Origin of the sequence: Labilibacter marinus, assembly GCF_001659685.2 — a bacterium.
In the GTDB taxonomy this organism is placed as follows: domain Bacteria; phylum Bacteroidota; class Bacteroidia; order Bacteroidales; family Marinilabiliaceae; genus Saccharicrinis; species Saccharicrinis marinus.
Genome location: NZ_LXYE02000045.1, coordinates 1 through 57,671 on the forward strand (window position 1 = coordinate 1; position 57,671 = coordinate 57,671).

The window sequence follows — 57,671 nt, forward strand, 5'->3', positions numbered from 1 at the left end:
AATTAATTACCTAGGGCGGCACTACGTTTACCCTAGGCTGATATCTTTAGCACCGTTGGCGCTTATTTACATCTCCAACCTTTTCCATCATCTATATTTCTAACACGCCCATTGGCTCTCCTCATTACCAAGGAGGAGTACGACGAGGAACGAGTCGGGAGGTGGTTTTAAACTACTGCTTATTCCGACGCAAATGAATTTGGCATAGATTAATGAATACGTGATGCGTCGGGTTGAGGATTCATTAAATACCTAGGGTGGCACTACGTTTACCCTAGGCTAATACCTTTAGCTCCGTTGGCGCTTTATCCACATCCTGCCCATCAAGCCCCGAAGTGGGCGATACATATTAGCCCGGGGCAAGTGAAACGGTGCCCTGGGAATACAAGCAAAATAAACCCGACGCACCACACGTCATATTTAATATACCAATTGTATTTGCGTCGGAAATTATACATCCAAAATCTTCTATAAATACAAAGGCTTTAGCACCATTGGCACTTTATTTATATTCTCTAAAATCATAAAAACAAGATAAATGATGATTGTACATGGTGGATTATTAACTATGGGTATAGCAAAAATCAAAAAAGATGCATTACTTTTGATAAGTACAATATAGCCAGATTAACTATGCGTAAACCAATTACTCCCCCAGTCTACTTACTCATAATCTTTTTATATACAACAATCACCATTTCTGCACAAAAAACCCATAAAAAGGTTCAGGATGACTTACTCAATATTGAAGAAAAACTATACTTCTACCCCGCTCAGGGCGAAGATTTACTGGTTGGTTTAAAATACCGATTCAACAAAAAGGAATTGGCTAATTACCAGGAGAGCATTCACTTTTTACATGGCTTGTTGGCGTATAAAAAAGCGCAACCCGACAGTGCCATTCATCATCTGGAGAAAGCACTCATTGCTTCCACCAAAAAGAAGAACAAGCTCTATCAGGCCAAATCGCAATTAATTATAGGCTGGTTATCGGAACGAACGGGTTATTGGGAGCAAGCCAAGCTAAATTATTTAAAGGTTATTCAGGTAGCCCAGCAAAAACACACTTACGAGCGAGGCATGGCTTATCTTGGCATAGCCAGATGTAAAATGTTCTTAAGGGAGAGTCCCGATGATGAGCTAGAAAAAGGACGAGCTTTAATTAAATCGTTAAACTCCCTCCAAAATAATTTATACGCCGATTACTTGGCGTGCAACATCAATCATTCAAACCCAGATAAACTAAAGCAACTACAGCACATTGCCAATAGCTATATGGATTTGGGCTTAAATAAAAAAGCAGCAGGTGTATACAAAAGCATAAGTTCCTATTATCGCCAAAAACGGGTTTTAGATTCGGCCTTATATTATCTGGACAAAGCCATTCCTTTAAGTATTTCTGATTACCCCGAAACCTCTATGACGCCCTCCTTACATCAGCATAAGGGCTATGTGTTGCTATTAAAAAAGGAATATAAAAAGGCTCGGTTCCACTTCAATAAATCGATAGAATTATGCGATAAGTACAAACAACAAACCACCAAGCAGTATGCCTACGATTGCCTTTACCGACTAGATACTATTCAGGGCGATTTTAAACAGGCATTTTATCATCTTTCGGAAGCACGCAAAAACGAAAAGATACTTTTAAACCGCACCAAACGACAGCTCTCAAAAATAATGGAGGTTTCGGCTAATGTAAAAGTGCTAAAAGAAGAAGCCGCACTCCTAAAGAACCAGGAAAAAAATACCATCCTTATTTCCATCATCATCATACTAACTTTACTGGTTGTTTGGATTACGAGTATGAACCGAAATAAACAGAAAATACTGCGCGAGAAAGAAGCCCGATTGGAGCTACAGAAACTTATTTCGGGGCTTGGCGAAGTGAAACTACTACAGAAAAACTACACCCTTTCTGATCAAGAAAAACGAGAAACCCATTTATTACCCGATCAATTTGAAGCCAGCTATGCCGAGCATATTAAACGCATTAGGCATCAATTTAAAACTTTAACGGATGACGATGTAAGATATGTGGTAATGTTTGCCGCCGATATTTCGGATGATGTTATTGCTCAAATTAGAAACATTAACAGACCGAGTATTCTGAAAACTAAACGTCGAATTAGAACTAAACTTGGGCTAAAAAAAGGACATGATTTAAAAGCTTACTTCTTGCCGTATTTAAACAATAATAGCACAAAAAAATAAGGCTTACTTGCCAGTATTTCAGTTTCACACCTACTATATACTATTCTATCAGGCTATTTAACCGTTAAACTTCCTTCTTTTAGTAAAACAGCTATTTTATCCTATAAGCCTATATACTACAATAATAGGCAAATATAGCTCGCTGTCCCCTCTTTGTCTTTTTAAGGTTTATTAGCCTGCTTTACTGCACCTTACAATTTCCCCCTGAATGTCTTCATTACATTTTTCTTTGGGGCTTCTGACGTGTTTATCATTAAGCCAAACAATTTAAACACGCATTAAAAATGAAGAAAAGAAAGTTTATTTGGGGCTTATTACTACTACTGGCCATTGGCGTAAACACATCAGCATTAGCTAACAAACAATCGGAAAACGATAAGGTTGAAACCCGCACCAACACATCGGAGGGCGACGAAGAAGATCCGGTTGACCCTTCTATGGAATTAAACAGTGCCGTTTCGTGGTTGATGACATTAATCGGATTTTAATACTTCATGAAAAATAACCTACACATAGAATTTATGCATTGAATAATAAACTGATATATTTTTTTAACCCTTAAAACTGAACAGTTATGCCGCAAGAAAACGATTTAAACCTGCTAACAGAAGAAATTGAAGCCATTAAAAAAGAAGAAACACTAGAGCCTTACATTCCCGTAGATACTTATATTCAGGAAGCTAAAGACCTTAATTACTGGGTAACAAAAGACATGGATGCCTTTAAAAACATAGGTTTTAACATGCAATACATGGATACTTTAGCTACCAGAGCAGGCGCTTTAAGCGAAGCGCAAAGCCGTTGGACAGGCGAAAAGAAAAGTGTGGCAGATGCACAGACTGCCTGGAAACTGGAAAGTCCTGCCGCTTTTCAACTTCAAAACAAATTAATTAGTGCTTTTAATTATGCTTTCAGAAAAGATAAGGAGGCCAAAAGCACAGTAGACCTGATTGCTGAAGGCACAGGTAATGCAGATATGATACAAGACCTAAACGATTTGGCGGTAGTAGGCAAAGGTAAACCTGAACTATTGGCAGCCATTAAATTTGACATGACCTTATTGGATACTGCAGCACAATTGAGTGATAGAATGGGTGAGATAAGAGCTGCGGCCAATGGCGAAAGCAAAGAGTTTAAAGAAGAAAAGTTATTACGCGATAAGGCCTATACCTATTTAAAAGAGGCGGTAGATGAAATTCGTGATTGCGGTAAATACCTGTTTGCTGATAATAAAGACAGACTAAAAGGTTACCGAAGCGAATTTATACGCAGAAAGAACAACACTAAAAATAACCAGGAAGACACGGAATAGTACCTATAGAAATTCTTGATACGATGCCCTGCAATGCCAACAAAAGGCAGCAGGGCTAATTCGTGAAGCCCCCAATAGCGATTCGGCTTTATAAAAAACTGATTCGTACGAGCAAATACCTGATTTGTGGGCATAAAATAATGATCTGGATACCCTAATACTATGATTCGTGTACCCCAAAAGATGATTCGAAGGGGGCATAGGGCGATTTGGCTGGGGTAAAAACTAGATTCGCCAAGCTTATTTACTGATTTGGCTGGCTAAAATAATGATTCGTACTACTCAAAAAAGTATTAGCCCCAGGTTTTATAACACGAGTGGCGTTGGAAAACAGTTGAATAATTGATGGAGAATATAATGAGATGTACTAACACCAAAGGTTTAGAGGTGCACCACAAACGCAGAGATGGTGGTATAGACTTAAGCAATGCAGAGGTTTTATGCCACCATTGCCATGTTAATACCTCAAGCTACGGAACGCCTGGCAAATCGCCTCATCCGTTTCCTGTGTTGGTAAAAGCAAATGCATTAAAAAGAGCAGGCAACAGATGCGAGTGTACCAGAGCTGCTTGCGGAACGCATTAATACCCACTAAAACAATAAGCCATGGGAGAAATAATAGGACAAGTAGTGGCTAAAAAATCGCATAAAACCTATGCTGTAAAGTACGAAGCCCAAGATGGCACCGTATGGATAAGCGAAGATAAAATAACGTGGACTTTTGTTTGCGAAAATATTACAAACAAAGAAGATGCCCTTACATGCGCACAAGGACATATCGACTTTCAGGATAAGTTGATTTAGGAGGGGGGGGGGTGATACTCTCAATCACAGTTATGGAAAAGCATTTCTTAATTAGAAAAGAGAGAACCTTGTTATTGTCAAAAGAGACCAATTCAAATTAAAATACTTAAAGAAGCATCTAAAACTAGACATATATGGTAAATTGGCTATACCGCATATTACTTACATTTAACTCAACATCATTATTGCTAGTCGTCTTTTGGATTAAAGATGAGTATATCATTTCTTGGGAGAAGCTATTCCCTAACCATGATGTCAGTATAATTCCAGATTGGATTTCCTACATTTTATATTTTCTTCTACCTATAGCTACAACCCTTATAAGCTTAGGACTCGCTCGTTTTTTAGACAATGATAGCGTTAACAATATTGAAGAAGTTGAACAGGCAAATAATGCATTTCTACCAAGTTATTTAGGATACTTTTTTGTGGCGCTTGGTGTTGGTAATTGCAATACTTTATGGTATATATTTTCGATACTTTTTGTCTTTACTTATTTTTCCCAAACACTCTATTTCAATCCATTATTTCTACTGTATAAATACCATTTCTATTACTTAACTACATCCAATCGAGTAAAAATATTTGTGATTACAAAGAAGACTCTAAAAAGTCCATCTTCAATAAAACTAGAGCAACTTAAAAGAATAAACAATTTTACCTTCATTGATAAAGAAAAATGACTATGAACTACCTATTAGCTGAAATAAAACAAAGAGGCAAATCTGATAAAACCTTGAAAGTATTCTCTGAAGCAGACGAGATTTATCCATTCCCTAATGACCTAGATAATCCTAAAGAATATGACAGCGATTATAAACTAGAAGATGATGAATGGTTTCATATCCCCAACTTTAAGACAACTGATTATTCAATTGATATATTAAATAAAGATTTTAGCTCAACAGAGTACAATAACATATCCAAGCTACAACAAGATAAAATCAAATACTTGATGGCTTTTCAAAAACATGACAACAATACCTCATACTTTTTTTTCCAAAAGGTAAATTCGTCGCAAGTTCTTCATAAAAGTTGGTTTAAAATTTCTGATACACCTACACTTGAAAAGGATTCTCCAATCATTATTGTAAACAACTATGCAGATGCCATTTATGACATTAACAATGACATACTTTATTTCAAAAAGCTAACTTCTATAACTACAATATTTCAAGGTATATCTGAACTATATAAAGAAGCTACTCAAGAGGAAACTGAAAAATTCTTGGATGAAAAATTTATTAATTTAGAGGATAACTTTCAAGCAAATAACGTTGGCACTGCAAATAGAAAAAGAATTGCAATGGCTGTAGAAACTTTAAATTCATTTTCGCCAACTGAAAAAACGACCATCTTTGATTATATAAAAGGTTATTGTGCCAACATACCTTTCGATGAAACAGCCAAGACATTTACCGTTTCAGATGAAGAAAAATTAAAGCACCTGCTTTGGGGTATAGAACAACGTTACTATACAACTAAAGTCGGAGATGAAAAGCGAGTAGCAAACTCTGTTTCTACTTTATAAGTGACTTATCGGCATCCACTTCATCGCAAAAAACACCATCCATAACCTGAATGAATACTCTCATGCAGCTCTTTGCGATCAATATAGCTAATCATTAAATCTATCCAGCGAAAGATCGGCCGTAAAAATTAATCTTAGAAAATCATCTTAAAAACCTATACTAATATTAATACTTGATATTCTGGCCTCTAAAAACAAATAATATACGTAAATAACTATTCATTCTAATAATTTCAAATAACCAATGAAGTTTAACATACATCCAAAAATTGATTCTGAATCTATTTTATTTTTTGATATGGACGGCACTTTGATTGATACCGACTATGCAAATTTTTTATCTTACAAGAATTCTATACAAACTGCAATTTCTATTGACAAGAAAATTGAATATAACTCCAAAGTTAGATTCAATCGGACTTCTTTAAAAACTGTTTTTCCAGATCTTACAACAAACGAATATGAAAAAATAATACAAGATAAAGAGAAAAATTTCTCGAAGCACCTATCACACACTACCTTGAAAAGTGCGGCTGTTGATATTTTAAATCAATATTCAATAACGAATAAAACTGTTTTAGTTACGAATTGTCGTGAAGATAGAGCATTACTGACTTTAGATTTCCATAATCTTACTAATAAATTTAACAATCTATTTTTCAGACAATCCATAAAAAATGGAAATCACATTAACAAATACCAACATGCTATCACAACATTAAATGTATCGGTTAATAAGATTATAGTTTTTGAAAATGAAATCCGAGAAATAGACGATGCTTTAAAAACTGGCATTCCAATTAAAAACATAATTAAATTCTAATGTTATCACAATGAACAGGTTTACAATTAAATCAAATAGATATTTAAATCAGGATATTCGGTCTTTTTATCATACAGATTTTGGAGGTTATCAACTTCCAAACAATCCAAATTACTTATATAAATTCAAGAATGACCCGCACCATAATTGGTCAAACTTCCATATCAAGCAGGCAAAGGAGGAATTACTACAGGTGCTAATCAATGATTTACCAACAATTAAAACTGAAATAAATATTAATCCCTTAACAGTCTGCGTTATCCCAAGAGCAAAGGCAGATAACACATATCGACCAGATCAATTACTTTTTAAAGCTACAGTAAGACAAGCGACACTTCAATTAGTCAACAATGGTTTTATTGACGGAACAAACTATATTACTCGACATACAAATACAAAGACTACTCATCTTAGGAAACCTATTTCTGGCTATAAAAATGATGGTCCAGAGCCATATGTCGGTATTAGTTCTGCTACTTGTAATATTTCTAATAATATCATAGGGAGAAATATTCTATTAATTGATGATATTTATACTAAAACAGTAAATATTGATGAAGATATGATACAAACGCTTATTGATTATGGTGCTAATTCAATTATTTTCTATGCAATTGGAAAAACTATCTTTGAAAAGGAAAATGTTTAGAAATGAAATATACAGATAACGCATTGAATATTATCACAACAAAATCATACAAAGGAATCGGTAGAGCTTGGATTGTAAAGAATTTAATTGGCAATGAGAGTGTAAATGAAATCATTACTCTTTTAAACAACAAGTCCAAACAAGTCGAGACTGTAACTGTTGAAGATTTTGAATACAAAAAAAAACATACAATTAATCAAATTAATAACCTTAAAGAAAGTTGTGATGGCATAATTGCGATTGGTGATAATAACTTTCCTAAACATAGAGGAAATGTAAAGGACAGTGAACGTCCTATATTCCTTTTTTACAAAGGCGATATAAATCTTTTAAGTATCAATAATAATAATATAGCAGTGATTGGCCTTCTTAATCCAGACGAATCAATTGAGTACAGAGAACAAAAGATTGTTAATGAAATTATAAAACAAGGTGTTACTATTGTTAGTGGATTAGCTTTAGGATGTGATAGCATCGCACATAAGCAAGCTCTTACAAGCGGCTTAACCGTAGCTATCTTACCTAGCCCATTAAACAACATTATGCCAGCTAAGAATAAAGGTCTAGCATTAGAAATCATTAAAAAAGGTGGACTTTTAATTACAGAATACTCTGACAAACATAAATCCGCAATGGAGTTAAGTAGCCGCTACAAAGAAAGAGATAGATTACAAGCTTTATTTTGCGATGCAATAATATTAGTAGCAAGCTACGCACAAGACTCGGCTAAACGATGGAATATCTTTAACGAAAAATTGGATAGTGGAGCAAGATTAGCAATGAGATTTGCAAAAGATTATAGCATTTCGCAAGCTGTAATGTATGATGAGAAAGCGGACTTAAATAATCCAATGTTTGACCTGAATCGACAGTTAATTGATGAACATAAAAGCATTACCATCCTAACTCCAAAACACCTTGAAAATTTAATTAATATGGTAAAAAATCAATCAACAACATTTCAGTCTAACCTGTTTGATAAATAAATAGTACTTGTCCTATCCGCTCTTGCACACAACCCCTTCCCCTATCTAAAAGTAAACAACAAAGCTCTCTTCAGTTAAAAAGAGAGCTTTGTTGTTTATATGCTTTGGATTATAGCCCAATGCATTAATAATAGGGAATTAAACTAATTAATCATCACTTTTTGGGTAGCATATTTATTGGCTGCGGTAAGTTTTACAAAATACATTCCTTTAGTCAGGTGGCTTACGTCAATGGCCTTTTCTGTACTTTCTTTTTCTACCGACTTTACTAATACACCCACGTGGTTATACACCTGCACCACGCCATTTTCGTCAGAACTTACATGCACCATCCCCTCTGCAGGATTGGGATAAATGCGCATGTCTTTAATTAAGTTAGCTTCAACCTTTGAGGGAATTTCCTCGCTACACTCGGGGCAAGCGGGGCATTCTGTACCATCCGAGTCATCGTTAAAACGAATATCATCAATATAAAATAAAGCTTCGGCGCTATTTACATCGGCACCACGCAAAGTTATTTGTATTCTATCGCCATTGCTTAAACTTGGGTTAGAGGCTGCATTTCGGCTAAAAGTTTGGCTTACTTCCACCCACTCGCCTTTGCTTACCCCTGTTAAATCAAAGGATAAGGTCTTCCATGGATTGGCCAACATCATATCTAACTTATTGATATCGGTACTTGGATCAATCCAAATTTTAAACTCCACTTCGTTTTCGCCGCTTGGTAAATCCAACGATCCGTACGGAGAAAAGGTAGAGTAATTACCCGAAAATGGGCCTTCGTGCTGATATCTTAAACTAAACTCGCCACACGATGCTTTTTCGTCTTTCATTCTCCATTTGGCATTGGGCGCATTCCACCATCCAATGCTTCTTCCCTGAAAATAAAAGGGACCTTCAAAGCCCAATGCATTAAAGCTAGGACCATTCACCTTACGTTGCCACACCCTCACATAATCAATCTGATATTCGGCAGGCGTAGCCAGGTCAGCCTCCGACGGCAGCCCATACCACGAAAACACCTCTGAGTTCAACCAAATTTCGTGTGGATACTGATATTTCCATTGGTCATTGGCCTCTAACTCTTGTCTGCTAACATACCTAACCAACTCACCATTAAAATAGGTTTTCATATAATTTTTGTCCCACTCAAAGCCAAACACATAAAAATCGGAAGCCATACGCACATCCATCACGTCCTCCACTTTCCATTCTTCATGATCTGGCGCTTTATCCGGATCCCAACTAATTAGGTTTGTACGGTATTTACGTTCCAGCTCTTCTGGTCTGTTTTCAGGATTACCTATGGGTCTTTTTCCGTAGTTCTCCGTCATATCAATTTCGCCATGGTAGCCTGTTGTCCAAAAAGAAGAAGTAACTGGTGCATCCGCCGCTTTACAACGAATTTCCATGTATCCATACTTAATAAACGTTTCGCTCATTACACAGGCCTGCGTTATGGGTTTACTTTTATCCGGAGCACTTGAAGTACCACCGTAATAACAGCCGTTATTGGTTTCGTTGGCAAAATTAAAATCAGGATCCCAACGACTCATCAACACTAAATTACCATTTTCTACCTTAACATTATGCGCGGCAAACTGCCCCGGCGCGCGACCTTTCCATTTGCTTCTGTAATCGTTGTTTTCGCCTAAAATCCACCATTTGCTTTTATCCAACTCCGTTCCGTTAAACTCGTCACTTATATTTTCATTTAAAATCCAGTTTCCACTATTTCGTGGATCCGACATCGGATAATTTTGCCCGTTTGCCATATGCATAGCAAACAACAACACGACTATAACAAAAGCCTTTTGTTGTATTCCTGTAAACTTTTTCATGCGTTATCTTTTTATTTATTCACTACTATCCATTACTTCCAAAAGCAGACAACTATGCCCTGCATAATTATTATACCTAAACAAAGTGCTTTTATCAGTAAGCCGTGTCCTAGTTTGTAAAAAGCTTGTCCAACTGCTAAAAACGCGTATCAAATCCTCTCTAACATTCACTTACAAAGCTTTAGTTAACACCCAACACAAAGTCTTCAACAGTTGTGTGCTTTGGCAATAAAGCGGAATATAACATGCTATAGTAAACTTGGTTTTTTATATAATTTTAACTATCTATGAAGACGATTTTCTGAAAGGAAGTGGAGAGAAACACCAGAAACTGGTTATAGTTGAAACAGTTGTTATTTGAAGAGTACTTATGGGTCGCATATTCTTAATTTTCATCCTTTGTTGTTTTGCTTATGCAGATATATATGCACAGGATCTTAGGTTTACTCCACTTACCTCCGACGATGGCCTACCGCATAATTTAGTTTTTGGTATTAATCAGGATACAGACGGTTTTATTTGGATAGCCACCAACAATGGCTTAAGCCGATTTGATGGTTACTCTTTTAAAAACTTTCAACCCTCTTCGTCTAAAAAAAATTCTATTAGCGATAAGTCGGTTAGCGGAATACATGCCGATTCAAAAGGTAATCTATGGGTTATTATTCAGGAAAAAGGCCTCAATAAGATGAATCTTTCCACCGAGGAATTCTCTTATTTTTTACCTAACGCAGATACCACATGCTCGCTTAAAGCCAATATACCCTATCATTTTACCGAAGATAGCAAGGGTACTTTATGGATTGCCACAAACGCAGGCATCTATTATTATCTGGATGCCGAAGATAAATTCATTAACGTACTCCCCGACTCCATTACCCAACACAGCTACCCCAACAATAAGGTATTTAGCATGTGTTTTGACGATAAAAATGGGCTTTGGTTTGCCTCCGCAAGAGGAGTTGCAAGATTAGATACTACCTCAAAGCAAATTAAAACACTAGCCCAACTCACGCAACAACCAGCCTTCAACACCCTTTTTAGGCAAAGAAATTTATATATTGACCCAACTACCAACAACCTTTATTTTTCTATCGCTGGTAAAGGTTTATACTGCTATAATATACAACAGCAAAAACTCCTGTACCATCTTAACAGAAAGAGTTACATCAGTAATTTTAAACGTCGGAAAAACGGATTGTTTTATTGCTATATAGATAGTACCCAAAGTGGCTTGCTCGAAATAGATGACTCAACCGGATCGCCCACAGTACAGAAGTTATACCCAATATTTAAGGATCCGAATAAATTTGGTCCTATAGCCTTTAGCGAAGACAAACAAAATAACCTTTGGGTGAGCAGCTCGCAAGGGATTAGACGAATTGACAGCATAGGTAATTTGTATAACTACAACATTGATCAAAGCATACCCAATAGCCTGAGAGACGAAAATGTTATTATGACCTTTGTGGATAAAACAGATAACCTTTGGGTTGCTGTAAACAGAAAAGGCATTGACATTGCGGACGTAATGCAAAACAAGTTTAAAAACTTCTACCCTTTATCTAACAAACCAAATCAATCTATCTGTGGAGAAAATATTACCCTGGTATTTGAAGATTCAAATAAAAGAATTTGGATAGGTTGCTTTGGCAAGGGGATTACATGCTACAACCCTAAAGACAATTCGTATAAAACGATCCCATTTAACTCTCATGATAAAACCAAACTAATATTCAAAGCTCCTTCGGCTATGGCTGAAGATTTAGACGGAAACCTTTGGCTTGGGTTTTATGATGGGCAGATGGTTAAAATAAACCCAGACAGTTTTGAGCTCGAATACCATTCGTCCATGCCCCATTTATCGGGCAACAACAACTATTTTAACGGATGGGGTATTCGAAAAATACTTTGCGATACCAATGGTAACTTATGGATTGCCAGTACTTCGTTTGGCTTGGTAGAGAAAAACATAAAAACAGGAAAGCTGACCAACCACTCTACCCTATACGAAAAGGACTTTAGCCAGAATAGTTACTATAGATATCTATGCATGACTAAGGATCAAGATGTTTGGACAGGAACGCAAAACGGTGGACTGGGGCACTACGCCGTAAAAACTAATACATTTAAGCACTTTCATCACAGTAGGCACGATACCAATTCTATATCGAGCAATACGGTTTATGCTATCTATGAGGAATCTGACGAAATATTATGGGTAGGAACATCTGAAGGTCTGGATCAATTTAACCGCATCACAAAGCAGTTTACTCGATTTAAAATAGAGCGCAATGAAACGGCATGCGCCGTGTATAGCATTACACCCGACAAGAAGGGTAACTTTTGGCTATCGGGAGATGGTGGTCTGGTAGAGTTTAACCCTAATACTCAAAAAACTTCTTTTTTTACGCAGGAAGATGGCATTGCTTTTAATCAATTTAACACAACCGCATCCTGCAAAACCACCGATGGTAAAATATACCTGGGTACATCCAAGGGGCTTACCTCGTTCTACCCAGAGGATATTCAGGATATGGCCTTTAAATCGAAACCTATTGTTACAAACCTAAAAGTATTTAACAGAGAAGTATCTCCAGGCGACGAAATAGAAGGCATCTCACTTATCCAAAAGCAAATATGGGAAGTAGACAAACTAGAAATTCCGCATAGCATCAACGATTTCACCCTGGAGTTTTCTGCTCTTAATTATTCATCTCCTAAAAAGGTAATATACGAGTACAAACTAGAAGGCTTTAACAAGGAATGGGTAAAAACCAATTCGGACAGAAGGTGGGCCAACTACACTGGATTAGCACCAGGTGATTACACCTTTAGATTACGAGCTGGGAATAAATCGGGCTTAAACTTTAATGCAGATGATGAATTTACCTTACCTATATCTATAAAACCACCTTTTTATCTAACCTTATGGTTTGTACTGGCGTGCGTTATTACATTAATAGCCCTAATTCTATACATTATATGGTTAAGAACAGAGCGATTAAAAAGACAGAAAAAAGAACTCAAAGAGAAAGTGAATGAGAGAACTGCTGCCTTAGGAAAAGCCAACTCTCTGTTGCAAGAAAAACAAGAGGAGATTATATCGCAGAATGAAGAATTGCACGAGCACAGAAATAACCTGGAGATTATTGTTGATAAAAGGACTATAGAGCTAAAGCAGGCTAAAGAAAAGGCGGAAGAATCTAATAATTTAAAAACTGCTTTCTTAGCCAACCTAAGCCATGAAATACGAACTCCAATGAACTCCATTATTGGATTTTCATCTTTACTAGAGGCCTCTGGTTCGGAAGAAGACCGCAGCTATTTTATTCAAATCATCAATCAAAACTGTGAATCGTTACTGGTACTGATTAGCGACATTATGGATATTTCATTAATTCAGGCCAATCAGGTAAAAATCAACAAACAAATATTTAACGTCGATTCCGTGATTAGTGAATTAAAAATTCATTTTTCTAAACTCACCAAAGAGTGCGTCAGTTTTAATTACCACGAAAAAGATATTCAACTTGAACTATGTAATGATGCCATTAGGTTTAAGCAAGTATTAAACAACCTGATTAGTAATGCCATTAAGTTTACTTCAGAAGGTAAAGTTGAAGTGGGCTTTAATAGTACTACATCAGAGGTAACATTTTATGTAAGCGATACCGGTATTGGTATCCAAAAGGAAAACATAGAAAAAATATTCGACCCATTTATGAAAATAGAATATCAATCAGAGGTGTTATACGGAGGTACTGGTATTGGCTTATCCATCTGCCAAAGATTGATTGAGCTAATGGGTGGTAAACTTTGGGTAGAATCTGAAGTAAATAAAGGCTCAACTTTTTATTTTACACTACCTCTTTCCTAAAAAATAAAAACCATATATTATATATTAATCATTTAGAAATGAAGAAAAATATTTTCACCTATTTATTCATATGCGTGTACTTGTTGTCTAGCGCATGCATCCAAGCAACTAACATTAAAGGAACAGTAAAGCATGCTGAAACCATGAATCCTGTGCCTAATGTACTCATCACAGATGTGCATAAAACAATATCTACCAGAACGGATATAAACGGGAATTTTAACCTCGATATTTCTGCTGACAATACCTTTAGCTTAGTATTCGACAACTCTCTTTTTATCGTTCAAGAAAAAACGTTTTCGCTTACTGACAATAGCATCGAAGTTCTATTGATTCCTCGAAAAACAAGTGCAGCTACAGCCAGATGGCGCGATTATATTGAAACACCTAAGGCTTATAACCAAACGCGCTTTGTTAAAAACGAAGGCTGGGGTCTGCAATTTGAGCAAGCAAAACTTAAAGGCGACTTTGCTGTAGATACCACTATGATACGTCGAGATCCGAGTGCTGTGATAAAAGTGGGCAAAACCTATTACACCTATTATACCAGAGGTACTCGCTACAGGCCAGGTGGCGAAGAAAAATTCTTTCCTTGGGATGAATGTGATGTGTGGTATGCAACATCCAAAGATGGTTGGAAATGGAAAGAACATGGACCCGCTGTAGAAAGAGGAGTAAAAGGCGCATTCGACGATGCTTCGGTTTTTACACCAGAAATATTAGCACACAACGGTATGTATTACTTGGTATACCAATGCGTAAAGAACCCCTATATTCACCGAGTAAAAAACACCGTAGGCATGGCTGTAGCCAGCTCTCCTGATGGCCCATTTAAAAAATTAGCTCAGCCTATTTTGGTACCAACCAACAACGGCCAGTGGGACAAAGGAGATCATGATGAAGTATTAAAAAAAGGTGATTTTGATAGCCATAAAGTTCATGATCCTTGTTTAATGTTTTATAATAATAAGTTTTACCTGTACTATAAAGGAGAACGAATGGGCGAAGAGAAGATGCATGGACAACGTGAAATTAAATGGGGAGTAGCTATCTCCGAAAGCCCTACAGGACCGTACATCAAATCGCCTTGCAACCCAATTACTAACAGTGGACATGAAGTTTGTGTTTGGCCATACAAAGGCGGCATTGCCCTTATCCATACTGATGATGGTCCCGAACGACATACTATTCAGTGGTCACCTGATGGCATTAATTTTGAAATAATGGGCAAAATCAATCCACATACACCTAAGGCTTTCGGTATTTTCCGCACAGATAACCATGATGAAAGTCCAACTGAGGGAATTCGTTGGGGACTATGCCATAAATACGGTGGAGATCATTGGAGAACTGGATATAATTATATTCAAAGGTTCGATACAAAAGAAAAAGAGTAATTCTTCTAAAAAACAGAAAGCTAATGTATTTCAACACGAAGTACTTTAGCTTTTTTTGTTAGATACAACTTCCGAAAGTGATCCCGTATTAGGATAGAGAGGAGAATAGCATATAACAAAAAAGGTCTACAGAAAATCTGTAGACCTTTAGTGGGCGATGAGGGAGTCGAACCCCCGACCCCTTGGGTGTAAACCAAGTGCTCTGAACCAACTGAGCTAATCGCCCGAAATGCTTTCGAACTTTTCAATAAAGTGAGTGGGCGATGAGGGAGTCGAACCCCCGACCCCTTGGGTGTAAACCAAGTGCTCTGAACCAACTGAGCTAATCGCCCTTTTTAAAACATTGACCAAATTACCTTTGTAATCCGTTGCCCCTGTTTTCAAAAGCGATGCAAATATAGGAGTCTTTTTTATATCTGCAAAACTTTTTATTAAAATCACACTACCTCAGCTACCACAAAAGTACTTCCTCCAATGAATATCAAATCATTAGACGCTGCATTTTTTTTTGCTTTTTTTACGGCATCATTAACCGAAGTACAAACCAGCGCCTGCAAACCTACTTTTTGGGCCTCCCTATTTAGTTCCTCTGCATCTAATCCTCGCGGAATATTAGGTTTTGCAAAATAATAATTGGCATTAGCCGGTAATAATTGCAACACTTTTGTAATATCCTTATCATTCACCATTCCCCAAACAATATGCAAGTTTTTATGCGCTGTTTGTTTTATTTGCTCTACCAACTGCGAAACGCCTTCAACATTATGGCCTGTATCGCAAATTATTGCAGGATTAGCCCCCAACACTTGCCATCTTCCCATTAACCCAGTATTTCTAATCACATTTTTAAGTCCTGCATAAATATGATTCTCCCCTATTAAGAATCCTTTAGAACCAATAACATCAATAGTTTGCAATACGGTTTTTATATTTTTTTGTTGATACACACCTAGTAAGTCTAACTTTAAATCGGCGTATATCAATTTATCTTTTTTATAAACTTGTAAAACCTGAGTAGCATCTACACCATTCATGGCCACAGGAATATCCCATTCTTGGTCAGTATAATAAATTGGAGCAGAATTACGAGAAGCTACCTCGTTAAAAATAGGTTTCGTTATTTCATTCGACTCCCCAATAACAACAGGTGTATCAGGTTTAATTACACCAGCCTTTTCTATTGCTATTAACTCTAAAGTATCACCCAATAAAGCAGTATGATCCAGGCCTATATTTGTAATTACCGAAACTTCAGGTCTTATAACATTTGTAGAATCCAGACGTCCGCCTAAGCCCACTTCAATAACAGCAACATCAACTTCTTGCTTGGCAAAATACTGAAAAGCCATGGCTACAGTCATCTCAAAAAAGCTAGGTTGTACTTCCTTTATGATGCCTTGATGCTCATTCACAAAATCAACTACCTCATCCTCCGAAATACAATCTCCATTTATTTTAATTCGCTCTCTAAAATCTTTTAAATGAGGAGAAGTATATAAACCTACTTTATACCCCGCCTCCATTAAAACCGAAGTTAAGCAATGCGAAACCGACCCTTTACCGTTAGTTCCTGCTACATGTATCGTCTTAAATTTTTTATGTGGATTATTAAAATAATCATCTAACCGATGGGTGTTATCCAGATTTGCTTTATATGCCACTTTGCCCGCACGCTGGTACATTGGCAATTGCGAAAACAGAAAATCTAAAACTTCACTATACTGCATTATTTTTTGTTTTTATTCATAATATTTAACTCCTCAACACCGTATTTTCCACGAAATTTTAAATATATTTAGAATATGTTCAACCACTAAAAACCTCTGCATATGGCTAAGAAGAAAAAAGTATTTATCCTAGATACAAATGTGGTGTTACACGATCACAAATGTATATACAACTTCGAAAATAACGACGTTATACTACCTATTGTTGTTCTTGAAGAACTCGACAAATTTAAGAAAGGTAATGATCAGATTCACTATCAGGCTAGAGAATTCGTTCGCGATTTAAATAAAATTTCTGGCGAAAAGCTATTCAATGAAGGTGTTCCTCTTGGTCCTAAACAGGGAAAACTGTTTGTGGCAACAGGTAAGCCTTTTACAAAGGAGATGCAAGACTCCTTCTTTGAAAAATCTGCAGATCATCGAATTCTAGCGATTGCACTCTACGTGAAAGAAGAGTTCAATACTAGAGTTGTTACACTCATTACCAAGGACATTAACCTTCGAATGAAAGCCAAATCGCTTGGTTTAAACAGCGAAGATTATACTACCGACAAGGTAAAAGATATCGATGTATTAGATAAAGGTGTTCAAATTCATGAAGACTTTGATCCAAAAGCTATTGAAGAATTATACCAATCGGATGGTATTCCTGAGGAAGAATTTCCAATTCAGGATTTACCTGCCAACCAGTATTTTGTTTTAAGGAATACCAACAAAAGTGTACTGGCCTATTTTGACCCTTTCAACAAACTTATAAAAAGGGTAGAAAAATCAGGTTCTTTTGGCATTGAGCCAAGAAATGCAGAGCAGACATTTTCGTTAAATGCATTAATGAACCAGAATATAAAACTTGTTTCACTTACAGGAAAAGCTGGTACTGGAAAAACATTATTAGCATTAGCCGCGGCGCTACAGCAAAATAAAAGCTTTAAGCAGATTCTGTTGGCTCGTCCTATTGTGCCTTTGGCTAATCGTGATTTAGGTTTTCTACCGGGCGATGTAAACGATAAGATTGGCCCATACATGCAACCACTCTTTGACAACTTGAGTGTAATAAAGCACAGTCATGGAAATAAAAGTCGAGAAAATATCATCATTGAAGAAATGCAACGAGATGAACAACTCGTCATTACTCCTTTAGCGTATATTAGAGGACGAAGCTTATCCGATGTATACTTCATTGTAGATGAGGCTCAAAACCTAACCCCACACGAAGTTAAAACAATTATCACCAGAGCTGGTGCTGGAACAAAAATCATCTTCACTGGTGATATCGAGCAAATTGATTCTCCGTACTTGGATAAAACATCCAATGGCTTAGCATACTTAACGGAGAAAATGAAAGGGCAAGATATCTTTGCACATGTTAACCTAATTAAAGGAGAACGCAGTTATCTAGCCGAATTAGCCAGCGATTTATTATAATAACATTCACTTTAAATATCCTAAGAGTCAGAATTATTTTCTGGCTCTTTTTTATACCCCCATTTCCTTCTTCATAATTTGTTACTTTTCATTATCTTTGTGCGCTTTTTCTGATTCAAAATCAGAAACATGATTACCCAGATGTGTTTTTATAAAAAGGAGAAAGAATTAAAATGATTGATAAGTCGTTATTTTTAGAGAAGAAGGTTGCGTTTCACACTTTGGGGTGTAAGTTAAATTTTAGCGAAACCTCAACAATAGCCAGAGCGCTAACTGAAGAAGGTTTTATTAAAGTAAAATACGATGAATTTGCCGATGTATATCTTATTAACACGTGTTCGGTAACTGAAATTGCAGATAAAAAGTGTCGTCAGGCAATAAAAAAGGCCATCAGACAAAACCCCAATGCTTTTGTTGTGGTAACCGGATGCTTTGCTCAGCTAAAACCCTTAACCATTGCAGAAATGGAAGGTGTTGACCTTGTATTGGGTTCCAACGAAAAGTTTAAGATGGCAGATTACCTGGGCGATTTACAGAAAAAAGCATCAGGAGAGGTACATGCAGGCAAAATCATGACCAATAAAGAGTTCTTTCCGTCATACTCTATGGGCGACAGAACGCGTACTTTTTTAAAAGTACAAGATGGCTGTGACTATTTCTGTTCGTATTGTACTATACCGTTGGCCAGAGGTAAAAGCAGAAATGCAGATATTAAAACAACCATAGAGCTGGCTAAAAAAGCTGCCTCAGAAGGTGCTCAAGAAATTATCTTAACAGGTGTAAATATTGGCGACTTTGGGAAAAGCACCAATGAAACTTTTTTTCAATTAGTTCAGGAATTAGATAAAGTTGAGGAGATAAAACGATTTAGAATTTCGAGTATAGAGCCTAACCTTCTTTCGGATGAAATTATAGAATACGTAGCACGTTCTAGCAAATTTATGCCACATTTTCATATTCCTTTGCAATCCGGTTCAAACAAGGTTTTGGCATTAATGAAACGTAAGTACAATCGCGAATTGTTTGCTCATCGAGTTGATAAAATTAAATCATTGATTCCTCATGCATTTATTGGAGTGGATGTAATAGTTGGTGTAAGAGGTGAAACAAGCGCTCATTTTAATGAAGCACTAGAGTTTATTCACGGATTAGATATCTCTCAACTACATGTATTTACTTATTCAGAAAGGCCAAATACTAAAGCGTTGACTATAGAACATGTTGTTCCTATCCCCGAAAGGAAACTTAGAAGCCAAATTCTCCATCAAGTTTCAGATAAAAAGACACGCCATTTTTACAATCAGTTTGTTGGACAAACAGCTAGTGTACTATTAGAAGGAAGTGAGAACGAAGGAATGATGAATGGTTTTTCAGAAAACTACCTAAAAGTGAAGGTTCCATTTGATGCTTCATTAAAAAATACGATACAAAAGGTTAAACTAAAATCCTTTATTTCTGATGAGATGGTATTTGATGTGGAATTAATGGATTGATTTCTTAGATTTGCGTGTAAATAAACTAGCCATGGATTTAGCCACTTTATGCCATTCTGTAACAGAATTGGCAAAGAAAACAGGACAATACATCAGAGAAGAAGCAGCCAAAGCCAAACGCATTGAAGTGAAAGGCAAAAATGACTTTGTAACTCATATCGACAAAGGATCTGAAGAACGAATTGTGGCTAAACTATCTGAATTACTGCCAGAAGCAGGCTTTATTGCTGAAGAAGGGACTTCTGATAAAGTTGGAGAACGTTACAACTGGATTATAGATCCCATTGACGGCACAACCAATTTTATTCACGGTCTAGCTCCACATGCCATTAGCATTGCTTTGGAAGATAAAAATGAAATTGTTTTAGGCGTAGTTTTCGAACTTGGGTTGGATGAATGCTTCTACTCTTGGAAGGGAGCTGATGCCTTCTTAAATGGAAATAAAATTGAGGTTTCTAAAGCTCCATCAGTAGCTGATAGTTTATTAGCTACAGGATTTCCATATTCCGATTACAGTAAGATGAGTGGCTTTATGAAGTCTCTGGATTACTTTATGAAGAATTCTCACGGACTAAGAAGACTTGGTTCTGCTGCTACAGACTTGGCATACGTGGCTTGTGGTAGGTTTGAAGGTTTTTACGAGTATGGCTTAAAACCTTATGACGTTGCTGCCGGCGCTTTTTTGGTAAAACAAGCTGGCGGCGATAACTGCGATTTTAAAGGAGGGGATGATTTTATTTATGGCGAAGAAATTATTTCAAGCAACGCATTTATTCACCAAGAATTAAAAGGAATCATCAAACAAATAATGACAGAGGAGTAATATAAATGGGCGTAAAAATTGGCATCTTTTTTATTAAACTAATTGGGTATTTACCATTCTGGTTTCTATTCATTCTATCTGATGGTTTTTACTATTTAATAAAGCTTTCTGGCTACCGTAAAAAGGTAGTTCTGGAAAACCTGAGGAATTCTTTTCCAGAAAAATCAGAACAGGAATTAAAACAAATTTCTAACAAGTTTTTCAGACACTTGGCCGATATGTTTTTCGAGACATTTAAAATATATAGAATGTCAGAAGAGGAGCTCCACAAAAGAATACGATTTAAAAACACTGAACTAATAGACAGATATTACAACGAAGGTAAAGATGTAATTGCCATGTTAGGTCATTATGGCAACTGGGAATGGATGCCCTCAATGAATCTATCTATTAAATCACAAGGATGTCAAGTTTATCAACCCCTTAGAAGTAAGGAGTACGATAAGTACATGTTAGAAATAAGGTCTAAATGGGGTACACTTAATTTTACCATGAAAGCTTCATATAGATCAATGCATAAATTGAGGATGGAAAACAAACGCTTCCTAATTGGTATGATATCGGATCAATCACCTCGAAAAAACAAAATACAGCACTATGTTAATTTTCTAAATCAAGACACCCCAGTGCATACTGGTGCAGAAAAAATGGCAGTAAAAACCAATAGCCCCGTTGTATTTTTCAGATTAGAAAAAGTTAAGCGCGGATATTACGACATCACAATTGAATCTCTTTTTGAAAATCCTACCGAAACTAAAGATTTTGAAATTACTAACACTTTCAATAGACACCTCGAAGATTTAATCAAAGAAAGACCTGAATTATGGCTTTGGTCGCACAAAAGATGGAAGCATAAACGAAACGAAGCACCTAAACAAGCATGACCAAAGTAGCTGTAGTAATATTAAACTGGAACGGAGAAAAACTTATTAAAGAATTTCTTCCAGAAGTTATCAAATATTCAAATGTCGACGGAGTTGAAATAATAGTTGCTGATAATGCATCTACGGATTCATCGATTGATATTTTAAACAATGAATACCCTGAAATAAAAATTATTTCACTGGACAAAAACTATGGCTTTACAGGTGGATATAATCGAGCCCTAAATCAAGTAAAGGCAGAATACTTTATTCTACTCAATTCAGACATAGCGCCTGCAAAAGACTGGTTACCTCCATTAATTAAAGAAATGGATGAGAATACCCAAACGGGCATTTGTGTTCCTAAAATAAAAAGCTACCGACAACCAACAGAGTTTGAATATGCAGGGGCCGCGGGTGGCTATATTGACAAATATGGATTCCCTTTTTGCAAGGGCCGCATCTTTAATCAAATAGAGGAAGATAAAGGACAATACAACGAGTCCTCTTCTATATTTTGGGCTAGTGGAGCAGCTCTAATGATACGTAGTAAACTTTATTTTGAAACAGGAGGACTGGATGAGGATTTCTTTGCTCACATGGAAGAAATTGATTTGTGCTGGCGTCTAAAAAATAGAGGTTGGGATATCAAATATATACCCAATAGCGAAGTATACCATTTAGGAGGAGCTACACTTGATTATGCAAACCCTAAAAAAGTGTATCTAAATTTTCGCAATAACTTGTTTCTATTGACTAAAAATATAGCTAAAAACAAACTATTTATTAAGCTTATCCAACGGATGCTTCTAGATGGGATTGCGGCAATAAAGTTCTTAGCTTCAAACGAAATTAACAACTTCCTATCTGTATTAAAAGCGCATTTTAGCTTCTATTCTTTGTTTAGAACAATGTATAAGAAGCGATTACTAAACCTCAAATACACAAAAATTAATAAACACCCCGAAATATACTCCCGCTCAATAGTTGTACAATTTTTCATTAAAAAAAGAAGACAGTATAGTCAACTAGAAGATATCTTTTAAAGCACTTCTTTTAGACCTTCAAGCTTATTACTTCTTGACCCCTTCACAAGGATAAACGAATCAAGCAAAGCATTATCCTGTAAGTATGCTTTTAGTAAATCTACAGAATTAAACCACTTAAAATTATCGTCTGCTCGTATAATAGTCGTGTATTGATCACCTACCAGAAATACTTTAGCTTCACCATTCTTCCTAACACTATCTAATAGTATTGAGTGCTCCTTTTCACTATCATCTCCCAGCTCTTTCATTTCACCAAGTATCATCACTTTATTATCTTCTTCTAGCGAAAGAAAATTCCCTACCGCTAAACCCATACTAGTAGGATTAGCATTATATGCATCAAACAACACCTTATTATGCTCTGTAGTGATTAATTGAGATCTGTTATTATTGGGTACATACTCTTCAATTGCTTTAACAATTTCATCTACTCTAACACCCAGATACTTTCCAATAGATATTGCCGCCAGGGCATTTTCTAAGTTATAGCCTCCTATTAAATGCGATTTAACATGAACCGTTTTTCCATCAACAAAACAATTAAAAGCCAAATTAGGGCTTGATTCAACAGAAACAAAACGCACTTCACAAGTATCATCCGCACCATAATAGAATAAATCCGCACCCTCTCCTAACATTCCTTGTAAATGATTATTCTCCTTATTAACAAATAAAAGGCCAGCTTTAGATTCAATGAATTTATATAGCTCACTTTTCGTCTTCTTAACTCCTTCAAAAGAACCAAACCCTTCTAAATGCGCCTTACCAACATTCGTAATTAATCCCATTGTAGGCTCAGCTATTTCGCACAAAAAAGCAATCTCTCCTTGGTGATTTGCCCCCATTTCTATGACAGCAACTTCGCAACTATCCTTAATGGAAAGCAAAGTCAATGGAACACCTATATGGTTATTAAAATTACCCTCAGTAGCCAATACCTCAAACTTCCGATCCAGAACTGATTTGATCAATTCTTTAGTTGTTGTCTTACCATTAGTTCCTGTTACTCCAATAACAGGGATATCCAAGGTATTCCTATGGTAATTAGCTAAGTCTTGTAAAGTCCTTAGCACATCACTCACAAAAAAATATTGCTCTCCATCCACTACAGACACATCATCCACAACTACAGCTAGAGCTCCTGCCTCAATGGCCTTTGTCGCAAATAAATTACCATTAAAACTTGCCCCTTTTAATGCAAAAAACAAACATCCTTTAGTAATAGAACGGGTATCAGTACAAACACCTGTGGAGTTTTTATAAACCTTATATAATTCTTGAATTGAAGTCATAGTACAAAAATAAAAAAAGGCTAGTTTTTACAAACTAGCCTTTACATATAATAAGATAAATATTTCTATTTTTTCTTTCCTGCTGCAACTGGACTTCCTACTCGAGTCATAGCACATCTAAATCCAAGATCATCACGAGCCTCACGTTCATCAAGATATCTTCTACTACCTGGGCTTAACCAATATGCTCTATCTCTCCAAGAACCACCTTTATAAACTCTGGTTCTATCAGAAACTAAAGACCCCATTTTACCAGTGTGAGCACCATACATATCCGTAGTCTCTTGCTCATTATCGTGCCACTGATCACCAACTGTAATGTTTGACTGAGCATCACCATCTTGGAAGTTTCTATTATCAGCTGTGCGATAATTCTTTCTATCCATGATATCTTTATCAGTTTCTAAACGATATCGAATACGACCTAAACTATCTTTCTCAACAAGATAACCTTCTTCGTCCAACACTTTAGTTTTAAACTCATTTCCTCTAAAAGGACTAAACTCATCAACTTCATCAAACGAAAGAGGACGGTAAACATCAGCTACCCACTCATTAACATTACCTGCCATACAATATAATCCATAATCATTTGGATAATACGAATGAACATCAACAGTAATATCTCCACCATCGTTTAAGTTTCCGGCCATACCCATATAATCACCTCGGCTTCTAACAAAGTTAGCCATCATTTTTCCACGCTCTGTTTTATCAGCATTTCTTGTAATATGACCATCCCAAGGGTAAATACGTCTATTTGTCATTCTCTCTTCCTGAGAATTTCCAATTAATCCTAATGCCGCATATTCCCATTCCGCTTCAGTTGGCAGGCGGTATCTAGGTAGCAGGTATCCATCTTCCCAACGAACACGTCTACTATCCTTATTCGGATCTAAGTCTTCAATAGGTTTTTTTCCTGCAATACCATCATACTGACCATATAAATATGATTCCGTATTAAAGTTATTTTCACCTTGTTGATTTACATCCATTTCAAGGACACCCATATCAACAAGAATTTTCTCATTTACTCTATCCGTTCTCCACTTACAAAAATCATTTGCTTGTAACCAATTAACTCCAACTACAGGATATTTACTATAAGCTGTATGACGAAAATAATTTTTGGTCATTGGTTCATTATAAGCTAAAGCTCTACGCCAAACTAAAGTATCAGGCAAAGCTTTTCTATAAACTTCTGGATATTCTACAAAAACGCGATTGATCCAATATAAGTACTCACGGTAGTCAACATTTTTAACTTCTGTTTCATCCATATAAAATGAAGGAACAGTTACTCTTCTTGGCACATTATTCCAATCGTAAAGTACATCTTGCTCAACCCTACCCATAATAAAAGTACCACCTTCTACAAATCTAAGGCCTGGACCAAGTTCTTGTTCATAACCATCGTAATATTCAAAACCTCCATTCTCAGGAGCATTGTACTCCCAACCTGTAGAAGAGGAAACATTACCGGAACTTCCTTTACTACATGAAGTCATTGCTAAAACCCCTAGCGCTAGCACAATGTGGAAAAGTCTAAATTTAAGCCTCATAGCGAAATATAATCTTTAAGTTATTCTTTATCTTTAATTTAAGTTTAATGTCTGTAAAAACATCTGTAGCCTTATACTGCAAAAATAGAAAAAGGTTATAATCTTGAAATTATTCTTCCTCTTTTTTTACTTCCTAATTAAATACAGCGTATAAAAATAGGAATAATTTAATACACTTTCATCCTTTTTAAGAAACATATCCTTAATAAAATACGTTATTTCTTTAACTAACAAGTGTAATAATTCAAAGTTACAAACGTTATATCAATTGAAATCTTGTGTAAATAAGCTCTTTTTTGTTTTTTATTTACATTTGTGGCGTAAAATTTGAACTATATAGGAGTTATAACTATACGGCTAACCGTATCAGCAGTAAAGAAATATTGAATTATATGTGTATAAAAAAGATTGGTTTGTGGGGATTCTTTTGTATTATTAGTATAACTATTCATGGTCAAGTAAATACTAGCTATACTAAGAAAGTTAAATGGGAAGAAGCTATTTCTTTACAGGATGGAGACAGGGACGTAACTCTGTTACAATTCTCTAATATGGGAGATTTAAATTCTGAAACCAACATCCCTTATATTTCAGAGTCCATTCCTATTTTAACTGAAAATCCCCAAAGTGTCCATATTTCTATTTCTGACGAAAAATATATCTGGCCTACTCCTCTTGAGCATACAAGCTTTGCCTCGCAGATTAACAATAAAGAATTAAAATATACATATTCCATTTCACAAAGTGGACAGCAATATTATTTAGATATTGATATATACCCTGTAATAAAACCAGAAAGTGCACAAAGCTTTCAAAAACTTTCTTCCTACACCATCAACCTTTCCTACCAAGAAAATAAAGCCCCCTCATTAAAAAGTTATAGTGCAAACAGCAACTATACCAATAAGTCAGTATTAAGTGAAGGCTCTTGGGTAAAAGTAAGCGTGCAAAAATCAGGCATTCATAAAATTAGCTATTCTACCCTTAAAGAGTGGGGAATTTCAAACCCTCAGAATGTGGGTATTTATGGAAATGGTGGAAAAATGCTACCTGCATTAAACAGCGACTTTAGACATGATGATTTAGTTGAAAATTCGGTTTGGCATAACAATAATACTATTTTCTTTTATGCAGAAGGCCCGGTAACCTGGACTTATAACGAAGAATCAGAGATGTTTATTCACGAAAAGAACAACTTTAGCAATTACTCCTATTATTTTATTACTCAAAAAGAAGATAACTCAAAAGATATACTAAGTAGTACTTTACAAACGGACTTATACGAAGAGGAAATTGACTACTTTACAGACTTTGCGTACTACGAAGAAGACAACTTCAATATAATAAAATCAGGTAATGTATGGTTTGGAGAAAAGTTTGACTACTATACCAATACCAGTTCTAGCTATAACTATAAATTCCCGAATACTGTTTTTGGATCAAAGTCTAAAGTATATGCTAAAGTTGCTGCAAGATCAAATACAACCACTGAATTTGAGATCTATGCAAATGAGATGTCTGTTGATAAAACAGATGTTTATAATATTAATACATCTAGCCACACTAGCTATTTTGCTAGAGAAGCTAACCTGGGAGGTTCGTTTGACAATATTACTGATGATATTTCATTGAGATTGGATTTCAATCTTAAAAACTCTCAATCTTCATCCATTGGTTATTTGGATTACATCTGCTTAAATGTGGACAGAGAATTAACTTTTGTAAAAAATGAACTTGTTTTTAGAAACCATAACTTTGTAAAAAGTAATAACACTGTTAAATATAAAGTTAAAGGTGCTGATAATTTAATAATTTGGGACGTTACTAACTCTTTAAGCCCTCTTAATCTTGATGTTGAAAACGAAGCTGGTGTAGTTTTCTTTAATTACAAAGCGGATGAACTGAAGGAATTTGTTGCGTTCGACCCCAATGCTTCTTTTGCGTCTCCTGAGTTTGTTAAAAATCTTGAGAATCAGAATTTGCATGGTTCAGATTTTGCCAACTACATCATTGTTACTCATCCTGAGTTTAAAGGTGAAGCAGAAAGGTTAGGTACTATTCATCAGGGCTATAATGGAATGTCCTATAAAGTAGTTACAACAGAACAAATATATAACGAGTTTTCATCGGGTAAACCAGATGTTACTGCCATCCGTGATTTTGTTAGAATGCTGTACAAAAAAGCAGAAGGTATCGATAGCAAGAAACCACATAACTTATTGCTGTTTGGAGATGGTTCTTATGATAATCGTCAAGGCATTGCCGAAAACACCAATAAAGTCCTAACCTATCAATCAGATAACTCTATACACCAAACTAATTCATTTGTTTCCGATGACTATTTTGGACTATTAGATGATACTGAAGGAGCCAATATAAAATCTGAAAAAGTAGATATTGGAATCGGAAGATTTCCCGTAAACACGTTGGAAGAAGCCAAAAATGCGGTGGACAGAACTTACAACTACTATTATAATCAATCTGATGATAGTTGGAAAAGCGAATTGACTTTTATTGGCGATGATGGCGATAATAATATTCATATGAATGATGCCAACAGCTTAACGTTAAAGTTGGAATCAACCCATCCTGAATACAATATATCAAAAGTATATTTCGATGCTTTTGAAAAAGTAACCACCACATCGGGGCATATAATACCAGGTGTAGAAGATGAAATTGATAAAGCTATTAGTAATGGTACTTTAGTATTTAACTATACAGGACATGGCGGGCCATCTGTTTTAGCACACGAAAAAGTGATTACTATCCCTAAAATTCAAGGTTGGAATAATTTTGACAAACTGCCCTTGTTTGTTACAGCTACTTGTGAGTTTAGTCGCTTTGACGACAAAGGGCATACCTCCGCTGGAGAATTGACTTTCCTTAACCCTTTGGGTGGAGCGATTGCTCTTTTTACAACTACGCGCATTGTATATTCAAGTTTAAATAAATCTTTAAATCATAGCTTTTACAATTTTGCCTTCGAACGGGATGAACAGGGTGAACCTTATACCTTAGGGCAAATTATGAGACATACAAAAAATGGACTTTCAGCTAGTGTAAATAAATTAAACTTTACGTTACTTGGAGATCCTGCCATACGATTAATTTATCCTAAATCGAAAATAGGCACATCCAAAATTAATGATGAAAATGTATATATTACTATTGATGATGCAATTGTAACAGCTCCAATAGATAGTTTAAAAGCCTTAAGTAAAATTAAAGTTTCAGGTGTTGTAACCAATGGAGTTAATGAATCCATAAATGACTTTAATGGTGAGATTTTTATTTCTGTATTCGATAAACAAAGTCAAATAACAACCCGAGGCAATGGGGGTGCAAGTCCTTACTCATTTGAAACCTTTGACAAGGTAATCTTTAGAGGTTCCGCCGACGTATCTAATGGTGAATTTGATTCTGAGTTTGTCATACCTAAGGACATCCGTTATAATTACGATAAAGGAAAAGTAAGTTACTATGCATATTCCAACAATAATAAAGGGGAAGCTTTTGGTGCTTTTTCTGATGTAGTAATTGGAGGTATTGATGAAAATGCTAAAAACGACGAAATTGGACCCAATATCTTACTTTGGCTAAACAACCAATCTTTTAAAAGTGGTGCCAAAGTAGGTTCTCGACCTGTTTTATTATCCGAAATATCAGACGAATCAGGAATTAACACAACAGGTAATGGAATAGGGCACGATATAACATGCATTATTGATGAACAAAGTGCTTCTCCTATAATCCTGAATGATGCTTTTAAGTCTTCGATGAATGATTATACAACAGGAACTATTCAATACCAGCTAACCGACCTAGAAGAAGGAAATCACACATTAACACTTAAAGCTTGGGATGCATATAATAACTCCTCCAGCAGCACAATTAATTTTACGGTAACTAAAGAGGGAAATATTACAACATCAAATACGTCGGTATATCCTAATCCAGTAGTTCAAAATCAAAGTTCATTTGTATCGTTTGAACACGATGAGCCCAATGTGAGGTTAGATATACAATTATTGATATTTAATATGTCCGGTCAACTGTTATCTACCACCAATACGTCGGTAATATCATTAAACAATACAATACCTCCTATTGAGTTCATGACTGAAACAGATAATGGAACACCACTTACGCCTGGAACATATATTTATAAAGCTGTTATTAATTCTCAAACCGGAAGAAAAGGTGCTGTTTCTGGAAAAATTTTAGTTACGCTATAATAAATTTAAATAATTTGAGTTTACATTTGTAGTCTTATTAAAATAATGAATATTTCTTATGCGAAACTTTTTTTTTAGAACCTTAGTAATCCTATCCTTCCTAATTATTACAACGGTTAATATAAGTGCACAAATTGATAAGGATGAAGTTGTACCAACAGCTGCTCCTTTTTTAACTATCTCGCCAGAATCAAGAGGTAGTGCTATGGGTGACGCTGGTGTAGCCACTGCTCCAGATATTAATTCTCAGCATTGGAACTCTTCTAAATATGCTTTCCTTGACCAAGACATGGGCGTATCTTTATCTTACACACCTTGGTTAAGAGATTTAGTGGATGATATTAACTTGTACTACCTTACTTTTTTCAAGCGTATTGATAAACGTCAAACATTTAGTGCTTCACTTAGGTACTTTTCTTTAGGTACAATTTATTTTCAAGAAAGTGAAGGAGCTGTTGCTTATACAGGAAAACCTAACGAATTTGCCCTTGACGCAGCGTATTCTCTTAAATTATCCGATGTAATTTCGGGTTCGGTTGCCCTTAGATATATTCGTTCAGATATTAATAATGGTAGTGGTACAGATGCGGTACCAGGAAATGCTTATGCTGCCGATATCAATTTCTTTTACATGGAAAACGTAAAATGGGGAGGACGCAAAGGTGATGTTTCTGCTGGATTAAATATTTCTAATCTTGGATCTAAGATATCTTATGACGGAGGCTCTTCTCAGGAGTTTTTACCTGCTAACTTAAGGTTAGGAGGTGCATACTCAACGGCTATTGATAGATACAATAAAGTAGGTTTTACCTTAGATATTAATCGCCCAATGGTAGCTAAAAATGCAGATGGTGAAGACAATAGTGATTTATCTTCAATCTCTTCTTTCTTTAGTTCTTTTGGAGATTTTAAATTTACCGATTTAAGATTTTCTGTGGGTGGTGAATACTGGTATAACGAGCAGTTTGCAGTTAGAGCAGGTTATTATCACGAAGATGAGATTGTAGGAAATAGAAAGTTTGCTACCGCTGGTGCAGGACTTAAATTTAACATGTTTACCATTGATGCTTCTTACTTAATTTCTGTAGCTCAAAATAACCCATTGGCAAATACCATTAGATTCACACTTGGATTTGATTTAGATCAGGTAGGTCGTTAAAAAAACAAAAGAGATTTATATTATACGATCCCGAATGAAAATTCGGGATTTTTTTGTTTTACATTTGTTCTATAAAGAAATATAAGATGAAAATAAGGGTTGGTTTTGGTTACGATGTTCACAAACTAGGTGAAGATGAAGAGTTATGGATAGGAGGAATTCATGTTCCACATATTAAAGGTTCTATAGGACACTCCGATGGAGATGTTCTAATTCATGCCATTTGTGATGCCTTATTAGGTGCAGCGAACATGAGGGATATTGGTTTTCATTTTCCAGATACTTCAGCTGACTTTAAAGGCATTGATAGTAAAATTTTACTAAAAAGAACGGTTTCTATCATTCAAGAAAAAGGCTATAGCATTAGTAATATCGATTCAACCATTTGCCTAGAAAAACCAAAGCTCAAGGACTTAATTCCAGAAATGCAAAGTGTATTAGCTAAAGTAATGGACATTGACATTGAAGACATTGCCATTAAAGCAACTACAACGGAGAAATTAGGTTTTGTTGGCACACAAGATGGCATAGCTGCTTATGCCAGCGTACTCATTCAAAAGTAACTGACATGGCCAGCGCAAATTAATTGGGCACATAGGAGCATGATTAAAATTTGCATTGACACTCACATTTTTGCTAATTTATAAACTTATGAAAAAAAAGACTTTAGTAATTGGAGCTAGTGAAAATCCCGAAAGGTATTCGAACAAAGCGATCAAAAAATTAAAACAGAATAACCATCCAATTGTAGCTATTGGACTGCGAGATGGTGAAGTTGACGGAGTTAAAATAAGTAAAGAAGTTGTTGATACAAATGACATTGATACCGTTACAATGTATGTTGGCCCAAAACATCAAGCAAGTTATTTTGATATTATCTCAAACATAAAACCTCAAAGGATTATATTAAATCCAGGCACTGAGAATGCGGAAATAGAAAAACTAGCCCAAGAAAATGACATTGAAGTTGTTCATGGCTGTACTTTAGTAATGCTAAGCACAGGGCAATATTAATTTAATAGCTTTAGTATTCGATGCAAGAAATAAGATCATTACAAGAATGGCAGCAAGCGCTCACAGTGGAATCTATTGTAATTGGCTATTTTTCTCATGATAAGTGCAGTGTTTGTAAGGTGCTTTTGCCCAAGGTTGAACAATTAATGAGTAACAATTACCCAAAGGCCAAACTACTCTATTGCAACATAGAGCAGTCGCCAGAGCTAGCTGCACAGCAAAGCGTATTTACAGCGCCTACTATCGTTATTTTTGTTGAGGAAAAAGAATATGTGCGCTTTAGCAGAAACATTGGGTTAGTTCCGCTAGGCGATTCCATAAGTCGCCCATACAGTATGCTTTTTAGTGATTAAAAGAGCTTATCAAGCAATTCATCATCTGCCTCGTTTGGAATAGTTACTTTTAAAGATGGATTTATTGCCATCGCTCTTTTAATGGCAAATACTGCCCCTTTATTTCTAGCCCAACTGCGGCGCGATATACCATTATTCACATCCCAAAACAGCATGGATTCTATATTTTTAAATGAAGCCTCACTCCCATCGATAAGCATTCCGAATCCGCCATTAATCACCTCGCCCCAGCCAACACCTCCTCCGTTATGAATAGAAACCCAAGTAGCTCCTCTAAAACTATCACCAATCACATTCTGAATCGCCATATCTGCCGTAAAACTGGAACCATCATAAATATTAGAAGTCTCTCTGTATGGACTATCCGTTCCTGAAACATCATGATGGTCGCGCCCTAAAACAATAGGAGCCGATATTTCTCCATTGGCAATAGCCCTATTAAAGGCCTCAGCAATCTTCATCCTTCCTTCAGCATCCGCATACAAAATACGGGCTTGCGAACCAACCACTAGTTTATTTTTTCCAGCTTCTTTTATCCAATGAATATTGTCGGCCATTTGTTGCTGTATTTCTTTTGGAGAATCCTTTCGTAATTCCTCCAAAACATCGCAAGCAATCTGATCACTCCTTTGTAAATCCTCCTGATTATTACTAGTACATACCCACCTAAAAGGACCAAAACCATAATCAAAACACATGGGTCCCATAATATCCTGCACATACGATGAATATTTGAATTTGCCATCTTTTTCAAAAACATCTGCACCAGCCCTACCCGATTCTAACAGAAATGCATTTCCATAATCAAAAAAGTACATGCCCTGCAAAGCCAACTTATTAATAGCTGCCACATGCCTTTTTAAGGAACTTTGAACTTCCTCCTTAAATAGTGTCGGGTTATTGGCCATCATCTCATTAGACTCTTGATAAGATAATCCAACAGGATAATAACCTCCTGCCCAAGGATTATGCAAAGATGTTTGGTCTGAACCTAAATCCACTTTAATTTCTTTTTCGGCAAAATATTCCCAAACATCAACTACATTTCCGCTGTAAGCGATAGAAACAACTTCCTTATTTTGCTGAGCCAATTTTACACGAGCCACCAGTTCGGTTAAGCTCTCTACCACTTCGTCTACCCAACCTTGAGCATGTCTTGTGTGCAATGCCTTAGTATTTACTTCGGCAGTAATGCTAATACATTTTGCAATATTGGCTGCTTTGGGCTGAGCTCCACTCATTCCGCCTAAACCTGCTGTTATAAATAACTTTGGGGTATCATTGCTCTGTTTGGTAGATTCTATTTTTCTGATAGCATTTAAAACGGTAATAGTAGTACCATGAACAATGCCCTGAGGACCTATGTACATAAAAGATCCAGCTGTCATTTGTCCGTATTGCGAAACACCCAAGGCATTCATCTTTTCCCAATCGTCGGGTTTAGAGTAGTTAGGTATTACCATTCCGTTGGTAACAACCACTCTGGGTGCATTTGTATGCGATGGATATAACCCCATAGGATGACCCGAATACATCGTTAAAGTTTGCTCATCGGTCATGGTAGCCAAATACTGCATGGTTAATAGGTACTGCGCCCAGTTCTGAAACACAGCGCCATTCCCTCCGTAGGTAATTAGCTCGTGTGGATGTTGTGCTACGGCATAATCCAAGTTATTACAAATCATCAACATAATAGCTGCTGCCTGTTTACTTTGATGTGGAAAATCATCAATATGCCTGGCCTTTATCTCATACTCTGGACGAAAACGATACATATAGATCCGACCATAATCTTTTAATTCTCGTAAAAACTCAGGAGCTAACACCTGATGATGATGCGCTGGAAAATATCTTAATGCATTTTTTAAAGCCAACTTTTTCTCTTCCTCCGTAAGGATATCTTTACGAATGGGAGCATGATTTATAGTGTAATCATACTTTTTAAGAAGCGGCAACTCCTCTGGTATACCTGCTAAAATGATTTCTTTAAATAAAATACTATCCATGACTATATGTTTTTAACACGATGAATATAATGCAAGTACCTAACTTTTAAAATGACAAAAAACACCTAGCTCGCAACGACATTTAATCTCGTGCAGAAAAACATTCCACTTTGTGAAATATAATCGATATTAATGCCCACGGCAGCATTAAAGCCATAATATGCATTAGAAAATCTACTATACCAATATTCCATTGAAATTACTTCAAAACAAGACTCTTCGTTACTTCACTTCAACTCAATCCAAACGAACCTTCCTAAGTAGTACGGAAGCTGGATTCCATTTCATTTGGATCAAAAACACAGCTTGCGTAGCTTCAACTCAACCCAAACGAACCTTCCCAAGTAGTGTGGAAGCTTGTTTTTATTTCGTTTGGATCAAAACCACAACTTAGGTAGCTTCAACTCAACCCAAACGAACCTTCCTAAGTAGTGTGGAAGCTTGTTTTTATTTCTGTTTGAACATAATAGAATATTTTATACTTTTGTTCGATTAAAACCAATAATACTTATACACTATGCAGTACCGATTAATATTACTTTTTACGATCGCACTATGCAGTTTTACATTCAGTAAAGCTCAAAATGCAGACCTAAAGGCTTCATTAAAAAAACACGTTGAAATATTAGCATCTGATTCTTTACAAGGAAGAGGTATTGGCACCGTTGGAAAAACAAAGGCTGTTGATTATATCGCAAGTCATTTTAAAGCGGCTGATATATCTTCTATTGGACCATCCTATTTACATCACTTCGATAAAATGGATCAGCTATCCAGAATAAGTCTGACCAATGTTGTGGGCTTAATCGAAGGTAAACACCCAGAGCTTAAAGACGAATATATTGTTTTAGGTGCACATTATGATCATTTAGGTTGGAGAGAAAAAAAGAAAGGCGAAGACGACATTACCATTTATAATGGTGCCGATGACAATGCATCTGGTACAGCTACAATTATTGAGCTCGCCCATCTTCTTGCTAAAGAAAAAATGGATAGAAGTATTATTCTGGTAGCATTTGATGGAGAAGAAAGTGGCCTTTGGGGTTCGGCCCAATTCTTAAAAGACTCGATTGTAGATCCTAGCCAAATAAAAATGATGTTTAGTTTGGATATGGTGGGTATGTACGACGAATATGGAGGAGTAGATTTAACAGGTTTAGATTTACTGATGAACGGAACCGCCATGCTAAACCAAGCCAATACACACCAGGTTAAAATCAATAAAACTGGTGATAAGAAAGAAAACAGAACGGATACTAAATCATTTTTAGATAAAAATATTCCTGCAGCTCATGTATTTACGGGCTTAGACTCTCCTTACCACAAGCCAGAAGATACCGCCGAAAAGCTTGATTACGATGGTATGGAAGAGATTTGCATCTTAATGAAAGACTTTACCATTTACATGGCTAATCAAGATGAGTTGGTTGCTAACCAAGCCGTAGAAAAAGTATTTAATCCAAACCCAACGTTTACTGTTGGATACAAATTAGGAATTGGAACCTCTCACTTAAGTTATAAAGAAAGCTCACTACGGAGCAAGTATGGGATTGGAATAGAAACAGGTCTTCAAACCCAATTAAAACTAAGTAAAAGTTTATTTCTTGCTACGGATGTATTATACGAATACAGCAAAAATAGGCTAGAAACGGGTAACATAAACCTACATTCACTTACCGTTCCTATGCAGATAAAACTCAAAACCAAATATACTGATGCATACAGCCCACGCTTATTTGTTTCTGCAGGAGCTTATTATTCATACCATTTTGCCCAAGGCATGGATATGTTAGATGAACTGATTACAGAAGATAACATTAATGATGACTTTGGTATTTGCTTTGGTTTAGGTATGGAGCTACAACGCTTTACCATTGATTACACTTGGCGAAGAGCAAGCAATGACATGATAAGTGATGAAAATATGTTTTCGCTTAGCCGAAATACAAGCAAATTTTCTGTGGGATACAGGTTCTAAAGCATAAGCCCGAGGAATTCTTTATAATTCCTTGGGTGATTTCTTTTTACGATACACCCAATACCACAGAAAGAAACCGCTGACTAATACCATCAAAACACAAATGCCAGATAGCGGTACATACAAAATATAAAACGGACCTAGAAAAGATTCAAAAATTCTTCCGGTATGAATCTCTAAACATAAATTCCAAAGAGAAATGGGTGCCTGGGCTATTACTTTAGGCATCTCAGCAAATTCTTTTTCAGCAGTAATACGCTGCATACCCTTATTATAATCGGAATACCAGGCATTGGCATTGTCTAGGTAAACCAATCCACTTACCATATGGTTTGATATGGGTCTTCCCATAGTTTCTTTGGTTGCGTAAGGTTTTCCATTACCTACATCGTAAACCAAACCTGATTTTATATTCCAGCTAAATAATCCCGAAAAGGAACCTACTATGTATTCGGTAGACGACACCTGCTGTAACACATTGCACCCCATAACGCTTACAGGCGGCTGAACTATCTTGGGCTGATGGGAGATTGAGCAAGTCTCATTCAAAAAATAAAACCCTTCCGAACTTGAAAGTATATAAATACCTAAGTCCTCATTCCATCGTATTTTCCTTAGTTTATCGTACCAAGGGTTATCATTATCTAAATGCGTATGAGGTATTATTGACATTTTTGCTTTGGCAATGGCAATTAACAATGGAGGTCGTAAAAACATGCCACTTAAAGCATTGATCATTAAAAACAATACAAACCAATATCCTAACTTATTGTGCCAATTTAAATTTTGTTGTTTAAATGACTTTGATATCTTTTTCTTTACATACTTACGATAAAAATAATGAATAAGGCCAGTTATACTTATAATGATTACAACTATACCTAATAAATCTACCAATAACTTACCTACTATACCAAACAGCTCACCACTATGTAAGTTCCATAAAAACTTAAACCATGAAGTTTGTTTTTTATAACCCTCAGGAGCAGCTATTTCTATCACTTCGGAGTTTATGAGCTTTACGGATTTTAGCATATAATCCCGAGTAAGAATAATCAGCGTATCTCCTTTTTGAGTTAAATCTGTAATTCTTTCGTTAGATACGGGTAGGCTTACCTTCTGCCAATTATTGTTGGATTGACATAGATACAGACCATGCAGAGTTCCTGCCACTAAACCTGTTTGTTGCGTATGGATTAATGAGGTAATCGATCTATTATCAATACCCGAAGGAAAACCTTTGTTATAATTCGAAAATGAGGTAAAGCTTTTATCTGTAAGAAAAACGCCTGCTTTGCCATAAACAAAAACAGAATCATCTGAAAGAACCAAACTTCCTTTAACCGCATCTAGATTCCAATGCTTATAAGTATAACTTTGAGGCAAAAGCTTCCTGGATACTTCCGCTGAAGAAAATACACTTCTATGATTCATCACAATTCCAGAAACAGCAAATAACACCGCTAAAAAAGCAATAATTATAGCTGGCCACTTGTGCCATGTTTTAAATCGTTTTATCCACCTAACCCTTTTCTTACTCAAACCCTAACACATATTTAATGACAAAACAATCCCCTTCTTACTCTACGACAAGAAGGGGATTGTTTTGCTTATTTATACTTACTTAATAAAATCGGGAGTAACCGTAATCATTACATAACCCCACTGTTGAAACTCTTCATGATCGCCTCCTTTAAGCATTTGCATCGATTCTGTTGCAAATAATGTTGACCATCCAAAATCAAACTTAATCATAGGTTTAAACTTCCATCCCATCGACAAATCAATCTCAGTACCCAAGCCTTTATCCACATCTTCTCCTATATCAGCTGCCGCAGAAAAATAATGAATATTGCCTCCAAAACTAAGCTTATCTACCTGATGAGATACTTTGGCGTAAATATCTGTTAAACCAACCGTGTTCATATGATTTCCTACATAAAAGTAATCCATAAAACCATTGAATTTATGATTGGTACCATAGAATGGAGAAAACGACTTATTCTTATCTGCGTCTTCGTCCCAAGCCGTTCCCGAAAGAAGCTCAACTCCACCTGTTAAACCTGTACTTTTAGATAATTTACCAGAAACTTCGAGCAATAGGTTGTAAGCACTTAAACTACGATCTATGTTATCTTTACCTGTTTGCACATATGCATTCGCAGCAATACCAACAGCATTTAAATCAGTTACAAACCTACCTCCTATCGTTTGGCTATACATAACTTTTTGTTTCTCCGTATTTGCTAATCCATCCGTAGATTCACCAATACCATTATTTAAAAACATCAAGCTCAATTTTGAAGCATCCCATTTTTTATGCATCCACAAAAACTGCAGATTTTTATACGCATCCGGGCCATCGTAATGAGAATTCACAATTTCATCATTCTGATGAAAAGCAAAACCAGCATGTAAGTCTATTCCTTTTTTATATTTAAATAAAAACATATCATGCGAGCGTGCTTGCTGCGCCCAGGCTACACTACCAAAAATTCTATGATCATCATAAATCACCTCTTGCCTACCAGCTTTTAAACTTAATTCAGAGCTAAAACTAATCTCGGCCCAAGCCTCATGTACCGAAATAGAATTTGCCTCGTTACCCACCAGCTGCTTTTGATTACCCCATTGGCGAACATCCTGCAAAACTAATTTAGTTAATACATACTCGTTCTTAAACATACCATTCAATCGCGTACGTTGAGTTGTAATTAACGACGCTTTTTGATCTGTTGCGGCCAATGATTTATATCCTCTATTTAACTCAGCACGAGGACGAATTTCTCCACCTAATGTAAACTGTGCTACCATCATTCCTGGCAAAACAAAAGACAATAGAGCACTTAACATGAAACCTCTAAGCATACTTTTTGAGTTGTTCTTTTTCATTTTTGTAGATTTTATTGGGTTCAAAAAAAGCAACAGCTAAAACATAGAATAACTGTTGCTTATATTTTATTTACAAAGTAGATTTACGACTTTTCTCGTGCCTGAGCCTCTTTAATCCATTGAGGAACTAGATTCTCTTTAAACTCTTTTTTCTCTGTATTTAATTTTTTCATATCTAATCCGATATACTCTTGCGCTTTCGCTTTGGTAGCAATATCTGGATAAGGTACTTCTTCGTTATGACCTAACTCAGCTAATAATCTAGCAAGCTTCACTCTGGTTTCTTGAGCAATATCGATACCCGTGCCAATAACACGACCAATTTCAACCGGAGCATGGAAAGAACCACCATGACTGGCCGCCGCATAATCCCAACGCCATTGTGCATGTCTAATTCCCATTAAAATATCTTTCATTTGATCTTCAGAAGCACCTACGTCCCAAGCTTTTTTAGCTTCAACATGCGCACGTACTACTAACTCTTCAAGCTTATCGCGATTTTCAATAATCCTATCCTGATTAGAATATACATTAGCAATTAAGTTTGCTGTTTCCTGACGGTGACATACTTGACATGAGTTAGCCACATTATTAAGCGGCGATTGTATTTTATGATCAGTAAATTTCTGTCCACCTTCACTTTTGTATGGCATATGACAATCTGCACATGAAACACCACGATCAGCATGAATACCTGTTAAATAAACCTCATAACCTGGGTGCTGAGCTTTTAACATGGGCGCTTTACTTAATTTATGCGTCCAATCTTTAAACTCTATCTCATCGTAATACTCTTCCATGGCCTCTACATCCATTCCTTTATCCCAAGGAAAGGTTAGGTAATTGGCGCCATCCACTGTTTTTTTATCGAAATAGTATTCTACGTGACATTGCGCGCAAACTAAAGAACGCATTTCTTGATGCGTAGATTTTGTAATATCCTTGCCTTGACGCTCAAAAGCCTCAATTAAAGCAGGACGAGTAATTCTTAAATTCATGGTTTTAGGATCGTGACAATCGGCACAACCAATAGGATTAACAATCTCAGCTCCTAAACGTGCCCACTTACCTTTATAGAATTCTGCCACACCATGCTCACTCATTAATCTAGGAACATCTGGGCTTTTACAGGTCCAACAAGTAGATGGCATAGGACCTGACTCCGAATCCGTAGGACCACCTGTACGCAAAGTATTTACTACATCTTTTACAGCATAATAGTGTCCACGCCCTTGATTATAATCTTTAGAGAAACCATAGCCAGCCCAAAGAACAACTAATCTAGGGTCTACTTCTAACATATCAATTGTAGCACTACCATTATACTTACTTGCAAAAGTGGTATCTGCAGTTTGATAATATGACTGGAATTCTCTTGGGTAATTTTCTCCCCATTTTTCATTTACTGGTTCAAATTCCGACAGCTCAGCTTTTGGAACGTTTACATATGACGCTTCAGCTCTTCTTTCTACAATGGAAGATGCTAATAATCCGAGTAAGAAAACAGCAACAATCGTTGCAATAAATAAAAACCATGGTAACCATGGACGTTTTTCAAACATTTTCATAGGTGTATTCTTTAAGGTTTATTTTTTATTCTGTATATTTTTTTAACCAATCTGGCACTGGGCTTTCAGGTAACGGTACTCGTGCATTAGGAGTACTTGAAAGACTGTTGACTCTGCCATGCGGAACCTCTCGATGACATTCCCAACATTTTCTGTCTTCCATATGGCCAGCATGCCCTTCAACTGAAGAAGCTAGTTTAGGATCGGTTATTTGCTGCTGATGACATCTGACGCAATTCTGATGCACCACTTCAGCGCCCTCTTCCTTTATAAAAATCACCTGAGGTTCGCCTCGCATAGTAAAAACTGTAGCATGTCTTAATCCATCCTTAGCCTTAAAAAAGTACTTGTTTAGTACATTATTATGCGGCACGTGGCAATCGTTACAATTGGCCCACTCTCTATGCGAACTATGATTCCACGTTGCGTACTGCGGTGCCATAATATGACAGTTTACGCATGTTTTAGGGTCATCTGACAAATAAGATGAAGCATTGGATACCCTGAAAGTAAATAATGCCAGGCCTATAAAAACACCAATCACTATTAATACAGGAAATCGCCATTGGGGTGGCGGAATTAGGAATTTAAGCATAACAACATTTATAATGTTTATATATAACAATAAATGTAAGAAGATTAATTCGGTAAAGTTGTAACAGATGTTACACTTACTTCATAATTATGTAATGAAATGCTTATTTATAATGATTCTAATATGAATTCACATATCATACTTTATTACAATGGTTTACATCAACACAAAAGCTAAACTCCGAACCATACCCTAACTTAGAATTTACGGTTATTCTACCACCTAAAAGCTTAACTAAATTTTTAGTAATGGTAAGTCCTAAACCATTACCTGCAATAGTTTTATTTACATCATCCGTTACTCTACTAAAACGACTAAAAATCATTTCGTGCAAACCATCATCAATGCCAATACCCTCATCCTTTATCGAAAACCATATTTGCGAACCTTTTAATTCGTACTTAATATAAATTATCCCTTTAAAGGAAAACTTAACAGCATTACTTAATAAATTAGTCAGAATTTGTTTCAAGCGTAATTCATCGGTATGGAGACTAGTGATTTTTGAACCTACTTCGTTAACTACCTTCACACTAAGATCAGGTTTATCATATTGTCTTATGAGCGATCTTGTAAGCATTTCTACCTCCTTAATGGTATCATGAATATTGAATGATAAGCAATGTAATTGTAACTGGTTCGCCTCAATCTTTGAGAAGTCAAGTAGATCATTAATTAAATTTAATAAGGATAAACTATTAGAGTAAATTAGACTAGCATAATTCTCTATTTCAGTCGAGTCACAACTCTTACTTTCCAATAGTTCGCTAAAACCAACAATGGCATTCATGGGAGTTCGGATTTCGTGACTCATATTAGCTAGAAATGCCGACTTTAAACGGTCAGACTCTTGTGCTTTATCCCTGGCTTTGGTCAGCTCAATGGTTCTTTTTAGCACCTTCTCTTCAAGATCTCGATTTAATTCTTCTATTTCAGCGATGTACGACAAATTCTCTATTCTGGCCACAACCATTCTAATAGCCTGTCTAACCACCATTAGCTTGGTATGCAAGGTGTGGCCATTTTTTTCATCCATAAAAACAAATACACCTTCCTTAACTTGTCTACCATTAAAATAAACAATAAGTATTTCCGTATTATCAGTAACATGAGTAGGATATACAAGCCCCTTGCCTTCCGTAGCTAAACCACAATACATTTGGGCATTACAAATTTCTTCTAGAATTTCATTACCAAGTTTAATTTCTGGAGCAATTTCATTTATATAAGGATCTGAAATATAACCAGAATAAAGATGATATTTCCCTTCAATAATTTCATAACAACAACAAAGTGAGATATTATTTAAGATGGAAATTTTTTCCAACAACTCTTCTATTAGCTGCTTTTCATTATCAATAGAAGAAATGGTATCACCAAGCATGCTTAAAAGAAGAATCTCCTCAGCTCTTTCTGCCAAAGAATCATTTTCTTCTTCTAAACTTTTAACTCGTTCTAGTAGTTCGTGATACTTTATTTTCTCTTCTTCACAGTCACTCATGTTTTTCTATAAATTCGGTAAGAATATTAGCAATCATTTCTGGCTCATCCTCCATGGCATAGTGACCTGCCGTTGGTATAATATTACTTTCACAATGCTTTAGGTTTTCTACCAATTTTTGCGTGATTGATGTACTAAGGTAGGCATCTGTTTCTCCTCTAATTATTAGAAAGTTTAAATTTGATTGATGCAGATCATCAGATATATTTAGTAGATCGGCATTATCTAAACTACTTGCAAAATGTAAAAATGCCTTTCTGCCTTCTTTAGTTTTAAATGGTTTACGAAAATACTCGAATAACTCAGCTGTGTTTGAATTACTATGATACAAACCCTTTTTAATAATTATTTTTAGGGTCCAAGTATCTAAAGTTGCGATAGCTAACTGCCTTAACACAGGGGTACGCATGGAAACAATGGGTTGAACTGGCCAAAAATCGTAAGCCACAGAATTTATCATTGAAACAGACAGAAGAGTTTCTGGCTTCTGAACACTCATCACCTGCGCAATACCTCCCCCTACATCATGGGATATCAGGTGATATTTAGGATGCTTTAACGCTTCCATCAATAAATGCATATATTTAGCCTGATTAATAAGTCCAAATGAAACATCGGTTCTTAAATCGGAATCGCCACAGCCCAATAAATCAATAACTATTACCTTATAATTGGGAATGAAATATGGAATTACCTTTCTCCAGATAAATGAATAAGTAGAAATGCCATGAATAAATAATATGGGAGTACCTTCTCCTCCTTCGTGATAAACGAATTCACGATCATCAAGCCATACTTTATTTTTGATTAGATCAGTCATGTCGCATAGGGTATATTATCCTAAATATAAGAAAAATAAACCATAAATAGAATGCGATTACTTCTTCAAAATACAGGCTTAAATTAAGACCTTAATATCCTCTTTAAAAAAAAGAGTGAGAAATTACTTAATCGAATGTTTGATTGGAGTTAGATGAGCGTTCAATCATTTCTTCGTACTCATCTGCAGATAGATCATTAAAATAGTAGTGAGAAGGATTTACCTTTCTGTTTTTTACATGCACTTCATAATGTAAATGAGGAGCGGTGGATGTACCCGAATTTCCTACATAACCAATTACATCGCCTCGTTTTACTTTTTGACCTTTTCTTACATTGAAACCATCAAGGTGGGCATATAAGGTTTTAAAACCAAAGCCATGGTCTATTTCGATGCGATTTCCATAACCCGTCTTTTCTCTGGTTATTTTGGATACCTTACCATCTCCTGTGGAGTAGATCTCGGTACCTGTAGGTGCGGAAAAATCCATACCCGAATGAAACTTACGTGTTTTATAAATAGGATGAATTCGATACCCCCAACCTGAAGCTGTACGCTTTAAATCTTTATTGTTTAAAGGCATAATAGCAGGTGTAGCTTTAATCAAGTCTTCCTTATTTTTAGCCAACTCAATTATATCATCAAATGACTTTGATTGCACATAAGTCTGTTTCATGATAACATCTAACTTTTTGGCCGTAGAAATAACCAACTCCGCGTTATCTAAGTCCTCCAAAGGCTCATATCTATTTACCCCACCAAAACCAGCTTTTCTAATAGAATGCGGAATAGAATCAGCCTGGAAAATTACACGGTAAATATTTTCATCTCTACGCTGAATATCATCAATAACCTTAACGGTTTCATCCAAACGATTACTCATTATTTCAAACTGCGTAGTTAAACGAGCATTCTCTCTAATTAAACGTTTTTCCTTAGGGCTATCAATCACGTATGAGTAGGCAAAAAAGTAAATCATGCCCAATACGCCACCAAAGAAGAAATGCATAAATACACGAGCAATGTAATACTTAAAATCCTTCTCAATTTTATCGTAACTAAGTGTTTCTGGATTATATCGAAATTTAACTTTTGACATGAAGTAACGAAGTTTATATTTCTTATGCGGATTTTTACCTGATATTCGCTGCAAAATTAGCGAAATAATCTACCTTTGCAACTTCCAAATTTAAGTGGATATTCTCAAAATTAAAACAATAATTGCAATTAATATGAATGCTTCTGAGATAAGAAAGAGTTTTTGGTCGTTTTTTGAATCAAAACAGCACCAAATTGTTTCTTCGGCACCTATGGTGGTTAAAAACGATCCTACCCTAATGTTTACCAATGCGGGTATGAACCAGTTTAAAGATATTTTTCTTGGAAACAGTAAACCAGCCTCTCCAAGAGTGGCTAACTCTCAAAAGTGTTTACGCGTTTCTGGTAAGCATAACGACTTAGAGGAAGTGGGTCATGATACCTACCACCATACTATGTTTGAAATGCTAGGAAACTGGTCGTTTGGTGATTACTTTAAAGAAAACGCAATTAATTGGGCTTGGGAATATTTAACCGAAGTGCTAAAAATTGATACGAGCATTTTATATGCTTCGGTTTTTGAAGGCGATAAAGACATGGGCCTAGAGAAGGATATGGAAGCTTTTAACTTTTGGAAGCAATATCTTCCGGAGGATAAAATCATCAACGGAAACCGAAAGGATAATTTTTGGGAAATGGGTGAAATGGGACCTTGTGGACCATGTTCAGAAATTCATGTAGACCTACGTTCAGAAGAAGAAAAAGCAAAAGTGCCAGGAGCAGAATTGGTGAATGCCGACCATCCTGAAGTGATTGAGGTTTGGAACTTGGTGTTTATTCAATATAACAGAAAAGCCAATGGCGACTTGGAAGCTTTGCCTTCAAAGCACGTAGATACTGGTATGGGTTTCGAACGTTTATGCCGTGTTATTCAGAATAAAAAATCGAATTACGATACCGATGTTTTTGTACCAATCATTAATGAGATTGCAAAAATAACCAACACTCCTTATGGTAACAACGAAGAGAAAGATATTGCCATGCGTGTTATTGCCGACCACGTTCGTACTATTTCATTCTCTATTACCGATGGTCAGCTACCTTCAAATAATAAAGCTGGTTATGTTATCAGAAGAATCTTGCGTAGAGCAGTTCGTTATGGATATACTTTCCTGGAGCAACGTCAGTCGTTCATGCACAAGTTATTGCCTGCTTTAATTGACTCTATGGGTGATGCATATCCTGAGTTGAAAAACCAACAGGAGTTAATTACCAAAGTAATTAAAGAAGAAGAGGAATCATTCCTTAGAACTTTAGCTACTGGTATTTCTATGCTAGATAAAATCATTAAACAAACCAAAGATGGAGATTATAAGGTTGTTGATGGTAAAGTGGCATTTGAATTATACGATACCTACGGATTTCCATTGGATTTAACGGAGTTGATATTAAAAGAGAATGACTTAGTAGTTAACCGTAAGGAGTTTGAAAAAGAGATGGAAGCACAAAAAGAGCGTGCTCGTAGTGCAACAGCCATCGAAACAGAAGACTGGGTTACCCTTTTACATGATGATGTTGAAGAGTTTATTGGATACGACTACTTAGAAACGGATATTACCATTGTTAAATACCGTAAGATTACCGCCAAGAAAAAAACGTTGTTTCAAATAGTATTTAATATTACTCCTTTTTATGCTGAGAGTGGTGGACAAGTTGGTGATACTGGATATATTGACAATGGGTCTGAAAAGATTGAGATTATCGATACCAAAAAAGAAAATAACTTGATTGTACATCTTGCTAAAAAACTACCGAAAGAATTAAAAGGTGAATTTAAAGCAATTGTAAACACAAACAAGCGACAAAACATTGCTAATAACCACACAGGCACCCACCTGTTACACCAAGCTTTACGCGAAGTACTAGGAACGCATGTTGAGCAAAAAGGATCTTTGGTTCATCCTGAATATTTGCGATTTGACTTTGCACACTTCCAAAAGATGACGCGTGAAGAAATTGAGCAGGTAGAGAAGCTGGTAAACCAACGTATACGTACAAATTATGCTTTAGAAGAAATGCGTGATATACCTGTAGCAAAAGCGCACGATTTAGGTGCAATGATGTTATTTGGTGAGAAATATGGCGATTTAGTCCGTGCCATTAAGTTTGGCGACTCTATTGAGCTTTGCGGAGGTACACACGTAAAGCACACAGGCGAAATAGGTTTCTTTAAAATTATTAGCGAAGCCTCTATTGCTTCTGGTGTTAGACGTATCGAAGCCATTACAGGCGAAAAAGCAGAAGAAATGATTTTAGGTCAGCATAGTTTAATGTTGGCTATTCAGGATATGTTTAAGTCATCGGGTGATTTACGTAAGAATATTGAATCGTTAATGACTGATAATTCAAAATTAGGAAAGGACTTGGATGGGATGAAACAAAACTTCATTAACATTGAGAAACGCGACCTAATAGACAGTGCTATTGAAGTAAATGGCGTTAAATTAATTGCAGCTAAAGTAAAACCTATACTGGGCGATAAACTAAAAGACCTGGCTTTCCAAATTAAAAAAGAAATGGGTGATTTTGTTGCTGTACTAGGTGCTGATGTTAACGGCAAGCCTCAATTAAGCGTTATAGCTTCTGACGATCTAGCTAAATCAGGTAAGATTAACGCAGTGGAAGTTATTAGAGCCAGTGCTAAAGAAATTCAAGGTGGTGGTGGTGGCCAACCATTTTTTGCAACCGCAGGTGGTAAAAAAGTAGAAGGTTTAGATGCCGCTATTGAAACAGCAAAAGCTTTTGTTACCGAGAAATTAAGCTAGTAACTAAGTAGTTTAGAAATATTAAAGCCAGCAATCTTAATTGAATGCTGGCTTTCTTTTCTTAGGACATATTAATGAAACATCAAAAAGTCACGCACATAATTAGGTTTACTTACTTTAACCATAGAATAACCTGTATTAACAAAAACATACTTGACTATTGTTAGCAGAGTTTTTACTTTTATAGTCCTATGAAAATTTGCCAATAAAGCACAAACACTTATCTATCATAATTAAAAAAATGAGGTCGGTCAGAAATAAATCATTATACATATACTTTGTGAGCTTAACCTTTTTAAGCATAATTATCAATATAGATATATTAGCGAACGACTTTCCCAATCATCAAAATGGTGATTCTTTAAAAGTAGCAACTGCAAGTGATGTTTCTGGAGTGATATTAACCCCAACAGGAGAACCTCCTTATAAGGCTCTCAATTTGATCGGTTTATTGAGTAAATCGAGTAGTGACAAAAAATACTTTGCCACTTTTACTGCTAATGGTGAATATACTGTGCTGACTGACGTGGGCGTTAAAGATATTGCATATAATAATAAAAATGGTATTATTGATGTTGGTGGTGCAGACGCTGCAGCAAATCTAAAAGGGCGTTTAGCTACTAATATTGAACATACTGCTATTAATGGTGCTATTATTACTTTACTTGGAAATTCAATTTTGGCTATTACTGATATTGAGTATGATCCCATATCTGGGGAAGTATTTGCTTATCAAAACTTGAGTAGCTTACCTGGTGGTTTTTATCTGGCTCGCCTCTACGATAACAAAGGCACTATACTTTCTACTAAACTTCTAAACAACCCAAGTGGTGATAATAGTCGAAAAGATATTTCTTTAGAGAATATCACAAGTCAAGCTTCTTATGGTTTAAAGTCTGGTCAATTAGAAGAAGGTTATAATTTCACAGTTAGTCATACTGATGACTATTTTGAAACAACTACTTATGAGAATGTTCCAGTTGAAGAAAATCAAGCAACTTCATTTAATGCTACTATTGAGCATAAAGGAGAATCTCCAATCACAGTAAAACTAACTGATGAAAGTGGTAATCCTGTTACTAATCAAAGAGTTATTTTTGAATACGCTGGAAGCAATACTGTTGATGGTCCAATTCGAGATACTGTTTTTGTTACTAATGCAACTACTGACGCAACTGTTGATTTAGATCGTGTTGGTTATGATGCAATGGCATATACTGAAACATCCGATGATTATGAAGAAGCTTCGCAAATTATTACTTTAAATCCTGAGAATAACACGTTAGAAATGCAAATCCAAAGTATTGCACAACCTATTCCTAAAGGAAATATCTCTGGAGACTTAGATGTAAACTTAAGCGAATCACCTTATGGTGCAAGTCAATATGTTGGGACAATGGTTGCTAATGATGGAACAGAAACTAGCTTTACAATTGATAGTGAAGGAAAATTTAATGTAAATAATTTATCATTAGAAAGCGGAGCAGTATACACTATTAATATTGATGACGAAAATAATTTATTAAATGATATTTCTGAAACAGTAACATTACAAAACGGACAAACAATAGCGTATAACAAAGTAATGACTCACGCTGTACCTGCAACATTTAATCTAAGTGTTGAAAATGAAAATAATGTTTCTGTAACTGGATTCCCAATTACATATACTGCAACAAGTGATGCAAATAGTTCTGTACAAAAACAAGTAACTAGTGCAACAACTCCTATTAGTATTGACCTAGATGAAACTGGATATAATGTTAACGCATTATTACAATATGTTGAAGGAGCATCAAGCGAGTTTGAAAACAAAACAGTAAGTAATATCACTTTAGTTCCTGGAACTAATAATGCTAAAACACACACAGTCCAAAGTATTGCACAACCTGATCAAGGAACTCTTTCTGGAAGTTTAGAAAGTACTTTAGGTCAAGCATTGTATAATATTGCTAATTGTTCAGTTAGCGTTATTGCTCCTGATGGAACTTCTTATCCAGCTACTGTTTCTAGTGATGGTAGCTTTGAAGCTACTAATTTACCTGAAGATGTAGTGTATGATATTTCTGTTACTGATAACGCAGGGAATATTACTGACAAAGTATTTGATGTTGATAAGGCAGCTAACACAACTGACTTTGTTGGACAATTATCTTACGCTAAGAATGCAACACAAAACATGGCTATTCGTCGAAGTGATGGCAATACACTTGACAATGTTCCAATTATTTTTAGTTATAATAATGATGCTGAAAAACGAGATACTATTTGGATTACAGAAGTACCTCAAGTTATTGAAGTTGACATTAACAAAGTTGGAATTAATCCAACTTATGAAATCCCTAATGGTTTTGAACAGGATAATTTACCAAATCCAATTCTTCCTTTCAAAACTACAAATAGTACTGCTACTTTTATTCCTGGTACTAATCAAGAAAAAGCATATGCTGTTCAAAAATATTTAGATGAACAAAAAAATATTCAAATTAAATACACTGATAATGTTACACCTGTTGGTGCTGGTTGTGTTGTTGAAGTAACTTATTTAGATGATAATAATAGAGTAGAGACTTACACTACAAATAGCAATAGTCAAATAACATTAGAACGTTTACCTCAAAATGATCGTGCTTTAATTCAAATTAATAGTAATAGTGATTACTATGGACAAGCTCCAATTATCGATGCAATCCTTACGTATAACCAAGTAAAAACAGAAGCTGAACAGACTTCAACAACTAATACTATGGTACAAAAAAGATTATATTTAGATGATGGAACTCCTATTACTGCAAATGAAATTAGACAAATGTTTGACAACGTAAGCCTTATTGCTCATAATGATAAACAGAATGTCTATCATGCTCCTAGCTATGGACTTGATAAAGAAAGAGCAGAACAATGGTATAATAATTTAGATAATTGGTTTGGCACTAACTTTAATTTAGTTGAATCAGCTAGCAATCCTACTCGTGCAGAGTTAGAAGCAGGATTTCCAGAAAACACATTCAATGATGAGTTAACAAATATAATTTCAGGAGGTTCTCCAACAACAGTTCCTCAAGAAATGACTTTACCAACCGGTAAAAGTATTTTTTCTCATGCAACAATAACAGATACAGGTGCAGAAAATTCATTTTATAAAGAAAACATGAGAGGACTGGGCATTTATGCAAGTGATAGAAGTACAGGAATAATGGCAGACAATGCAAATGCTACACCTGACCAATGGGAGTTAAAAATAATTCCAGAAATCTTACAATATCAAAAAACATTTACTGCAGATAATATTTATAAAACACTAGATGCTTTAACTGATTAAGAAAATAATTTATTTTTCGCCCAAGCGTTTCTTTCTTAGTTTAACTTGGCTTACAACACCTTCTCCGTCTTTTATTTTAAGGAGTAACTCGCTTGGTTTTGAGTCCATTAAATGAATGTAATCGCAAAAATTACTTCCTTGTGTAAAATCAAGCTCATTGACTTTTAAAATTTCCATCATAGGATGAATGCCTGCCTGAGCAGCTACTGAATTTTCGATGACTGCCTGCACTGCCACAGCATTGTTGTTTCCTGGCCCTACTTGCATGCCAAACACTTCGTAAGCACTGCTTGCTTTATTATTTCGCATTAAGCGGAGTTCATGATTTTGCCAATCGATAAAAACATTATACCTCGATAATACTTCACGCCCTAGTATATTTGAGTAACCTGATTTTACCAAAACATTAGAGATAGTAACTTCCTCAATCTGAACCGTATCTACATGGCCTATCTTGTTTTCAAAAGACCTGACTTCTCCTAATAGTCCCGAAGATGATGCGCCTTTCTCTGTAAACGATTCTTTCACAATACCATTTTCTTCAAGTTGTTTAAATGCAGTTTTGTTTACCAACAGGGAGCCATTAGAGCCATAATCAACCGTACAATTACTGGCCTTAACATTCCCAATATTTATATCCATCTTCATATTATACTGCACATCTACTTTAAACGGAATAGGCATCACATCTTTCATAGATTCTGGCAAGCCATCATTACTTAACTGTAATACCTGTTCATCCTCTTTTATTAGCCAGTTACAATGACGCATCAAATTTGAACCAATAATTCCATCCAGCTCCATACAGGCAATGATAGGGTTAGCTTTAAAGTCTGCTACAAAAGCGGTTTGCTTATAAAAAGGGACATCTGCAATTAACAAGGAATCGACACTGACGTAATTTACCTTGGTTCTATTTTTATCTGTATCAACTATATTTCCTTTGGCGATGGTTTTATATTCAAGTTTATTCTGTAGCTCTTGCGAGATACTAAAAGGAGCTCCTGTATCAAATAAAAATCGATAAGTTGTACCTTCAATTTCAACTGGAACAATGATTAATCGTAGGTATGAATCAAAAGTGACTTCTGCATTAAATTCCTTTTGTAAGGTACTTCCCATTTGCATGGCCTTATTCCATTTCATAGAACAGGAGCCAAATAAAATTCCAATACCAATAATGGCAAGTATTTGTTTAAGCATCTTAATGTAAATTGTAATTGTCCCCTAAATTAAATGAAAATTTACGGATTCATCATATCTAGAATAATAGGTTTTAGTCCGCTAAAAAAGAACTCAACGGCAATAACCATCACAATTAAACCCATTAAACGCATCATTACATTATTACCCGTTTCGCCCAAGAACTTAATGATACGCGACGAACTATAATAAATTAGATAGGTAAGTATCATCACCAATAACAAGGTAAAAATAAGCATGCCTTTCATTGCTGCATTATTGGCATCTTCCATTAACACAATGGCATTGGTAATAGCACCAGGTCCGCATATCATTGGAATAGCCAAGGGAGTAACGGAGATATCGTTGACGTAAGTTTTAATCTCAGAATCTTTAATTTTCACTTTACCTAAACGCGCTTGTAGCATATCCATGCCCATCACAAAAAAGATAGCACCTCCTACAATACGAAAACTATTGACAGAAATACCGAAGAATTTAAATAATAATTGCCCCGAAAAAGCAAAAGCAACAATGGTAAAAAAAGAAACAATAGTGGCCTTTTTAGCGGTTTTTACTCTATGTTGCTGGTCTAAATCAGCCGTCATAGTCAAAAACACAGGCATTGAACCTAAAGGATTTATTAGGGTAAAAAATGAAGTAAACGAAAGTAATCCGAAGGTAATTAATTCACTCATGGTCTAACTGTTAAAATGTAACTGCAAGTAAGTTCCAATTTTAAGCACAGACAATGACTTTTATGGGTAATAAAAATGGAGGTAGCAAACACCACCTCCATCATTTATTTTTAAGCTGCTTGCTTATTCTTCAAATGAAAAATATCTTTATCTGTAATTACTCTGAAAGAAAATTTATATCCTTCATAAAGAGCTATTCCGTAAAATATTACATCCATAAAACTGAATGTAGCCATCATTACCTCAGGCAAATAAGCATAATCAAAATTAATCAGTGTCTCCACAATATTAAGTCCTTCCGATTGCGCAAAGAAGCCCATTACACCCAAAAAGTTACCCAACGCAACACTCAAAAATGCTATGGCTGCACCCCAAATACCAAATGTTTGTTCTAAGCCGTTTCCGAACTTACGCATTGCAAAACCAACTGCGGCACCAATTGCCACCGCCATATATCCTATCTGATATCCTGTTGTAACCGAAATTACTCCCCACAAAATGGCACCTACAACACCAACCACAACTGCTGCTACAATACCCAACATTAAATTTTGCTCAAGCTTTAATTCCTCAAATATTTCAGGAGAAAGGCTTTGTTGAATCTGCTCAGTAGCTAAACCCTCTGTTGCATCCAGCTCATTTTCTTTTACTTTTTCATCTTCGTTAAAATCAGCACATTGGTCTTCGAAGTTTGCTTTTTCTTTGGTGATACTGCAAATTAAACCAGTTTTTAAATCCATTTCGCGCTTAGTGCATCGCTTACAGAACAATAATCTTTCTTGATTTGTCATGGGTTAAATTTATTAGTTAAACATAGTTTGTATTAAAAACACATTTCAAAACTAAACATTTAAGCCACATTTCAAATATTCAACACTTTATTTAAAATAGGTTTTAATAAGGTATTTACTAATTACCTCCATAGTTACTTACTCAATTCCTCCAACTTTAATACCGTCTTCCAGCTTCGAGTGGTAGCTGTAACTTTTAGTTTCTTCTCGAAAAAAGTATTCCCAAATTTAGTTTGATGGTATTTGCCTTTACAACATAAATAAACATTCTTCCCTTTAATGATAAAATCATCTAAAGCATCATCGATATAGCTAATTGCTTTTTCCTGACAGTCAGCGGAAGGCTCTTCTTTTAAAAAGGTAAGATGAAGTTGATTGATATCGATATTTTGTTGAAAAAAGGTATTACTCTGTATGGTTTCTTTTAACTCTTGATGCGTTGTTACAATAACAGGTACCTCAAAACCATATTTGTTAAAAATGGCTTCTTCAATTTTAGTTGATAACGCAATTAAAGATGTAATATCCGTACTTTGGAAAAATATATTCCCACTCTGAATATAGGTGCTAGGATTCACAAGGCCAATATTTAAAAACATTTGCCTTAAATCGGCCATCAGTATTTTCCTTTTTCCGCCAACATTTATGCCTCGTAGAATTGCAATATAGGTCGTCATATCTTTTTAGAGAAAACCGATAACCATTGAATTTGTTGTCGCATTTCACGTTTTGAAATCAAATCTATCACCTTAAGGACTTTCAGCCCTTTACAACCATCCCCTATAATCACAGCCCTAAAGGAATATGCTATTAGCTTAAGCACTTACTGCGCTTTTATTTATTACAATGAACCTGCACATTTATTAGTACAATTAGATTTTTACTGACCTGAAAGGTCAGCCGGTAATAGCATAGGGTTTTAACCCTATGTGCACCGATAACACAAATAAAGTCCTGTAAGGACGGCAGCTAATAAAAAACGCCCGATGTAAAACACCGAGCGCCTAGTTTTATAAATTAAAAGCTAATTAGCTTATTCAACATATTGATTATATACTCTTTTTAGCCAAGGCATCAATAACACAATAATTAAAAATGCAGCAAAAGTTAAAACAGCATTTGTTAGGAAGAAATACGATTTCTTTTCGAATAAATCCCAAAGTCCAGAAAGCACTCCCGACAATTTATTACCGATGGCAGTACTCAAAAACCATCCTCCCATCATCAAGGCTGCAATACGCTTAGGCGCTAACTTACTTACAAGAGAAAGTCCCATAGGGCTCAAACAAAGCTCTCCTACCGTTATTACACCGTACACGCCAAACAACCATCCTACAGATGCTTTATCCATTCCGTTACCAGAATAAACAGCTCCTACTACCAGCACTAACCACGATAGAGCCGAAATAAGCATACCCCAAGCAATTTTTCCTGGTGTGGTAGGCTCTTTCTTTCTACGACGAAGCCAGCCAAATACACCCACCACTAAAGGCGTTAGTATAATAACAAAAAATGGATTTATAGCAGCTTGCAATTCTGTTGGCCAAAGGTCTAACTTACCTCCTTCTGCTTTTTGAGCAGCATTTAAAGATGCCCACTGTTCCTCTGTAACATCCGATGGTTTCCCATTTAAAGCGAGTCTTTGTTCATCGGTTAAATCAGCCCAATCATCATCCATTATATCACTTGGCTGCCCCTCTAAATTACCCTTAGGTATTGCCTTGGAATAATTATCGAAATATGGATTAGGTCCTTCTTTAGTACCTAAATCTTCTCCGTGTAAACCTTGTATTTTTATCTCACGCGGCAGCGTAGATACATCTTCTGTTTTTGCAACAATATTAATGACCTTTTCAGTCACACCTTTAACATCACGTGTTGTGTTACTTTTGGCCCAATAAGTAAGCGCAGAACCGTTTTGGTGAAACACTGCCCAAAAAATAATAACCACACCAAACACCGTTAAGAGTGCAGCAATTGGTTCTCGCTCGGTCTTTTTGTCGGCAGTTTTCCATGTTGTAAAATAAAATATAAGTACCGGAATACAAAAGAAAGCAAAAGCATCCGTTGAGTCTGAACCAAGCATATTTCCTGGTATTAACCAACCTACTAATGCAGCTCCCAGCGCAGGTAAAAATAAAACGGAGAAAATTTTCCCCATAGAAATATCACTTGGTCGAGCAGGAGATATTTGGTCGGCCTCTTTAATCTCTGGCACTCTTTTAAGGCCAATAAAAAACCATATCATTCCTATAATCATACCAATGCCTGCAGCTGCAAAGGCCCAGCCCCAACCTAAGGATAATCTTAATTTTGAAGCAATAAACACACAAACAAAAGCCCCAATATTAATACCCATATAAAAGATATTATAACCTGAATCTTTTAATGATTCATACTCTGGCTTCTCATATAACTTACCCAATAAAACCGATACATTAGGCTTAAACATACCATTACCAATAATAATGAGCAATAAGGATACATAAAAGGCAGTCATCGAATTAGGAATTGCCAGTCCAATATATCCTGCAGCCATAAAAAAGGCACCTATAAAAATGGCCTTTCTATATCCAATCATTCTATCGGCAATTAATCCGCCAAAAAATGGAGTTAAGTATACTAACGCTAAAAAAGAACCGTAAATATCAGCCGCTTGCATATTAGTAAAACCTAAACCTGGAAATTTAGATGTGGTAGGCTCAATCATGTAAAGACTAAAGATCCCTAACAATAGATAGTAACCAAAACGTTCCCACATTTCAGTAAAGAAGAGGATCATTAACCCCTTTGGATGTTTTTGTTTGGACATATTAAATAAGTTAAATATTGAAAGTTATCTGTTGAAAGTTGATTTCTACCATGCTAAGTGAACCACCTCGGGGCAAGCCTAGAGGCATAAATTATGAATACTAACTGGATTAACCAAGCAAGCCTCGAGGTATTAAACCTTTTGGCGGCGCCAATAAATATAAGCTTTCAATAAACCACTTTCTCTGTTCGTAAAGGACACGAAAATAAAACTTTATAACTTAAGTCATAATGATTAATGTTAGGGAATTGATAATTAAACCCGCATTATGCATTATAAATTCTATTCCACATTAAATCCGCAATATGCATTAGAAAATCTATTACGAAACAAAACTTTAAAATATAAGCGTATATTGAGGATATAAGCGTAACAAAAATTGATGTATGTCTGAATTTTCAAATACCAAAGAAAGACGAATTACAAAATTAATGGAGGTATCGCATCTATTATTAAAAACAGGTAATGCGCATAGTTTTATCGTTAACAACAAGGACTTTATTGACACTATTATACCCACCGACTTTATCACCTTATTCGATGAATTGATTAAAGAAGGGCATCCAACGGCAGACTTAAAAACACTCTCCAATAAAGTGTTAAATATCTTTCATATACCTATCGAGAATTTTGAAAGGATAACGCCAGAGCCCGATTCTTTTATTGGTATCCTTGAGCAAAACAATCAGGAGATGGAGCAGGTTTTAAATAAAATTCGTCCTGTTTTTAAATCATTTGTAAAAGATGTAGATCATTCTGATTTAAACGACGAACTCAAAGGCCTTTTTATCCACTTAGAAATATTTGTTAAACATTATACCATTAAGGAAAACGTGTTATTTCCTATTATTGAAAAAACCTGGAGCGATTACCGTTGTCTTCAAATCATGTGGTCGTTTCATGATGATATTAGGCGGAATATTAAATTTATCATCGAGCAACTCACCAATAAAATTGCGGACACAAAGCAATTCAACCGAAGCATCGGCGATGTATTTTTTAATATGCTCGCCATCAAATTTAGAGAGGAACGCATCCTATTTCCTTATATTCTTTCAAGCATTAGCGAAGAGGCTTTATCAAGCATGAATCGCGAAGGTTTTGAGATAGGTTACCCATACATAAAGCCATCAAAACCAATAAAAGGCACAGAAAATATCCATTTAGAAAACAATACAGTTAACCTGGGAACGGGAGTTTTAAATGTG

Annotated in this window: 43 protein-coding genes and 2 tRNA genes (1 of these 45 running past the window's edge); 26 read left to right on the forward strand and 19 right to left on the reverse strand. The window is 35.8% G+C overall.

Features of this window, described 5'->3' with window-relative positions:
* Positions 1-633: 633 nt before the first annotated feature.
* The 10 genes from A8L32_RS18240 (at position 634) to A8L32_RS18285 (ending at position 8,319) form a co-directional block, all read left to right on the forward strand.
* Positions 634-2,214 (forward strand): tetratricopeptide repeat protein, encoded by a 1,581-nt coding sequence (locus A8L32_RS18240; protein WP_075591131.1) that lies wholly within the window; start codon positions 634-636, stop codon positions 2,212-2,214.
* A 284-nt stretch (positions 2,215-2,498) separates the two neighbouring features.
* The gene (locus A8L32_RS18245) at positions 2,499-2,702 is read left to right on the forward strand and encodes a hypothetical protein (protein ID WP_075591132.1); all 204 of its coding nucleotides are present in this window, start codon (positions 2,499-2,501) and stop codon (positions 2,700-2,702) included.
* 86 nt (positions 2,703-2,788) lie between these two features.
* Positions 2,789-3,526: a hypothetical protein gene (locus tag A8L32_RS18250; protein WP_075591133.1), complete on the forward strand. Its 738-nt coding sequence runs from the start codon at positions 2,789-2,791 to the stop codon at positions 3,524-3,526.
* 345 nt (positions 3,527-3,871) lie between these two features.
* Positions 3,872-4,111 carry a hypothetical protein gene (locus A8L32_RS18255; RefSeq protein WP_075591134.1) on the forward strand — a complete coding sequence of 80 codons (240 nt, stop codon included), beginning with the start codon at positions 3,872-3,874 and terminating at the stop codon, positions 4,109-4,111.
* Between the two features lie 21 nt (positions 4,112-4,132).
* Positions 4,133-4,330: a hypothetical protein gene (locus tag A8L32_RS18260; protein WP_075591135.1), complete on the forward strand. Its 198-nt coding sequence runs from the start codon at positions 4,133-4,135 to the stop codon at positions 4,328-4,330.
* Between the two features lie 134 nt (positions 4,331-4,464).
* Positions 4,465-5,013, forward strand: a complete 549-nt coding sequence (locus A8L32_RS18265; RefSeq protein ID WP_075591136.1) for a hypothetical protein — start codon at positions 4,465-4,467, stop codon at positions 5,011-5,013.
* 2 nt (positions 5,014-5,015) lie between these two features.
* Positions 5,016-5,861: a hypothetical protein gene (locus tag A8L32_RS18270; RefSeq protein ID WP_075591243.1), complete on the forward strand. Its 846-nt coding sequence runs from the start codon at positions 5,016-5,018 to the stop codon at positions 5,859-5,861.
* 244 nt (positions 5,862-6,105) lie between these two features.
* Positions 6,106-6,684 (forward strand): HAD hydrolase-like protein, encoded by a 579-nt coding sequence (locus A8L32_RS18275; RefSeq protein WP_075591137.1) that lies wholly within the window; start codon positions 6,106-6,108, stop codon positions 6,682-6,684.
* Positions 6,685-6,694: 10 nt separating this feature from the next.
* The gene (locus A8L32_RS18280) at positions 6,695-7,333 is read left to right on the forward strand and encodes a hypothetical protein (protein WP_075591138.1); all 639 of its coding nucleotides are present in this window, start codon (positions 6,695-6,697) and stop codon (positions 7,331-7,333) included.
* Between the two features lie 2 nt (positions 7,334-7,335).
* Entirely contained in the window at positions 7,336-8,319 is a 984-nt protein-coding gene (locus A8L32_RS18285; protein ID WP_075591139.1) for a DNA-processing protein DprA, read from the forward strand.
* 143 nt (positions 8,320-8,462) lie between these two features.
* On the opposite strand, the gene A8L32_RS18290 is transcribed toward A8L32_RS18285, so the two are convergent.
* Entirely contained in the window at positions 8,463-10,160 is a 1,698-nt protein-coding gene (locus A8L32_RS18290; RefSeq protein WP_075591140.1) for a T9SS type A sorting domain-containing protein, read from the reverse strand.
* Positions 10,161-10,530: 370 nt separating this feature from the next.
* Between A8L32_RS18290 and A8L32_RS18295 the strand changes: the two genes are divergently transcribed.
* Positions 10,531-14,040, forward strand: coding sequence for a hybrid sensor histidine kinase/response regulator (locus tag A8L32_RS18295; protein ID WP_075591141.1), 3,510 nt, complete (start codon positions 10,531-10,533; stop codon positions 14,038-14,040).
* 38 nt (positions 14,041-14,078) lie between these two features.
* Positions 14,079-15,437 (forward strand): family 43 glycosylhydrolase, encoded by a 1,359-nt coding sequence (locus A8L32_RS18300; RefSeq protein ID WP_075591142.1) that lies wholly within the window; start codon positions 14,079-14,081, stop codon positions 15,435-15,437.
* Positions 15,438-15,588: 151 nt separating this feature from the next.
* Here A8L32_RS18300 and A8L32_RS18305 read toward each other — a convergent pair.
* From A8L32_RS18305 to A8L32_RS18315, 3 genes are all read right to left on the reverse strand, one after another.
* Positions 15,589-15,663 (reverse strand) — tRNA-Val (locus tag A8L32_RS18305).
* A gap of 31 nt (positions 15,664-15,694) precedes the next feature.
* Positions 15,695-15,769 (reverse strand) — tRNA-Val (locus A8L32_RS18310).
* A 105-nt stretch (positions 15,770-15,874) separates the two neighbouring features.
* Complete coding sequence (locus A8L32_RS18315) at positions 15,875-17,164, reverse strand: bifunctional folylpolyglutamate synthase/dihydrofolate synthase (protein ID WP_075591143.1); 1,290 nt, start codon at positions 17,162-17,164, stop codon at positions 15,875-15,877.
* 102 nt (positions 17,165-17,266) lie between these two features.
* Here A8L32_RS18315 and A8L32_RS18320 point away from each other — a divergent pair, with 102 nt between their 5' ends.
* From A8L32_RS18320 to A8L32_RS18340, 5 genes are all read left to right on the forward strand, one after another.
* Positions 17,267-18,589 carry a PhoH family protein gene (locus A8L32_RS18320; RefSeq protein WP_075591144.1) on the forward strand — a complete coding sequence of 441 codons (1,323 nt, stop codon included), beginning with the start codon at positions 17,267-17,269 and terminating at the stop codon, positions 18,587-18,589.
* 173 nt (positions 18,590-18,762) lie between these two features.
* Positions 18,763-20,082, forward strand: coding sequence for a tRNA (N(6)-L-threonylcarbamoyladenosine(37)-C(2))-methylthiotransferase MtaB (gene mtaB, locus A8L32_RS18325; protein ID WP_075591145.1), 1,320 nt, complete (start codon positions 18,763-18,765; stop codon positions 20,080-20,082).
* 31 nt (positions 20,083-20,113) lie between these two features.
* The gene (locus A8L32_RS18330; protein WP_075591146.1) at positions 20,114-20,905 is read left to right on the forward strand and encodes an inositol monophosphatase family protein; all 792 of its coding nucleotides are present in this window, start codon (positions 20,114-20,116) and stop codon (positions 20,903-20,905) included.
* A gap of 5 nt (positions 20,906-20,910) precedes the next feature.
* Positions 20,911-21,789 carry a lysophospholipid acyltransferase family protein gene (locus A8L32_RS18335; protein WP_075591147.1) on the forward strand — a complete coding sequence of 293 codons (879 nt, stop codon included), beginning with the start codon at positions 20,911-20,913 and terminating at the stop codon, positions 21,787-21,789.
* On the forward strand, positions 21,786-22,814 hold the full coding sequence (locus tag A8L32_RS18340) for a glycosyltransferase family 2 protein (protein ID WP_075591148.1): 1,029 nt from the start codon (positions 21,786-21,788) through the stop codon (positions 22,812-22,814). The genes A8L32_RS18335 and A8L32_RS18340 overlap by 4 nt, the downstream gene beginning before the upstream one ends.
* Here the strand turns inward: A8L32_RS18340 and A8L32_RS18345 are convergent.
* Both A8L32_RS18345 and A8L32_RS18350 read right to left on the reverse strand, forming a co-directional pair.
* Complete coding sequence (locus tag A8L32_RS18345) at positions 22,811-24,109, reverse strand: UDP-N-acetylmuramoyl-tripeptide--D-alanyl-D-alanine ligase (protein WP_075591149.1); 1,299 nt, start codon at positions 24,107-24,109, stop codon at positions 22,811-22,813. The genes A8L32_RS18340 and A8L32_RS18345 overlap by 4 nt on opposite strands.
* 65 nt (positions 24,110-24,174) lie before the next feature.
* The gene (locus tag A8L32_RS18350) at positions 24,175-25,671 is read right to left on the reverse strand and encodes an SUMF1/EgtB/PvdO family nonheme iron enzyme (protein WP_075591150.1); all 1,497 of its coding nucleotides are present in this window, start codon (positions 25,669-25,671) and stop codon (positions 24,175-24,177) included.
* Between the two features lie 392 nt (positions 25,672-26,063).
* On the opposite strand from A8L32_RS18350, the gene porU reads away from it, so the two are divergent.
* The 5 genes from porU (at position 26,064) to A8L32_RS18375 (ending at position 32,435) form a co-directional block, all read left to right on the forward strand.
* Entirely contained in the window at positions 26,064-29,909 is a 3,846-nt protein-coding gene (porU, locus tag A8L32_RS18355) for a type IX secretion system sortase PorU (RefSeq protein WP_075591151.1), read from the forward strand.
* A gap of 58 nt (positions 29,910-29,967) precedes the next feature.
* Positions 29,968-31,068, forward strand: coding sequence for a type IX secretion system outer membrane channel protein PorV (gene porV, locus A8L32_RS18360; protein WP_075591152.1), 1,101 nt, complete (start codon positions 29,968-29,970; stop codon positions 31,066-31,068).
* Positions 31,069-31,154: 86 nt separating this feature from the next.
* Positions 31,155-31,631: a 2-C-methyl-D-erythritol 2,4-cyclodiphosphate synthase gene (gene ispF / locus A8L32_RS18365; RefSeq protein WP_075591153.1), complete on the forward strand. Its 477-nt coding sequence runs from the start codon at positions 31,155-31,157 to the stop codon at positions 31,629-31,631.
* 88 nt (positions 31,632-31,719) lie between these two features.
* Positions 31,720-32,082, forward strand: coding sequence for a CoA-binding protein (locus A8L32_RS18370; protein ID WP_075591154.1), 363 nt, complete (start codon positions 31,720-31,722; stop codon positions 32,080-32,082).
* A 20-nt stretch (positions 32,083-32,102) separates the two neighbouring features.
* Positions 32,103-32,435 carry a thioredoxin family protein gene (locus A8L32_RS18375; protein ID WP_075591155.1) on the forward strand — a complete coding sequence of 111 codons (333 nt, stop codon included), beginning with the start codon at positions 32,103-32,105 and terminating at the stop codon, positions 32,433-32,435.
* Here A8L32_RS18375 and A8L32_RS18380 read toward each other — a convergent pair.
* Positions 32,432-34,441 carry a urocanate hydratase gene (locus tag A8L32_RS18380; protein WP_075591156.1) on the reverse strand — a complete coding sequence of 670 codons (2,010 nt, stop codon included), beginning with the start codon at positions 34,439-34,441 and terminating at the stop codon, positions 32,432-32,434. The genes A8L32_RS18375 and A8L32_RS18380 overlap by 4 nt on opposite strands.
* Positions 34,442-34,958: 517 nt before the next feature.
* Here A8L32_RS18380 and A8L32_RS18385 point away from each other — a divergent pair.
* Entirely contained in the window at positions 34,959-36,419 is a 1,461-nt protein-coding gene (locus tag A8L32_RS18385; RefSeq protein WP_075591157.1) for a M28 family peptidase, read from the forward strand.
* 21 nt (positions 36,420-36,440) lie between these two features.
* Here the strand turns inward: A8L32_RS18385 and A8L32_RS18390 are convergent, their stop codons facing one another.
* The 7 genes from A8L32_RS18390 to A8L32_RS18420 form a co-directional block, all read right to left on the reverse strand.
* Positions 36,441-37,961 (reverse strand): PepSY-associated TM helix domain-containing protein, encoded by a 1,521-nt coding sequence (locus A8L32_RS18390; RefSeq protein WP_083631399.1) that lies wholly within the window; start codon positions 37,959-37,961, stop codon positions 36,441-36,443.
* Positions 37,962-38,039: 78 nt separating this feature from the next.
* The gene (locus tag A8L32_RS18395) at positions 38,040-39,311 is read right to left on the reverse strand and encodes a hypothetical protein (RefSeq protein WP_083631400.1); all 1,272 of its coding nucleotides are present in this window, start codon (positions 39,309-39,311) and stop codon (positions 38,040-38,042) included.
* 83 nt (positions 39,312-39,394) lie between these two features.
* Positions 39,395-40,879, reverse strand: coding sequence for an ammonia-forming cytochrome c nitrite reductase (nrfA, locus tag A8L32_RS18400; protein WP_075591158.1), 1,485 nt, complete (start codon positions 40,877-40,879; stop codon positions 39,395-39,397).
* Between the two features lie 25 nt (positions 40,880-40,904).
* Entirely contained in the window at positions 40,905-41,474 is a 570-nt protein-coding gene (nrfH, locus tag A8L32_RS18405; protein WP_075591159.1) for a cytochrome c nitrite reductase small subunit, read from the reverse strand.
* A 136-nt stretch (positions 41,475-41,610) separates the two neighbouring features.
* Complete coding sequence (locus tag A8L32_RS18410; RefSeq protein ID WP_075591160.1) at positions 41,611-42,975, reverse strand: ATP-binding protein; 1,365 nt, start codon at positions 42,973-42,975, stop codon at positions 41,611-41,613.
* Positions 42,968-43,795 carry an alpha/beta fold hydrolase gene (locus A8L32_RS18415; protein ID WP_075591161.1) on the reverse strand — a complete coding sequence of 276 codons (828 nt, stop codon included), beginning with the start codon at positions 43,793-43,795 and terminating at the stop codon, positions 42,968-42,970. The genes A8L32_RS18410 and A8L32_RS18415 overlap by 8 nt, the downstream gene beginning before the upstream one ends.
* 127 nt (positions 43,796-43,922) lie before the next feature.
* The gene (locus A8L32_RS18420) at positions 43,923-44,894 is read right to left on the reverse strand and encodes a M23 family metallopeptidase (RefSeq protein WP_075591162.1); all 972 of its coding nucleotides are present in this window, start codon (positions 44,892-44,894) and stop codon (positions 43,923-43,925) included.
* A 133-nt stretch (positions 44,895-45,027) separates the two neighbouring features.
* On the opposite strand from A8L32_RS18420, the gene alaS reads away from it, so the two are divergent.
* Both alaS and A8L32_RS18430 read left to right on the forward strand, forming a co-directional pair.
* Positions 45,028-47,658, forward strand: a complete 2,631-nt coding sequence (gene alaS / locus A8L32_RS18425; protein ID WP_075591163.1) for an alanine--tRNA ligase — start codon at positions 45,028-45,030, stop codon at positions 47,656-47,658.
* 280 nt (positions 47,659-47,938) lie between these two features.
* Positions 47,939-50,980: a hypothetical protein gene (locus A8L32_RS18430; protein WP_143525163.1), complete on the forward strand. Its 3,042-nt coding sequence runs from the start codon at positions 47,939-47,941 to the stop codon at positions 50,978-50,980.
* A gap of 9 nt (positions 50,981-50,989) precedes the next feature.
* Here the strand turns inward: A8L32_RS18430 and A8L32_RS18435 are convergent, their stop codons facing one another.
* The 5 genes from A8L32_RS18435 to A8L32_RS18455 all read right to left on the reverse strand — a co-directional run bounded on the left by A8L32_RS18435 (position 50,990) and on the right by A8L32_RS18455 (position 56,463).
* Positions 50,990-52,183, reverse strand: a complete 1,194-nt coding sequence (locus tag A8L32_RS18435) for an aspartyl protease family protein (protein WP_075591165.1) — start codon at positions 52,181-52,183, stop codon at positions 50,990-50,992.
* A 41-nt stretch (positions 52,184-52,224) separates the two neighbouring features.
* Positions 52,225-52,860, reverse strand: a complete 636-nt coding sequence (locus tag A8L32_RS18440) for a MarC family protein (RefSeq protein ID WP_075591166.1) — start codon at positions 52,858-52,860, stop codon at positions 52,225-52,227.
* Between the two features lie 110 nt (positions 52,861-52,970).
* Positions 52,971-53,651 carry a hypothetical protein gene (locus A8L32_RS18445; protein WP_075591167.1) on the reverse strand — a complete coding sequence of 227 codons (681 nt, stop codon included), beginning with the start codon at positions 53,649-53,651 and terminating at the stop codon, positions 52,971-52,973.
* A gap of 134 nt (positions 53,652-53,785) precedes the next feature.
* Positions 53,786-54,328, reverse strand: a complete 543-nt coding sequence (locus tag A8L32_RS18450; protein WP_075591168.1) for a DUF1697 domain-containing protein — start codon at positions 54,326-54,328, stop codon at positions 53,786-53,788.
* Between the two features lie 356 nt (positions 54,329-54,684).
* The gene (locus tag A8L32_RS18455; RefSeq protein WP_075591169.1) at positions 54,685-56,463 is read right to left on the reverse strand and encodes a peptide MFS transporter; all 1,779 of its coding nucleotides are present in this window, start codon (positions 56,461-56,463) and stop codon (positions 54,685-54,687) included.
* 386 nt (positions 56,464-56,849) lie between these two features.
* On the opposite strand from A8L32_RS18455, the gene A8L32_RS18460 reads away from it, so the two are divergent.
* Positions 56,850-57,671, forward strand: partial view of a DUF438 domain-containing protein gene (locus A8L32_RS18460; protein WP_083631401.1) — the 5' portion only. 369 nt of this gene lie beyond the right edge of the window; only the first 822 of its 1,191 coding nucleotides appear in the window; the start codon lies at positions 56,850-56,852; its stop codon lies beyond the right edge, outside the window.

Coding starts and splice junctions, on each gene's coding strand:
- A8L32_RS18255 (WP_075591134.1), top strand. CDS start 3,872: ATGGAGAATATAATGAGATGTACTAACACCAAAGGTTTAGAGGTGCAC.
- A8L32_RS18385 (WP_075591157.1), top strand. CDS start 34,959: ATGCAGTACCGATTAATATTACTTTTTACGATCGCACTATGCAGTTTT.
- nrfH (WP_075591159.1), bottom strand. CDS start 41,474: ATGCTTAAATTCCTAATTCCGCCACCCCAATGGCGATTTCCTGTATTA.
- porU (WP_075591151.1), top strand. CDS start 26,064: ATGTGTATAAAAAAGATTGGTTTGTGGGGATTCTTTTGTATTATTAGT.
- A8L32_RS18410 (WP_075591160.1), bottom strand. CDS start 42,975: ATGAGTGACTGTGAAGAAGAGAAAATAAAGTATCACGAACTACTAGAA.
- A8L32_RS18330 (WP_075591146.1), top strand. CDS start 20,114: ATGGATTTAGCCACTTTATGCCATTCTGTAACAGAATTGGCAAAGAAA.
- A8L32_RS18280 (WP_075591138.1), top strand. CDS start 6,695: ATGAACAGGTTTACAATTAAATCAAATAGATATTTAAATCAGGATATT.
- A8L32_RS18290 (WP_075591140.1), bottom strand. CDS start 10,160: ATGAAAAAGTTTACAGGAATACAACAAAAGGCTTTTGTTATAGTCGTG.
- nrfA (WP_075591158.1), bottom strand. CDS start 40,879: ATGAAAATGTTTGAAAAACGTCCATGGTTACCATGGTTTTTATTTATT.
- alaS (WP_075591163.1), top strand. CDS start 45,028: ATGAATGCTTCTGAGATAAGAAAGAGTTTTTGGTCGTTTTTTGAATCA.
- A8L32_RS18270 (WP_075591243.1), top strand. CDS start 5,016: ATGAACTACCTATTAGCTGAAATAAAACAAAGAGGCAAATCTGATAAA.
- A8L32_RS18370 (WP_075591154.1), top strand. CDS start 31,720: ATGAAAAAAAAGACTTTAGTAATTGGAGCTAGTGAAAATCCCGAAAGG.
- ispF (WP_075591153.1), top strand. CDS start 31,155: ATGAAAATAAGGGTTGGTTTTGGTTACGATGTTCACAAACTAGGTGAA.
- A8L32_RS18320 (WP_075591144.1), top strand. CDS start 17,267: ATGGCTAAGAAGAAAAAAGTATTTATCCTAGATACAAATGTGGTGTTA.
- A8L32_RS18260 (WP_075591135.1), top strand. CDS start 4,133: ATGGGAGAAATAATAGGACAAGTAGTGGCTAAAAAATCGCATAAAACC.
- A8L32_RS18300 (WP_075591142.1), top strand. CDS start 14,079: ATGAAGAAAAATATTTTCACCTATTTATTCATATGCGTGTACTTGTTG.
- A8L32_RS18455 (WP_075591169.1), bottom strand. CDS start 56,463: ATGTCCAAACAAAAACATCCAAAGGGGTTAATGATCCTCTTCTTTACT.
- A8L32_RS18265 (WP_075591136.1), top strand. CDS start 4,465: ATGGTAAATTGGCTATACCGCATATTACTTACATTTAACTCAACATCA.
- A8L32_RS18450 (WP_075591168.1), bottom strand. CDS start 54,328: ATGACGACCTATATTGCAATTCTACGAGGCATAAATGTTGGCGGAAAA.
- A8L32_RS18285 (WP_075591139.1), top strand. CDS start 7,336: ATGAAATATACAGATAACGCATTGAATATTATCACAACAAAATCATAC.
- A8L32_RS18435 (WP_075591165.1), bottom strand. CDS start 52,183: ATGCTTAAACAAATACTTGCCATTATTGGTATTGGAATTTTATTTGGC.
- A8L32_RS18350 (WP_075591150.1), bottom strand. CDS start 25,671: ATGAGGCTTAAATTTAGACTTTTCCACATTGTGCTAGCGCTAGGGGTT.
- porV (WP_075591152.1), top strand. CDS start 29,968: ATGCGAAACTTTTTTTTTAGAACCTTAGTAATCCTATCCTTCCTAATT.
- A8L32_RS18250 (WP_075591133.1), top strand. CDS start 2,789: ATGCCGCAAGAAAACGATTTAAACCTGCTAACAGAAGAAATTGAAGCC.
- A8L32_RS18345 (WP_075591149.1), bottom strand. CDS start 24,109: ATGACTTCAATTCAAGAATTATATAAGGTTTATAAAAACTCCACAGGT.
- A8L32_RS18415 (WP_075591161.1), bottom strand. CDS start 43,795: ATGACTGATCTAATCAAAAATAAAGTATGGCTTGATGATCGTGAATTC.
- A8L32_RS18245 (WP_075591132.1), top strand. CDS start 2,499: ATGAAGAAAAGAAAGTTTATTTGGGGCTTATTACTACTACTGGCCATT.
- A8L32_RS18420 (WP_075591162.1), bottom strand. CDS start 44,894: ATGTCAAAAGTTAAATTTCGATATAATCCAGAAACACTTAGTTACGAT.
- A8L32_RS18375 (WP_075591155.1), top strand. CDS start 32,103: ATGCAAGAAATAAGATCATTACAAGAATGGCAGCAAGCGCTCACAGTG.
- A8L32_RS18340 (WP_075591148.1), top strand. CDS start 21,786: ATGACCAAAGTAGCTGTAGTAATATTAAACTGGAACGGAGAAAAACTT.
- A8L32_RS18315 (WP_075591143.1), bottom strand. CDS start 17,164: ATGCAGTATAGTGAAGTTTTAGATTTTCTGTTTTCGCAATTGCCAATG.
- A8L32_RS18395 (WP_083631400.1), bottom strand. CDS start 39,311: ATGAAAAAGAACAACTCAAAAAGTATGCTTAGAGGTTTCATGTTAAGT.
- A8L32_RS18445 (WP_075591167.1), bottom strand. CDS start 53,651: ATGACAAATCAAGAAAGATTATTGTTCTGTAAGCGATGCACTAAGCGC.
- A8L32_RS18335 (WP_075591147.1), top strand. CDS start 20,911: ATGGGCGTAAAAATTGGCATCTTTTTTATTAAACTAATTGGGTATTTA.
- A8L32_RS18440 (WP_075591166.1), bottom strand. CDS start 52,860: ATGAGTGAATTAATTACCTTCGGATTACTTTCGTTTACTTCATTTTTT.
- A8L32_RS18275 (WP_075591137.1), top strand. CDS start 6,106: ATGAAGTTTAACATACATCCAAAAATTGATTCTGAATCTATTTTATTT.
- A8L32_RS18380 (WP_075591156.1), bottom strand. CDS start 34,441: ATGGATAGTATTTTATTTAAAGAAATCATTTTAGCAGGTATACCAGAG.
- mtaB (WP_075591145.1), top strand. CDS start 18,763: ATGATTGATAAGTCGTTATTTTTAGAGAAGAAGGTTGCGTTTCACACT.
- A8L32_RS18295 (WP_075591141.1), top strand. CDS start 10,531: ATGGGTCGCATATTCTTAATTTTCATCCTTTGTTGTTTTGCTTATGCA.
- A8L32_RS18240 (WP_075591131.1), top strand. CDS start 634: ATGCGTAAACCAATTACTCCCCCAGTCTACTTACTCATAATCTTTTTA.